Raw genomic sequence first — 55827 nt, forward strand, 5'->3', positions numbered from 1 at the left:
CCGCTGCATTCCGATGCCGACATCGAACAACTGGTCGCAGCACTCCATTCCCTCTGGTCACGATGCGCGCTCGCAAGGCAGGTCGCATAAGGGCGATCGGCTTCACCGAATAAGACGAGCCAGCACTCGAGACTTGTTCCCTGCTTCGGATTCGTCACCAGACCATCGGGACCAGTGGCTTGTCTCGACGTTGCGGTTGCACCGCTACACCGGGCGGAAAGAAGGACCGGTCCGCCCTCAGGCGGCCTTTTCGTTGACTGCAACCAGTTCGGCTGCAAGTCTGCGAGCTTCGGCGTCGGCCGCAAAGACGTCATCCATCGAGTGCGCGCCGCCCGTGCCGGCCATCCTGTCCATAACGGCTTCGACAATATCGGCCATTTGCAGGAAGCCGATCCTTTCGTCGACGAAGGCATGAAAGGCTACTTCCTCAGCAGCGTTCATGATTGCCCCTTGCAAGCCGCCTCGCTCCAATGCCGTGCGCGCGAGCCTGAGAGCGGGGAAACGACGTTCGTCCGGCGCTTCGAAGTCCAGACGGGAAAGCTTTGCGAAATCCAGGCGCTCGACATTCAGCTTCGGCCGGTGCGGATACTCCAACGCATAACCGATCGCCGTTCGCATATCCGGGCTGCCGAGTTGGGCGATGATGGATCCATCGGTATAACCGACCATCGAATGGACGATGGATTGCGGATGCACGACCACCTCGATCTGGTCCGGGCAGACGCTGAAAAGGTGCTTAGCCTCGATCATCTCCAAGGCCTTGTTGAACATCGAGGCGCTGCCGATGGAGATTTTCAACCCCATCGACCAGTTCGGATGGGCGCGTGCGGTTGCCGCAGTCACATTCGCCATCTCGGCGCGCGACCATGTGCGGAAAGGCCCGCCCGATGCTGTCAGGATGATCCGTTCGACGGCGTGCCGCTGATTTTCGTCAAGCGACTGGAAAATGGCACTGTGCTCGCTATCGACCGGGATCAACAGCCCGCCGCCGTTGAGTACTGCTTCGACGAAGAGATCGCCTGCTGAAACAAGGCACTCCTTGTTTGCCAGCGCGATCACCGCACCCTTGCCCGCTGCCGCCAGTGTCGGCGCCAGCCCCGCCGTGCCGACGATGGCGGCCATGACCCAGTCCGCTTCGATGTCGGCGGCTTCCGCCAGTCCTTGAGCGCCGGCCGCGACCGCAATGCCGCTGCCCGAGAGCTCGGCCTTCAGCAATCTGTATTTGCTGTCGTTTGCCGTGACTGCTAGCCGCGCGCCGGTCGACCTTGCCTGCTGCGCAAGGAGCTCAACATTCTCATTTCCGGTCACCACGGAAATTTCATAGCTCTCACGGCCGCCCAGCTGCTGGATGACATCGAGCGTATTTTGTCCGATCGAGCCCGTTGAACCAAAGATGCTGAGGCGCCGCGGCGCGTTTGTGCCGGTCGTCATGCGGGTTTTTTGCCGAAAATTTGCCATTAGCCTCTGGCTCTACAAGGCTTTGAAATGGGCGGCAAGTGTGCAGTGCAGCACTTTTCTGCCGTTGAGGGGTTTACACGATCAGCTTCGGATGTAATTTTGTAACGGTTCTGCGGGATTTAGCTCCGCGGTTGGTCTGCGGTCGCCTACGATTGATGCTGCGCCGCATGGCAAACGGCATCAGATGCCGGGCCAGTTCATACATCGGGAGGAGTTGAAGGGATGCGCGAAAGCGCATCAGCGGGTATTTGCGCCTCGCGTGCTGAGTGCGATTGGATTTGATGACGACGTTGAAGAAAATACTATTGTCGGGGGCATGCCTTCTGGGGCCACTTCCCGCCAAGGCGGACAATCTCCTGATCTGGGCGCCGGTGCGGGTTTCCGAGCAGTCCTACAAGGCGACGATGGGCTTTCGCCTTCCATTCGAATGGGAAACGAGCGCCGGCGCCGACCTGGCGCTCGCATCGACCGATGGCGAAGCCATCCAGCCCGGCTCCGGACAGGCGACCTTTTGGGGAAAAATCACAAAGGCGCGCGTCACGCCGGCAGGCAGGGCGCAAGAGGATGCAAGCCTCCGGATCGATACGTTGCGCGGCAGTGGTTCGCTCATGCTGAGCCGCTCGCGCAGTTTTATTCTCTCTGACTCGCTCGATCTGCAGACAAGCCGCGCTGTCAGCCTCGGCTACGCTCCCGTCGAAACACGTCAGACGTCGGTGACGGCAACCCAGGCGCTGAAACTGATCTATCCCTGGACGGGAACGTCAATTTCGGCAGGAAGCAGCTTGACCGATTTCGGCAAGGACTTTTCGACTTCGGTCGGCGTCAGCCAGGCTGTTCTTCCGAACCTCAATCTCAATGCTTCGGTCACTGATCCGCTTTCGCCGGGACGTTCAGCCAGCGTCAATGTCAACTACCGGGTAAGCTGGTAGGCGATCCCAAGATCGAGGTTGCAACAAAGCCGGATGCCTTTGCGTTTCTCCGCAATCCAACAGGAGGAACGATCATGGTATTCAAGAAGGCTACATTCCACGGGAGGCAGCCTGAAATCGAAGCAGTATCGATGGATCATGCATCGCTTGAAAGGGCAGTGGCTGGCGCGCTTGCGACAGCTGGCGGCATTGACGCTTCGGACGTCGAGGTCACCGCCGATGGCGACGACGTCGTACTTACCGGCACGGTTGGTACTGCCGATGAAATCGAACGCGCGACGGCCGTGGCCCGTGGCGTTCAGGGCGTAGCTTCGGTTCGAAACCGGATACTGGTTGGTTGAATGCAGCTCAGCCGGCAAAGCGCTCGCTAAGGAATACCGCGCCGTTGTCGGCACCGCCAGCGCGGTCGGTCTTTTCTGTTGTGACTGGGCCGGACGACTGATGAGCGACTGCAAGCAACAGGCCACTGATTGCGACGTAAGCAATTGCAAGGATAGTCATCTTTGTACGCATGACGAAACACTCCCTGTTTTGCCCTCAACGCCAACCCTGTTTCAAAGTTCCCAAAGACGATATCGAGTGCCAATTTGCTCGCTGTCGCTTTTCCGCCACGTGTCGAAAGAAAAAGGAAGCCGACCCACGCCGATTTGGGCTGCGCCTTCGAAATGTCCGTTTGCGATGTGAGCAGTGTTGGTTGTCCGCACCATGCAACCAAGGCGCGGCGCCAAGACATGCAGATAGGTGAAGTCAGCTTGGATCATTCTTCGACGACACACGTTATGTGTTTCAGAGTTGGTTCTTCGCTGGCTGAACACTAATGCCATCGCCATTTTAGTAAGGAGACCATGATGAAAAAGTCCATTGCGATGATAGTTGCCGCAGCATCACTGGCTCAAGCCTGCGTGACGGCTGCAAGTGCAGCAGACACGATTCGGCGCTACCAAGAGCCGGACGTACGCGGTGGAGTAAAGATTGGCCTCCTGACATGCGATGTCGGTGGCGGCCTCGGTTACGTGCTGGGCTCAGCAAAGGAAGCCGACTGCGTTTTCACTTCAAGTGTTGGTCAGGAGATTTCCGATCACTATACCGGCGACATCAGGAAACTTGGTGTGGATCTCGGCTTCACGACGCGCAGCCGCCTCATTTGGGCCGTCTTCGCGCCGACTGCCGGTTATCACCGCGGCTCGCTCGGTGGCCTTTATGTCGGCGCCGTGGCTGAAGCCACGCTTGGCGCCGGTGTCGGTGCGAATGTCCTGGTCGGTGGTACCGCGGGATCGATCCATCTCCAGCCTCTCAGCGTAACAGGCCAGCTTGGTCTCAATATTGCAGCAGCCGGGGCGTCGATGACGCTCACCCCTGCTTGACAGCTTTCGTTACGCCCCTTTCAACAAGGGGCGTAACCTCGGATGAGGAATTTGATGTTTGAGTCGGCAAATATAGCAAAAGTGTCCGCTGGAGCATGCAAGGCTCGCGGTCCCGGGCTGCTTATGCCGGTTCGTGGGAAGATCAAAATCGTAAGCGCAACGGTTCAAGCGTGGAAACTTTCGGTTTTCCGCGCGCGGGAATCAGTAGCAGCGGCATTAGAAGCCCTTTGCGGCCTCATGTCACGTCCTGAAATGTGCTGATATCGCACTGGCGCCTTACGAATTAGGATATAGTATAGTTAGTTTGATTGGAGCCAAAAACCACCGGTGGATGCACACTTTTGTGCATTGCCATAGACGGCGGACGGGTGTCCAATCAATTCACGAAACATATTGATTCTCAACGAAATGTTGTTTCCATTGCGGTGGTACGGCTATTTCGGGAGCCTGTGGCATAAACCTTGAATGGAGGGCCCATGCTGAATGAATCCGTGTTCGATGCGTTTACGCGTAACTACGAAACGCGACGCGAAACTGAGATGTCCATCGCAGAATACTTGGCGCTCTGCAAACAGGAGCCGCTTGCCTATGCCAACGCGACGGAGCGTCTCCTTGCGGCGATAGGCGAACCGGAAGTATTGGACACCGCCAAGGATCTGCGCCTGGGCAGGGTCTTCATGAACAGGACGATCCGGACATATCCTGCCTTCGCTGGGTTCTACGGGATGGAAGAGACGATCGAGCGGATCGTTTCGTTCTTCACCCATGCCGCCCAGGGGCTCGAGGAACGCAAGCAGATTCTTTATCTCCTCGGTCCGGTGGGCGGCGGCAAGTCCTCGCTAGCTGAACGCTTGAAGCAGTTGATGGAAGTCCATCCGATCTTTGTGCTGAAGGCGGGCGAGGAGGTCAGTCCGGTCTTTGAAAGTCCGCTCAGCCTCTTTGATCCAGCCACGATGGGGTCGCTGCTCCTTGAGGAATACGGTATTCCGACGCGGCGGTTGACCGGGCTAATGAGCCCTTGGTGCCTGAAGCGGCTTGACGAATTCGGCGGCGATATTTCCAAATTTCGCGTCGTGCGAATGCAGCCTTCGCGATTGCGCCAGATCGCGATCGCCAAGACCGAGCCGGGCGACGAGAACAACCAGGATATTTCTTCGCTGGCGGGCAAGGTCGATATCCGCAAGCTTGAGACCTATTCCCAGAACGATCCTGACGCCTACAGCTATTCAGGCGCGCTCAATCGCGCCAACCAGGGGCTGCTGGAATTCGTCGAGATGTTCAAGGCGCCGATCAAGATGCTGCATCCCCTTCTGACCGCGACTCAGGAGGGGAACTACATTGGTACCGAAAATATCGGCGCCATTCCTTTTTCCGGCATTGTTCTTGCGCATTCCAACGAGGCCGAATGGCAGAGCTTCAAGGCGAACAAGAACAATGAGGCTTTCATCGACCGCATCTGCGTCATCAAGGTGCCGTATTGCCTCCGGGTCACCGAGGAGCAGAAGATCTACGAGAAACTGATCGAAGGATCGGAACTCGCGGATGCTCCTTGTGCACCGGGGACGCTCAAAATGCTGGCGCGCTTTTCGGTGCTCTCGCGCTTGCGAAAGCATGAAAACTCGACATACTTTTCCAAGATGCGCACCTATGATGGCGAAAGCCTGAAGGAAACCGATCCGCGCGCCCGTAGCGTCCAGGAATATCGGGATGCGGGCGGCGTTGACGAGGGAATGGACGGAATATCGACACGTTTCGCCTTCAAAGTGCTCGCTTCGACCTTTAATCATCATACGAGCGAAGTGGGGGCCGATCCGGTTCATCTGATGTACGTTCTGGAACAGGCGATCCGCCGTGAGCAGTTTCCTGACGAGACCGAGAAACGCTACATGGAATTCATCAAGGCCGAGCTCGCGCCGCGCTATGCGGAGTTTATCGGCAACGAGATTCAGAAAGCCTATCTGGAATCTTATGCCGATTACGGACAGAACCTTTTCGATCGCTACGTGGACTATGCCGATGCCTGGATCGAGGATGTGGACTTCAAGGATCCGGACACCGGCCAGCTTCTCGACAGGGAACTGCTCAATCAGGAGCTGACGAAGATTGAAAAGCCGGCGGGTATCGCCAACCCGAAGGATTTCCGCAACGAGATCGTCAAGTTCTGCTTGCGATCGCGGGCAAACAACGGCGGGAAAAACCCGTCTTGGACAAGCTATGAAAAGATCAGGGAGGTGATCGAAAAACGCATGTTCTCACAAGTCGAGGACCTGCTGCCAGTTATTTCGTTTGGCACCAAGAAGGACGGCGAAGCCGAAAAGAAACACAGTGAATTCGTTTCGCGCATGACCTCGCGCGGCTACACCGAAAGACAGGTTCGGCGCCTAGTGGAATGGTACATGCGCGTTAAGCAGGCAAGTTAACGCTCACGCGGGAGCTATCATGCACATTGTCGACCGCCGGCTGAATCCGCGCGGTAAAAGCTTAGAGAATCGTCAACGGTTTCTTCGGCGCGCGAAAAGCGCCGTGCAGCAGGCGGTGAAACGTTCTCTGCAAAGCCGTAATATTCGGGATGTGCTCGACGGTGGCGAAATCACACTGCCGATTGACGGCCTGACGGAGCCGGGATTCCGCCGGGGCGAGGGTGGCATCAGCGATCAAATCCTGCCCGGAAACAGAGCTTTCGTCGAGGGGGACATCATCCCTCGGCCGCCTGGCAGGAGCGGTGGCAGGCCGAAGGAGGCAGGTGAAGGCGACGGGGAGGATGGTTTCCGTTTCGTGCTGACGCGCGAGGAGTTCCTCGACGTCTTTCTTGATGATCTGGAATTGCCCGATCTTGCCAAGCGCCGGCTGACGGAAACCGAGGAAGAAAGCCCCGTGCGAGCTGGTTATTCGGTGTCCGGTTCACCGTCCAACATAGCTGTCGGGCGCACGACGCGGATGGCGATGATGCGACGTATCGCGCTTCGCCGCCCGCGCATCCAGGAGATGGAGGAACTTCGGCGCGAGATCGGGGAATGCGAAGACGACGAGAAGCGCCGGGATCTTGAGGCCAAGCTCAACGCGTTGACGGAAAAAAGCCGGCGCATTCCCTATATAGATCCGCTCGATGTGCGCTATCGCCGCTTCGAAAGCGAGCCGAAACCGGTGGCGAAAGCCGTCATGTTCTGCCTGATGGACGTCTCCGGCTCCATGTCGGAGCATATGAAGGATCTTGCCAAGCGGTTCTACCTTCTGCTCTACCTTTTCCTGTCGCAGCGCTACAAGAAGGTCGAAATCGTCTTCATCCGCCATACGGACAAGGCCGAGGAAGTGGACGAGGAAACCTTCTTCTATGGCCCGGCCACAGGCGGTACGCTGGTATCAAGCGCACTTGCGGCGATGCGCGCGATAGTCGCGGCCCGGTTCGATCCGGCTGAGTGGAACATCTATGCCGCCCAGGCTTCCGATGGCGACAACTCCTATTCGGACGGCACCACGACAGGGCAACTGCTGCGTCATGAGATTTTGCCCCTATGCCAGTATTTCGCCTATATCGAGGTCGGCGAGGAAGACAACGACTCCTCCGTATCCCGCTCACCGCTCTGGACGCTCTATGAAGGGATCCGCGCCGAGCAGGTGCCCCTGTCCATGCGCAAGGTGTGCCGACGGAACGAGATATTCCCGGTCTTCCACGATCTCTTCCAGAAACGCGATGCACAATCGAAGGTTGCCCCATGACGACCACGGCGATGTCAAAGGAGCGGTTGCTTTTTAACGGCGCCGACTGGGATTTTCCAACGCTCCAGCGTGTCCATGACGCCTGCGAGGAGATCGCGCTCGGCGAGCTCGGCCTGGATGTCTACCCCAATCAGATCGAGGTCATCACATCGGAACAGATGCTCGATGCCTACTCATCGACCGGAATGCCGCTCTTTTATCGCCATTGGTCCTTCGGCAAGCATTTTGCCCATCACGAGGCATTCTACCGGCGCGGCATGCGCGACCTTGCCTATGAAATCGTCATCAACAGTTCGCCCTGCATCTCCTACCTGATGGAGGAAAACTCGGCGACGATGCAGACCTTGGTCATCGCACACGCCGCCTTCGGACATAATCACTTCTTCAAGAACAACTATCTCTTCCAGCTCTGGACGGATGCTGATGGCATTCTCGACTATCTCAATTTCGCAAAGAGCTACATCGCCCGCTGCGAGGAGCGCTATGGCGAGGTCGAGGTCGAGCGGACGCTCGATGCCGCGCACGCGCTGATGTCGCACGGCGTACATCGGCACGCCGGCAAGACGAAGGTCGACCTTCGCGACGAGGAGCGGCGGGAGCAGGAGCGCCGCGTCCACGAAGAGCAGGTGTTCAACGATCTTTGGCGCACTGTTCCCACCGGCAAGAAGCGCACCGCAGCCGATGTCGGCCTGGAGAAGCGGCGCCTCGCGCTTGGCCTTCCACAGGACAATATCCTCTACTTCCTCGAAAAATCAGCGCCATTGCTGCAGCCATGGCAGCGTGAGATCTTGCGGATCGTCCGCCATGTCGCGCAGTATTTTCATCCGCAGCGTCAGACCAAGGTGATGAACGAGGGTACGGCTACCTACGTCCACTACCGGATCATGAACAGACTTCACGAGCGCGGGCAGATCAGTGACGGAAACTTCCTCGAATTTTTGAAATCACATGCCAATGTCGTCTTCCAGCCCAACTACGACGATCGTCGTTTCTCGGGCTTCAATCCCTATGCGCTGGGTTTTGCGATGATGCAAGATATCGAGCGGATCGTGACGGCACCGACGGAGGAGGACAGGGCGTGGTTCCCGGACATTGCCGGACAAGGCGATGCAATGTCGGTGCTGCGTAACATCTGGGCCGATTATCGCGACGAGAGTTTCATCAATCAGTTCCTGAGCCCCAACCTGATTCGCCAGTTGCGCCTTTTCCATCTTTACGACGATCCGGAGCAGGAAGAAGGAATCCTGGTTTCGGCAATTCACGACGAACGCGGCTATCGGCGCATCCGCCGCCAGCTTTCCCGCGAATACGACATCGGCTGGATTGACCCGGGAATAGACATCGTCGATGTCGATCTTGCCGGTGACCGCCGCCTTCTCTTGCGCCACAACGTCACGAACGATTGGTTTCTTCAGGAAGCCGATACGAAGCTCGTCCTGCAGCATCTCGCCAATCTTTGGGGCTATGACGTCTTGCTTCAGGAAGTCGACAGTTCAAATGAAGTGGTAAAGGAACACGCTGCCAGCCCTCACAAGCCCATTCAGTGAGGCGCTGTCGGCATCAGGGCTTCCGCGGAATGTCTTGGTGATCCAGCGTGGCGGGCCCGGTGCTTAGATTCTGTCTTCAATCCTCAGCAGGCGTAGTGGGCTGATCCGGTGGTCGGACTGACTATCACAAGCGCTTCAGAAACATACGCTTTCACCAGACCGCCACGCCCAGGGCGGCCCTGGCTTGTTACCGCAGAGAGTCTAGCGGTTGTTTCTGCGGCCGAGGTCGGCCGCACCCGTCTTCCTCCAGGTTAGGAACGAGTACAATGGGCCCAACTCCTCAGTTCGTATCTCATGTCCCCCAGAATGGTAGCATGCCTCTACGCGAGCCTTCTGTGCCGCGAAATAGTCAACCAGTCGCTCTGTCAGCGGGAGGGGGCAGATCGGGTCGTGTTGGCCAGCGGTAATGAGGACTGAGCGCTCTCTCAACTGTGGGTTATCTGCGGGGATCCAAGGGATGAGCGGATGGAGCAGGGCGGCTCGATCAAAAAGCTGTGGCTCTCTGAACAGAACTGACGCAAGGATGTTTGCTCCGTTTGAATAACCAAGCCCGTATATTTCCCTCCCCGGATTTTCTGCCTTGTGGGCAGCAATGAAACCGATCATCTTTTCTGTTCGTCTCGCCAGATCCTGCATGTCGTAGGAGCCTTCGCTCGTTCGGCGAAAGAAGCGCAAAGTCTCAAACTCCGGGACGTCCCCACGCGGGGAAATCAGCCCCGCGTCCGGCAAAATTTGCCCGACCAGCTCAGCGAATTGATATTCGTCTCCACCCGTGCCGTGAAATGCGAAGACGATGGGCGCGTTGCCTCGCGGCGCTCTTACGAGCGCCTGATAGGATGAGATCGTCATGGTAGTATTCTCCCTCGGGCTGGACCCGAATTGCCGCGGCTTTAAGCCGGTTAGTCCCTGATAGGCTCGAGATGCCGTGAGATCTGGTCGCGATAAGGCTCGTAGCGCGTGGGAAGCTTCAGGGCTTCACCGAGGTGCGCGGTGTCTTCATCGCGGTCAAATCCCGGCTCGTTGGTCGCGATTTCGAACAGCACGCCGCCGGGCGTGCGGAAGTAGATCGCCCAGAAGTAGTCGCGATCTATAACAGGCGTGACCTGATAGCCGGTGTCGATCAGGGACTTGCGAACTTCGAGCTGAGCTGCCCGATCCTCCACGGCGAAGGCGATGTGATGTACCGATCCGGCGCCGATGCGGGCGAGAACGGCCGCGGGGGCGATATCCAGGTCGATGATGTCGGCACCGTTGCCACCGCTAACGGTGTAGCGCGACCAATCGCCTTTGCGATCCACCTCCTGGTAACCCATGAAGCTGAGCAGTTCCCGCGTCGCGCCCGGATCCCTAAGGCGCAGACTTGCGCCGCGGAAACCCTTGATAGCCTTGTCCGCGTCGATCTCTACGCTCGCCCAGCCGGGGCGAGCATCACCATCGACTTCGACCAGCGAAAAGGCATCGCCGTCGGGACCCTTGAAGCGAAGGCACTTTTCACCGCCGAGTTCGTGCTCCGACAGCCCCGTGACGGCGTGCGAGACGAGTCGTTCCCTCCAGTAGCCGAGCGCGTCCTTAGCGACGGCGAAAGCGGTCTCGCCGACTTCGCCGGCACCCTGACGTCCCTTGGCGATATGGGGAAACGGGAAATAGGTCATCACCGAGCCCGGCGTGCCGATCTCGTCGCCGTAATAAAGGTGATACACCTCAGGGTCATCGAAATTCACTGTCTTCTTTACGCGGCGCAGGCCGAGCGTCTTGGTGAAGAAGTCGCTGTTCTCCTGGGCGCTGGCGGCCATCGAGGTGACGTGATGAAGGCCTTTGATCTGTGTGAGCATGGCAGATTTCTCTCCGGGGCTAGCGTCTATCGGTTGATCTGGAGACAAAATCGGTCAGGTCTTAACGGAAGTGAATAGCAATAATATTGACAATATTGCTGCAAAAACTGCAATAAAAGGGCCATGGGTGATCTCAGCGATATCCGAGTATTCCTGGCTGTAGCGCAGCAGCGCAGCTTCACGGCGGCGGCGCGACAGTTATCGATGACACCGCCGACGGTGACCCGCGCCGTCAGTGCGCTGGAGGAGAGTCTGGGAGTGCAGCTCCTGCTGCGCACCACACGTCAGGTCTCTCTGACGTCCGCCGGTGCCGTCTACGCGGCGCGCGTAGAGCCACTGATCAGGCAGTTCGACCAAGTGAGGGAGGAAATTCGCGACGAGCATGGGGACGTGGCCGGGCTGATCCGCATCAACGCGCCGCTATCGCTCGGTCAACAGCTCCTGCCGGACATCGTCTTAGGGTTTCGGGCCGAATATCCGCAGGTGAGCGTTTCGCTATCCCTGACGGATCGGTTCATCGACATCCTTTCCGAGCGGTTCGATCTCGCATTGAGGGTTTCGGAGACGCCGCGCGACAAGTCGACAATATGGCGCAAAGTGTGTCGCGTGCGGCGCATCCTTGTCGCCTCCCCAGGCTATCTCGCCGCTTTCGGAACACCCGAAAGTCCCGATGACCTCCATCGACATACCTGTATCGCGTACGACGAGGAGGCGATCGCCGAGAGCTGGGAGCTGACGCACGCCGGGCGGACACGAAAGGCATTGGCCGGGAAAGTATTGGCGGCGAACAACGGCGAGCTTATCGCCAGACTTGTCGAAGACGGACAAGGCGTAGCCCTGCTGCCGCATTTCATTGTGGACGACGCGCTTGCGCGGGGCGTGCTAAAGCAGGTTCTTGCTGAGTGGGAGCCTCCCGAGCTCTGGCTGACATTATACTATCCGCCGTACGAGAAACTGCCAATGCGCGTCGCAAGATTCTCGGACTTCTTCGAGCGATACGTGACTCATACACGCCCCCTGTGAAACGCGGGCGAACGCCGGTCAATTTTTCCCGTAAAAGGTGCCTTATCCGGCAAAAGGCGAGCAGATATTACAAGAAATTGAACGCGCTCGCGGGCATTCTTTCTTTGAATCGAACATGAAGGGTCTATATGGGAACCCTTCTGGTGTCGATATATTTCGGCCCGCTCGCGGCCGGACCTCTTGCAGCAGAATAGCAAATTTAACTGGAGGCGCGGATGAGGACGGGAACGGAAGAGGGCGTCGGCGCTCATTTTGGGTTGCCGGATGCTCCGTGTCTCCCGGCTCGGCCGGTTCGGGACGCCGGATTTTCCGTGACGCGCCTGGAGTGGCGGAGCAACGGGGATGCCAACCGCCTGGTTTCCTTGCCGCCGGCCGAAGCCTACTTTCTGATGCTGTACATCAAGGACGCGTCGCATTGCGACGTTGCTCCCGATGGCACCGAGAGCGAGACTCGCCGCTTCCGGCAAGGTTCCATTTGCCTCGTCGATCTTGCCCATGGCGCCTGCATCCGGTTGGTCAGCGATCTCGATTCCCTCGCCTTCCAACTGCCGCGAGAACTTCTTCGGGAAATTGCCGAGTTCTCCACCGCCCCAAAAGCAATCAGGCTCAGATGCCGGCGGGGTGAGGAAGATGATGTCATGCGCAATCTAGGAGGGGCTCTTTTGCCGTTGTTCGATCGGCAAGGAAACTCCCACACTCCGCTCTTACAGCACATTGCCATCGCCATCGGTGCCCACCTGCTTCACGTTTATGGCGACCATGGCGGTGGGGGGGAGGCCCATTCAACGCAGCTTACGGTTTGGCAGGAAAAGTCAGCCAAGGACTTCATGATCGACCATTTTGCAGATCAATTCCCAATGGGGGCAGCAGCTTCGGCGGCTGGTGTTTCCCTCCGTCGCTTTATCGAAGGCTTCAAGGGAGTGACGGGCCAGACGCCGCAACAGTGGCTTGTGCGTTATCGAACAGCACGTGCCAAGGAGTATCTCGGCGAGCGTTCCTTGACACTCGGGGAGATCGCCAACCGGTGCGGCTTCGTTGACGAGGATCATTTTACCAAGGCTTTCCGTCGGGTGACGGGTACGACCCCGGCAGCATGGCGGGGGCGTTGGCTGCATTGATTGCGTGCGATGAGGCCGGTCCTGGGACTATTGCGCAGTCGCTCCGCCGTCCGATCCTGGGCTATTGCAGCATTCGAAACAGCGCCGAACGGTCGTACCTAGCCAGATATTCGGAGAAACGCCGATGGAACTGCATGAGGGGTTGAGCGGCATAACTCGCGGGCCGTGGCCCATCGTCAAGTCGATTGCTTCTGGCGATATAACCGTAACGAGGATCTATTCCGAACGTCCCGATCTGGATGCGGCGGCCATTCCGTGCGCGCAAGCATTCGGCGTCACCGTTCAATTACGTGACTTCGCCTCCCATAGGCTGTGGCGAGCTGGCGAGTTGGTGTTTGAGGGCCGCCGTCCCAGGGCTTCGCTTGCGATAACCGATCTTCGGTATCAATGGCAAAGTCATCAACTCTCGCCGTTCGACAACATCCGCTTCGATATTCCATTTGCCCGGCTGCGCGCCTTTTCGGAAGAGGTTGGGCGCAGCGCATACGCAGCGCTATCTTGCGTTGAGGGCCGTATCGATCCGGTGATGCACGGGCTTGCGCAGGCATTGCTGCCATCGCTCGACAACCCGCAACAGGCCAATCCACTGTTCCTCGAGCAGATCAATCTCGCCATGCTGACACATCTCAGTCAGACCTATGGCGGTCTGCACTTCCCGATAGGCAGGAAGGGCACCCTGGCGCCCTGGCAGGAAAGACTGGCTACCGAATTTCTGGCTGCGAATTTCAACGAGCCGTTCTCGGTCGGGGATCTGGCATCTCGCTGCGAACTGTCGCGGAGCTATTTCAATAAAGCTTTCAAGGAGAGCTTTGGGCGCACCCCTTCGAAATGGCTCACCGAGTACCGGGTCGCGCGGGTCAAAGAGCTGTTGTTGCAGGACCTGTCTATTGCGGAGGTCGCGATCAGTTGCGGTTTCGCAGATCAGAGCCACATGACCAGGGTCTTCACAAGTCTGACGGGAGACACACCGGCACGCTTCAGACGAAAGAACAAGCCTTCCAACGTAGCTTTCGGTCCACTTGGTGACTGATCCCGATCATTGGCTCAAATCGTTCAAAACGCGTGAGTTTCGTTCAAGAACGTTACCCCGGCCGCGGCGATGATGCGGCCATTCATCGCGACTCGGCGCACCTGCGTGAAGTTGCCCCTTCGAACAGGGATCCTCGCGTCGGCTCGGTCCTGTGCCGCGATTGTAGTCGAAGAGGTTTCGCTTCAGGTAAGCTCAACGTACGGGACCAAGGCATGACGGACGTCTCTTCCATGGCAGCAATCAAGAGACATGACAATCTCGGTTGTTCCATGGACAGACTCGACGACGACCGAGCGATCGAGGGCCGCAACATGACGTTCTATCGCAAGAGGTCGGCGGCGCCGCCAGACAGGGTCACGACACCAGCGACCGGGCGCGGGTATCTGCTCGGTCTTTCCGCAGCAGGTGGACACCGGCGCCGGATCTTCAAAGAGCATCATTCGTCCGTCCATGAATTCGAGCAAAACGCCGTGTATTTGCGGAATTTTGCAGATGATTATCGCGCTGATCTCAGCGGTTCCTTCGATTTCATGCTGCTCGAAATCGATCACAATGCGCTCCAGCGGATCGCCGATGCGACCGACTTCAGAGGGGTCAGTGAATTGCGGTCCTTTGCCGGGCACCCCGATCCGGTGCTCGGCGGCATGCTCGGCGCCCTGTTTGCCACAGTGGATGGGAGCGCGGACAGGAGCACCTTGTTTGTTGACCAGCTCTCGGTCGCAATCGGAGTTCACGTTGTTCAGCAATATGGTAACGGTCGAGGCGGTGGGGCCGCCAGCGGACGGCGGCTCTCCTCACATTGCCAGGCCAAGATCAAGGATCTCGTGCGGAGCCAATTGAATGGCGACCTGACCGTCGAACAGCTCGCTTCGGCCTGCAATCTGTCGCAGGCGACATTTCTTCGGGCCTTCCGAGAAACCATGGGAAAAACCCCGCATCGGTGGTTGCAGCAACAGCGCATCGAAAAGGCGGTTGATTTGCTGCAGTTCTCACAAACCCCGTTGAGCGAGATCGCTCGCGTCTGCGGCTTCGTCGACCAAAGCCATTTCACCCGTTCGTTCGTACGGGCCATGGGCATTGCCCCCCGAGCCTGGAGACGAAGCCGGCAGTCCTGAGCAAGGCCCGACAACAAAGAGCAGATCCGATCAACGAGCCTTGCGGGAAGGGTCAAGAGCCCTCGCAACCGTACGGTTGAAGCGTGTCTCGGTCGCTCAACGTCGGCATGTAAACGCGCACCGGCTTCAGTCTCAGCGGCGATCAAAAAGTACAAAAGTCCGTCGTTGGCTTCAAGAAACGCGCGGTCATCCCCGGCACAGTAGCGAACATCGGCAACCAAAAGAAAGAGGCTAGTTCCATGACGCTGAACGCAACACCGACCCCCGGCAACCTTCTCGTCTCGCCCAAGGACCACGCACTGATCATGATCGACTTTCAATCACAAATGTCGTTTGCGACAAAGTCGATCGACGCTGTGCAACTGCGCAACAATGCGGCGCTGGTCGCCAATGCGGCTGCCGGCTTCAAGGTCCCCACGATCCTGACGACGGTCGCGGAAAAGAGCTTCTCCGGCCCCATGTTCGCCGAGATCACCGATGCCTTCTCCGGACAGGCGCTTCTCGACCGCACCTCCATGAACACCTGGGAAGATGCGGCCGTAATCGAAGAGGTTAATCGCATCGGTAAGAAGCGCCTCGTCTTCTGCGGTCTGTGGACCTCCGTCTGCATCGTCGGTCCGACCCTGTCGGCGCTCGATCAAGGCTTCGAGGTCTATGTGATTGCCGACGCTTGTGGCGACGTGTCCGACGAGGCGCACGAGCGCGCAATGGACCGCATGGTGCAGGCCGGCGTCCGGCCTATGACGGCGCTCCAGTACATGCTCGAGCTGCAGCGCGACTGGGCGCGCACCGAGACCTACGACATGACCACCGGCATCGCCAAGAGGTTCGGTGGCGCCTATGGCCTCGGCATCATCTACGCCAAGACCATGTTCGGCGCTTCCGAAGGCCACTGACATCCACTGGATGATCCGTCCAGCATCGCTCCGGCCGCGTGCTCGCGGTCGGAGTGGCGACCGCAAACCGTAAGAAAGGGAATTGACGATGAAGATGTATCTCCTCTCGCTCGGGGCCGGGCTGCTCGTCGGCGTTATCTACAGCCTACTTAACGTTCGCTCCCCGGCTCCGCCGGTGATCGCCCTGGTGGGGCTCCTGGGGATCCTCGTCGGCGAACAGGCGGTGCCCCTCGTCAAGCGCCTGACGTCAGGCAATCCGGTCACCGTTTCCTGGTTCCATAGCCACTGTGTCCCGCACGTTTTCGGCGAACTGCCGACCGGGGCCGATCATGATCATGCTGGCGTGCCCGACCGGGCACCGACGCGGGAGATCAGCTGATGCCGACCCGCCGCGGCTTTCTGGGAGCGGCGTCTGCCCTCGCGCTTCCAAACCTGTTTTCACCGGCGCGCGCCGCCAATTCCGCTTCGACCTCAGGAGACAATCCAATGAGCGCCGATCTGATCCTACACAAAGGTTTGCTGACAACGCTTGACCGTACGAATCCGAACGCGACGGCCGTCGCCGTCAAGGACGGCAAGCTCCTTGCCGTCGGGCAGGACCAGGAGATCATGGCGCTTGCCGGGCCTGATACCAGGATCGTCGACCTCAAGGGAAAGCGCGTCCTGCCGGGGCTCAACGACAATCACACCCACGTCGTTCGCGGCGGTCTGAACTATAATATGGAACTGCGCTGGGATGGCGTACGCTCTCTTTCCGACGCGATGGACATGCTGAAACGGCAGGTCACTGTGACGCCGCCGCCACAATGGGTTCGCGTCGTCGGAGGTTTCACCGAGCACCAGTTTGCTGAAAAGCGGCTTCCGACGATCGACGAGATCAATGCGATCGCTCCCGATACTCCAGTATTCCTCCTGCACCTTTACGATCGGGCCCTGCTCAACGCGGCTGCACTTCGCGCCGTGGGCTTTAACAAGGAGACGGCAAACCCTCCGGGCGGCGAGATCACCCGCGATGCCAAGGGCAATCCCACCGGTCTCCTGCTCGCCAAACCAAATGCGGGCATTCTCTATTCGACGCTTGCCAAGGGGCCGAAGCTGCCCTTCGAGTATCAGGTCAATTCGACGCGCCATTTCATGCGAGAGCTCAACCGCCTCGGCGTCACAAGCGTCATCGATGCGGGCGGCGGCTTCCAGAATTACCCCGACGACTACGCCGTCATCCAGAAGCTCGCCGACGAAGGGCAGATGACCGTGCGGCTCGCCTACAATCTCTTCACACAGAAGCCCAAGGAGGAGAAGGAGGACTTCCTCAAGTGGACGTCCTCAGTCAAATACAAGCAGGGCGACGACTTCTTCCGCCACAATGGCGCTGGCGAGATGCTGGTCTTCTCGGCCGCCGACTTCGAGGACTTCCGCGAGCCGCGCCCCGACTTGCCGCCGGAAATGGAAGGCGAGCTCGAAGAAGTGGTACGGATCCTCGCCGAGAACCGCTGGCCCTGGCGGCTGCACGCCACCTATGACGAGACGATAAGCCGCGCGCTCGACGTCTTCGAGAAGGTCAACCAGGATATCCCGCTTTCCGGTATCAATTGGTTCTTCGACCATGCCGAGACGATCTCGGAACAGTCGATCGACCGCATCGCTGCGCTTGGCGGCGGCATCGCCGTGCAGCACCGGATGGCGTATCAGGGCGAATATTTTGTCGAGCGCTACGGTCATGGTGCGGCCGAGGCAACGCCGCCGGTCGCACGCATGCTGAAGAAGGGCGTCAATGTCTCTGCCGGCACGGACGCCACGCGGGTTGCCTCGTATAACCCGTGGGTATCGCTTTCCTGGCTGGTGACGGGCAAGACACTTGGCGGCATGCAGCTCTATCCGCGCGCCAACTGCCTCGACCGCGAAACGGCGCTCCGCATGTGGACGGAGAAGGTGCAGTGGTTCTCAAATGAGGAAGGCAGAAAGGGGCGCATCGAGAAGGGCCAACTCGCCGACTTGATCGTACCGAGCAAGGACTACTTCGCCTGTGCTGAGGACGAGATATCGTTCCTGACCTCCGACCTTACGATGGTCGGCGGCAGGATCGTCTATGCTGCGAACGAATTCGCCAGCCTCGATGAAAACCCGCTGCCGCCGGCGATGCCGGACTGGTCGCCGGTCAGGACCTATGGCGGCTATGCCGCATGGGGCGAACCGGATGGCGCCGGCAGGCATTCGCTGCGGCGAACGGCAATCGCCTCCTGCGGCTGCGCCAACAACTGCGGCGTCCACGGGCATGATCACGCCGGCGCCTGGACATCGAAGCTGCCGATCTCCGATCTCAAGGGCTTCTTCGGCGCGCTTGGCTGTTCGTGCTGGGCTGTGTGAAGACAGCGGACCAGGACATCATCGTCAGCCAAAGCTCCCGGTAAGGATCAAAAATGAAAAAGATCGCTAGCGCAGCGGCGACAACAGCAATGTCAATCTTAATCAGCTCATCGGTCGCTCTCGGCCATGATCCGGCCCGATCAACGGGCAGTTCCCGCCACCCCTGGGCGAAAGTCGTCGTGAACCATCCAACGCCGAAGCTTGGCGCCTATTATAAAGGAGTATCCCCCATACAAATGGCAGCGACCTTGGTGAAGGTAGTCCCGCCCTACGTTGAGTTGAAGAGGCCCGAGAAGGAGCCAAGACGATGAGCATGCCTTCCTTCGAGAACCATTTACCCGCTCCCTTTCGGCGGCGGCGTGCAGACGGGCGTACCCTGTTTCTCGGCCTGCTGGCGCTCTGCTCGGCCTATCTCCAGGGACCGCTGACGAAGATATTCGACTTTCCAGGTGCGATCGCCGAAATGGAGCATTTCGGCCTACATCCGGCGCCGGTCTTCGCCGTCGGCGTGATCGTATTCGAGCTGTCAATGTCCGCACTCATCCTTGCCGGCATCTTCCGCTGGGCGGCCGCGCTTGCGCTTGCCGTCTTCCCGCTCGCCGCGACCTTCATCGCGCTTCGCTTCTGGGAATTGCCGCTGGGCATGGAACGCTCGATGGCGATGAACGGCTTCTTCGAACATGTCGGGCTCGTTGGCGCGTTCACTCTGGTGGCATGGCACGACCTGCGTGAACATGGCGCATCCGGAAAGGGACCGACTTCATGAGTTCTCCATCTGCAACCCCGACGGCTGGCGGGTTCACGCCGCTTCGCCAGAAGACCTTTGCCATTCTCTGGGTGGCGACCATTGTCGGCAACACTGGCAGCTTCATCCGCGATGTCGCAAGCTCGTGGCTTGTCACCGACCTCTCGGACGCACCCGCCGCCGTCGCGGCGGTGCAGGCGGCGGGAACGCTCCCGATCTTCCTCCTCGCGATCCCTGCAGGGGTACTGTCGGACATTCTCGACCGCCGCAAATTCCTGATCATCGTCCAGCTCCTGCTGGCCGCAGCCAGTGTCTGCCTCATGTTGCTGTCCGCCATGGGGCTGCAAACCGTTACCTCCTTGATCGCGCTCACCTTCGTCGGCGGTATTGGAGCGGCGCTGATGGCCCCGACCTGGCAGGCCATCGTTCCCGAACTCGTCCCGAAGCAGGATCTCAAAGGTGCCGTGGCCCTCAACTCACTCGGCATCAACATCTCCCGAGCGATTGGCCCGGCAGTCGGTGGCCTGCTGCTTGCCTGGTTCGGCGCTGCCTTCACCTATGGCATGGACCTCATCAGCTATATTTTCGTCATCGCTGCCCTCATCTGGTGGAGACGCGCCCCTAATGTCGACGACGGCTTGGCCGAACGCTTCTTCGGAGCTTTCCGCGCTGGTCTGCGCTATGCGAGGGCGAGCAGAGAGCTGCATGTCGTACTTCTTCGGGCGGCTGCATTCTTCGCTTTCTCGAGTTCGGTTTGGGCGCTTCTGCCGCTGGTCGCCCGCAATCTTCTCGGCGGCGACGCGGGTTTCTACGGCATCTTGCTTGGCGCGGTCGGCGCCGGTGCCATTGGCGGCGCGCTGGTCATGCCGAAACTTCGCGCAAAGTTCAATGCGGATGCGCTGTTGCTCGGTTCAGTGCTGGTCACGGCTGCCGTGATGGCTGGGCTGTCCTTCGCGCCGCCTCGATCGGTCGCCATACTGGCTCTGCTTGCGCTCGGAGCTGCCTGGATCACTGCGCTGACAACACTGAACGGGGCGGCACAGTCGATCCTGCCGAATTGGGTTCGGGGACGTTCGCTCGCCGTCTATCTCACTGTGTTCAATGGTGCGATGACCGCCGGGAGCCTCGCGTGGGGTGCCGTCGCAGAGGTCGTCGGCGTTTCGACGACCCTTGTCCTCGGCGCCGCCGGACTTGGCGTGGCCGGGCTCATTTTTCATCTCGTCAAGCTGCCAAAGGGCGATGCGGACCTGGTGGCATCCAATCACTGGCCGGAACCTCTCACGGCTGCTCCCGTCGAACATGATCGCGGTCCGGTGCTCGTCACGATCGAATACCGGGTCGACAAAGACGACCGGAGCGATTTTCTGAAGGGACTTGCCAGGCTCTCCGGAGAGCGTCGCCGAGATGGCGCCTATGGCTGGGGTGTCACTGAGGACGCTGCCGATCCGGAAAGAATCGTCGAGTGGTTCATGGTCGAATCCTGGGCCGAGCACCTTCGCCAGCACCGGCGTGTCTCGAAGGCCGACGCCGACGTTCAGCATGAGGTCCGCCGCTTTCACAAGGGGCCGGAGGCGCCCGTAGTGAACCATCTGTTGGCGATAAATCTTCCCCATCCCGGCCGCACCTGAACGCGCGCAAACGCGGCGCGGACGCTTTTATCAAAAAAGACAAACGAAACTGACAAGATGGATCGAGGGCGGTATTTTAGGTTTTGCAGTGCGAGGATGAGGGGCAGAGCAGCCATCAACCGCATTGGTTGCCCCGCGTCAGCATCGCTTCAATACGGATTAGGAGAGAGAAGGATGACCAATCGCAGAACGATACTCAAGGGCACGCTGTCCCTCATGCTGACCGCGACAGCGATGACGACGCTTGCGCCGCTCGGCGTGGCGGCAAAGGCGCCGCAAGTCAAGACCGCTGCCCCAGGCTACTACCGCATGATGCTGGGCGACTTCGAGATCACTGCGCTTTCCGACGGGACGGCGAAGTTTCCGGCAGAGACCCTCTATATTGGTGCCAAAGACCAGATCGCCGGCATGCTAGAGAGGGCGTTTCTCGACTCGCCTGTGGAGCTGTCGATCAATGCCTTTCTGGTCAACACAAATGAGCGGTTGGTGATGATCGACGCCGGCACCGGCGACTTCTTTGGTCCGACTCTCGGTAAGCTCATTCCCAACCTCGTCGCCGCTGGTTATCAGCCAGAACAGATCGACGATATCATCCTGACCCACGCCCACGTCGATCACCTCGGCGGCCTCGTTGCAGGAGATAGGATCGTCTTTCCCAATGCCACGGTCCACCTCAACAGCCGCGACGCCGATTTCTGGCTGAGTGCGGCCAACCGCGACACCGCGCCGGAGGCGAAAAGGGACTTGTTCTCCGCAGCCGTTAAGGCACTAACGCCCTACCGCAATGCGGGCCGGCTGAAGACCTTTTTGGACGGGGCCGAACCGGTGCCGGGCTTTAAGTCAACCCTGCGTGCCGGACACACTCCCGGTCACAGCGCCATCGCCGTCGAAAGCAAGGGCCAGAAACTGGTGTTCTGGGGCGATATCACCCATGGTGACGTCGTCCAATTCGACGAACCGTATGTGACGATCGGCTTCGATGAGGACCAGGCGGCGGCCGCAAGTGCGCGCGATGCTGCCTTCGCCGAGGCCGTCGAGGAGCGATACCTTGTTGCTGGCGCCCATACGCGTTTCCCTGGCATCGGCCATGTCCGCACGGACAGCGACAATTTCGACTGGGTCCCTCTGAATTACAGCGCGACGCTCTGATCCGCGCCTTGGCGCCGCCGCTTCCGGACGCGCCTAAAGAGCCTCTGTATTTCTCCCATGATTGCGATCGCGGCCGGCGCCTTCGCGGCGAAAAACTCTCTCTCAAACCAAAGCAAAGGAACGGTTCCCATGACCCAGAACTTCATCAGGACAGAAGGCGGCGTCGAGATCTTCTACAAGGATTGGGGCTCGGGCCAGCCCATCGTGTTCCACCACGGATGGCCGCTTTCCTCCGACGATTGGGACGCGCAGATGCTCTACTTCGTGAGCAAGGGTTATCGCGTGATTGCCCATGACCGCCGCGGGCACGGTCGCTCGACCCAGGTCAGCGATGGCCATGATATCGCCCATTATGCGGCGGACGTGGCCGCGCTTACGGAGCAACTCGATCTGCGGGACGCGGTCCATATCGGCCACTCCACGGGTGGCGGCGAGGCTCTGGCCTATGTTGCCCGCCATGGAGCGGGCCGCGTCGCTAAGCTGGTGATGGTCGGCGCAGTGCCGCCAATCATGCTCAAGACAGAAGCCTATCCCGGCGGGCTTCCGATGGACGTTTTCGACGGTCTGCGCGCCCAGCTTGCGGCCAACCGTGCTCAGTTCTTCCTCGATCTCCCAGCTGGTCCGTTCTATGGATTCAATCGCCCCGATGCGAAGGTCTCGACGGGCGCGATCCAGAACTGGTGGCGGCAGGGCATGATGGGCAGCGCCAAGGCCCATTACGACGGCATCAAGGCTTTCTCCGAAACCGACTTCACCGATGACTTGAAGAAGGTCGAGGTGCCGACGCTGGTCATGCACGGGGACGACGACCAGATCGTGCCGATCGACAGTTCCGCGCGGCTGGCCGTCAAGCTGCTGAGGAACGGCACGCTCAAAGTCTATGAGGGCTACGCGCACGGCATGTTGACCACTCATGCCGATGTGATCAATCCTGACCTGCTCGCGTTCATCGAGAGCTAGGAAACTGCGGGCCGGCGGCGATGGAGCGTTGTCGGCCTCGCATAACAAGGATGCATTGACGATTCGCGAGCACGCGTGGGAAGCGCGACCTGAGGATTAATTACCGGTGTCTTGGTTTGTGTTGAGGCAAGGATAAAAGGTCACACCTCTTGCGACGAGCCGAGCGGCTGCAATGGGGCTGAGAGGAGCCATTCGGTGCCCCTGCAACGGGTCGAGAGCAGCCGTTCGTGCGTCGGAGGGCGAAACTCGGCGGCCACTAAAAGGTCCCGTTGTTAGCGAATCGATAGCCAAATCCTATCGGACGGCTCATCAGCTCGGCCGGCTTTCGCACTTAAGTATTTGCATTTAAATGGTGATCCCGGCGCGATTCGAACGCGCGACCCCCAGATTAGGAATCTGATGCTCTATCCTGCTGAGCTACGGGACCACTCCGTGCCATGCATACAAAAGGCTTGGCGGGAAGCCAAGCCTTTTCGACATTCTTATCGAGTATAGATGTCACGCGCCCAAACGCTGTTCGGCAAGGCGGACCCAATAAGAGATGCCGTGGGCGATGGCTTCGTCGTTGAAGTCATAGGCCGGATTATGAAGGCCTTCGCTGTCGCCGTTGCCGATGAAGATGAAAGCGCCGGGGCGGGCGTTCAGCATATAAGAAAAATCCTCGCCTCCCATCATCGGATCGATTTCAGAATCGACGTTCGCAGCGCCGGCTATTTCGCTGGCGATGGCAATCGCATGGGTGGTTTCCGTGGCATGGTTTACTGTGACGGGATAGTTGCGATGGAAACTGATATCGGCCTGCGCGCCATGGGCGGCGACTATGCCGTCGATGATCTGCTTCAGGCGTGATTCCGCCAGATCACGGACTTCGGCGTCGAGCGTGCGGATCGTCCCGGCGATTTGCGCGTCGTTCGGAATGACGTTGTGGGCAAAACCGGCATTGAACTTGGTAACCGAGACCACGACAGAACGCAGGGGGTCGGCGCTGCGCGAAGCGATCATCTGCAGATTGGTCACGATCTGCGCACCGATCGCAATCGGGTCGATCGTCCGGTGAGGCTGGGCGGCGTGGCCGCCTCGACCCTTGATCGTTACCGTAAACTCATCCGTTGCCGCCATGATCGCGCCTCGGCGGATTGCAAACTGCCCGACGGCAAGGCCGGGCAGATTATGCATCCCATAGACCTCCTCGATGCCGAAGCGCTCCATCATGCCGTCCTGAACCATCAGGTTGCCGCCGCCGCCGCCCTCTTCGGCCGGCTGGAAGATTACGGCGATGTTGCCGTTGAAATTGCGCGTCTCTGCAAGATATTTCGCGGCGCCGAGCAGCATTGCCGTGTGGCCGTCATGTCCGCAGGCATGCATCTTGCCAGGCGACGTGGAGGCCCAGGGCTTGCCGGTGATCTCCGTCAGCGGCAAGGCGTCCATGTCGGCGCGCAGGCCGATCGTACGGCTGCCTTCCTTCTTGCCCTTGATCAGGCCGACCACGCCGGTGCGGCCGATGCCGGTCACAATTTCGTCAACACCGAACTCCCTGAGCTTGCCGGCAACGAAGGCCGCCGTGTTTTCGACCGAAAAAAGAAGCTCCGGCCGGGCGTGGATATAGCGGCGCCATTCGGCCACTTCGGCTTGCATTTCAGCGGCTCTGTTCAAAATCGGCATACGTAACTTCCTGTCGCGTAATCGGGTTGTCCGGCGGCTTGCGCAACGCTGTGCCGCGGAAATAACTTATTCAATGACCTTTGCCATGTCATGGCCATATAGGCTAAATAGGTGAAGCTTTCGAGATATCCGGGCATCTTAGGAACGAACCGTGTCGACGCGCCAGAAACGTTTGATTTCACTCGCAGCCACCGCCACCGCCGCTCTTTTCTTCTCGGTTCCGCTGGCGCGGGCCAATCCGCACATCCTCGTCGATGTCCAAAACGGCCGCGTGCTGGAGCATGAGGAAGCCTTTCGCAAATGGTATCCGGCATCGCTGACGAAGTTGATGACGGCCTATACGGTGTTCAACGCAATTCGCGCCGGCGAGATCAGTCTCGAAACGCCGATCGTCATCAGCAAGCAGGCAGCTGCCCAGCCGGCTGCAAAAATGTATTACAAGCCGGGGCAGAAGCTGACGCTCGACAGCGCGTTGAAAATCCTGATGATCAAGTCGGCGAACGACGTCGCAGTTGCCGTGGCAGAGGCCGTCGCTGGCACCCAGGATGCCTTTGTCCTGCGCATGAATTCCGACGCAGCAAAGCTCGGCATGTCGGATTCGCATTTCGTCAATCCGAACGGCCTGCCGGGCAAGGGCCAATATACGACGGCACGCGATCTCGCAGTCCTGACGGTCGCGCTACGGCGGGAGTTTCCGCAATATTCGGGCTATTTTGCTCTTGAAGGCTTTACCAACGGCAAGACCAATACGCCGAACATCAATCTGCTGATCGGCCGTTTCGCCGGTGCGGACGGCATGAAGACCGGCTTTATCTGTGCGTCGGGCTTCAATCAGATCGGTTCGGCGACCCGTAACGGCCGCACCATCATTTCGGTCGTTCTGGGCACAGACAGCCTGGCGGCGCGTGCGGACGCGACGGCGAACCTGTTGCAGAAGGGCTTTACCGCACAGTTTCCCGCAGTCGATACCTTGGCTTCGTTGAAGCCATACGGACTGGGGCAGGACCGGGTTGCCGACCTGAGCGCCGATATCTGCAGCGCAAAGGGTGCCAAGGTGCGCAGCGAAACGCGCGACGAGGTCGGCCGCATGAAAGTGCAGTCGCCCTATATCCAGGAAATGGATCACCCGCCGCGTTACGTCTTTGCCGGCCTCATTCCTGGCCAGGATGTCCAGCCGGACAAGATGGCAAAGGCCGAGGCAATCGGCGACCTTGCCAATGTTCCGGTACCGCTGCCGCGCCCGACGTCCTTCTAAGGCAAAAGAAATGAGCATTCATCACGACACAATCCCGGTCACGATTCTGACCGGCTTTCTTGGCGCCGGCAAGTCAACCCTGCTGAACCGCATCCTCAAGGATCCGGCGATGAAGGATGCCGCCGTTATCATCAACGAATTCGGCGATGTCGGCATCGACCATCTGCTCGTCGAAAGCTCGGGCGATGCGATCATCGAGCTTTCTGACGGCTGCCTTTGCTGCACAGTTCGCGGCGAGCTCGTCGATACGCTGGCAAATCTCATGGATGCTGTGCAGACCGGCCGGGTCAGGCCCGTAAAACGTGTCGTGATCGAAACGACCGGACTTGCCGATCCGGCCCCGGTCATGCAGGCGATCATGGGCAACCCGATTATAGCAACCAATTTCGAGCTCGAGGGCGTTGTCACGGTCGTTGACGCAGTCAATGGTCTTCAGACGCTCACAAATCACGAGGAGGCGCGCCGGCAAGTCGCAGTCGCCGATCGCCTCATCGTGTCAAAGCAGTCAATGGCATCCGCCGAGCTGTTGCCGGTGCTGGAGGCGCGGCTGCGTCACCTCAATCCGCGTGCAGTGCCGATGGATGCTGACAGCGCACCTGCCGGTAGCGCGGAGGTTCTCGCAAACGGTCTGTACAATCCGGCAACGAAGATCGCCGACGTCAGCCGCTGGCTTCGCGACGAAGACGAGCATGACGCTCATCACCATCATGGACACGATCACCATCACCATCATGGTCATGACCATCAGGATCCCCATGATGTGAACCGTCACGATGCCTCGATCCGGTCTTTCTCGATTGTCGAAGACAAGCCGATCGATCCGATGGCGCTCGAGATGTTCATCGACCTGCTGCGTTCGGCGCATGGCGAAAAGCTGTTGCGCATGAAGGCCATCATTGCCGTTTCCGACAGGCCGGAGAGACCGTTGGTCCTGCATGGCGTGCAGAGCGTCTTTCACCCGCCCGTGCGCCTTCCGGCCTGGCCCGATCCGGTCGACCGGCGCACGCGAATGGTACTGATCACCAAGGATCTGCCGGAGGATTTCGTGAAGAATCTCTTCGATGCATTCCTCGGAAAGCCGCGGGTCGACACGCCCGATCGCGCGGCTCTCAACGACAATCCGCTCGCCATTCCTGGCATGAAGATCTGAGACTACCTCTTGCGGATCAGGAAACTGTGACCGGTTTCGGTTTTCACCGTTTCCAGTAACTCGTGGCCGTCTTCCGTGCAGAAATGTGGGATGTCGATCAGAGCCAGGGGATCGGTCGTTTCAACCCGGATCAGCGCCCCGATTGCCATGGAAGAAAGCTTGCGGCGGGTCTTCAGCACGGGTAGGGGGCATTTCAGGCCGCGCAGGTCATAGCAAAAGGCGTCCAAGCCGATCAGTTCCTGGCCCAGAATTTCCAGAACGGCTTCTTGCTCGCCTCTGCCGTTTCCTGCGGAGCCGGTTCCGGCGCGAAGGCCAGAGGATTTTTCGTCGGAACCGGGACATTGGCAGGCACGACCGCTGCAACCGCCGTCACATTGTCCTGAGCAGGTGCTGCTGCCGGTGCCGCAGGTGTTGCAGCGGCGGTCGCCGTCGGATTTGCCGCGGGTGCAGCGGGCTTCGACATCATTTCCTCAAGTTCGGATGCCTTGACCATGCGGCCTGCCTCCAGCGACGTGCCGGTCGGAGCATAAGCAAGCTCGCGGCCCTTGCGCTGCTTGGCGACCACGGCCTTGCGCTCGGCTTCGGTTGGGTCGTACCAGGCCATGCCGTCGAATTTCTTTTCGGCCCTGGCGAAGTCGGCTGCGTATGTCTTGTTATAGGCGGCAAGTGCCGACGCCAGCGCCGGAGGCGTGGACATCGCCGGGCACTGGCCTGCAGGATTAAAGGCGCCGCTGCCGTCTGCCAATTGCTGGTTGAAGACATATTTCTTCTCGCAGACATTGACTTCCGGCGGACGCTTGGTGACCTCGAAATTGTCGTAGCCGACCTTCAGCATCTTCCAGAAGTCATAGTTCTGGTTCAGGCGATGCTTGAACATGTTTTCCGCCGTCATGCGGAAGGGGAATGCTTGCAGCTGAACGGTTGTCTGGCCGCCCTTGAAGGCATCGCGCGCGAAAGCGTATATTTCCAGAACCTGCTCGTCGGTCATCGAATAGCAGCCGGAAGACGAACATGCGCCGTGGATCATCAGGTCGGAGCCCGTGCGGCCGTTGACGGCGTCGTACCGGTTCGGAAAGCCGGTGTTGATCGCCAGATAATATTTGGAGTTCGGGTTCAGGTTCGCCCGTGTCAGGTTGTAGAAGCCCTCGGGAGCCTGCCGGTCGCCAGTCTTGACCTTCGGGCCCAGCCGACCGGACCACGCGCAGATCTTGTAATCCGCGATCTTGTCGAAGCGATTGTCCGTCTTTGCCTTCCAAACTTCGAGAGCGCCTTCTTCCTTGAAGATACGGATCATGATCGGGGAATTGCGATCCATGCCCTTCGTTTTCATATCGGCGAGGATACGCGCCGGAAGAGGTTGCTCAACCTTGTTCTTGACCTTCGACAGATCAGTGTGGGTGACCTCCAAAGCGTCGTTGCAGCCGGCAAGAGCCAGCGCCATCAGCGAAACATAGGCAAAATGTCGAATGCGCATTTCCCAACAAGCCCATTAAATCGATAAGACCCGATCCGCGTCCATAAGGTCCGGGCGACCCTAAAATCATAGGCGGCTTATACTTCACAATTTCTTACCAGCCTATGACTTGCCCAAGGATGTCCCGCAAGCGACTGTTACAGATAACATTATTGTGGCCAAGGTTTGGCCGCAATCCGGTCATGCATGCTGGGGAATTAGGCGAGATTCCGTCCCATGGCGAGGAATTTCTGGCGGCGGTCGCTGCGCAACTGCTCGCCCGAACGCGGCGAAAGTTCGGCAAGGGCGCTGGCGATGACATCGCCGGTGGCGGCGATGACGCTGCCCGGATCGCGATGCGCGCCACCGAGCGGTTCGGGAATGATGCCGTCGATGATGCTGAGCGACTTCAGGTCCTCGGCGGTGATCTTCATGTTGGTGGCTGCTTCCCTGGCGCGGGTCGAATCGCGCCACAGAATGGAGGCCGCGCCTTCCGGTGAAATCACGCTATAGATCGAATGCTCAAGCATATAGACCCTGTTTCCGGTCGCGATTGCGATGGCGCCGCCGGAGCCTCCTTCGCCGATGATGACGGAGATGATCGGCACTTTCACGCCAAGGCACATTTCCGTCGAGCGGGCGATTGCTTCAGCCTGGCCGCGCTCTTCAGCCCCGACGCCTGGATAAGCGCCAGCGGTATCGACGAGGGTGACGACCGGAAGGCCGAAACGGTCGGCCATTTCAAGAATGCGGATCGCCTTTCGGTAGCCTTCAGGGCGGGCGCTGCCGAAATTGTGCTTCAATCGGCTCTTCGTATCGCTGCCCTTTTCCTGGCCTATGACGGCAATCGGCTGGCCGCGAAAGCGTGCAAGGCCTGCCTGGATTGCCGCATCCTCGGAGAATTTGCGGTCGCCGGCGAGCGGCGTGAACTCCTGGAAGAGCGTTTTTGCATAATCGACGAAGTGCGGGCGCTGCGGATGGCGAGCGACCTGCGTCTTTTGCCAGGCGTTGAGCTTGGAATAGATATCGACCATCGCTTCGCGGACGCGAACCTCCAGCCGGCCGACCTCATCGGACGTATCGATGCTCTCGTCTTCGGAAGCGAGCTTCTTCAGTTCGATGATCTTGCCTTCGAGGTCGGAGATCGGCTTTTCGAAGTCGAGATAGTTGTGCATGAGGTGCGTTTCCGTTCCTTGTGCCCGGGGCATTTCGCTGGCCTTGCCCCATGTTGCCGGTCCTATTCGTGCTTTTTCGCCTGTTTGGCAAGGGGGTGATGCGTCTGAACCAGTTGCTGCAGCCTTTCTTCAAGGACATGCGTATAGATCTGTGTCGTTGAAATGTCGGAATGTCCGAGAAGTTCTTGGACTACGCGAAGGTCGGCGCCGTTCGCAAGCAGATGGCTTGCAAAGGCGTGACGCATGACGTGCGGCGAGATCATTGATGGCGTCAATCCGGCACGGATCGCGAGGTTTTTCAGTTCACGGGCAAAAACCTGGCGGGGCAGATAGCCTTCCTTGGAGGCTGCCGGAAAAAGCCAGGAACTGTCGACCGGATCCTTCGTCTTGGCATTCTCCTCTTTGAGCGACCGGCCATAGGCCTTCAGTGCAGCCATTGCCGATTGCGATAGAGGTACGAGCCGCTCCTTGTTGCCCTTACCGCGAATGATCAGGAAACGTCCTTCTTGGTCGAGAACGCGTGCCGGCAGCGAAACGAGCTCGCTGACGCGCATTCCCGTGGCGTAAAGCAGCTCCAGAAGCGCCAACATCCGCTGGCGCTGCAATCGGCCGTCCGAGGCATTGTCGGCTTCGGTCTCGGCCTGTGTCAAAAGCCGCGTCACCTCCTCGACACCCATAGTCTTTGGCAGCGCCCGCGCCTTCTTCGGCGCGTCGAGAACGCCTGTCGGATCGTCAACCCGCAGGCCCTCGGCATAAAGGAACTTGTAGAATTGCCGCATGGCTGCCAGCCGGCGAGCCTGGGACGAGGATTTGAAGCCCCGTTTCGAAAGCGAGGAGAGGTAGGCAGCAAGATCACCGGAAGCCGCTTCGCTCAGCCGCACGCTTTTGCCGTTCAGGAATGCATGGAGGTCGTCCAGATCGCGCTCGTAGGATTGCAGCGTGTTCACCGCAGCGCCCCGCTCTGCACTCATCATCTCGAGAAAGGCTTCCACATGGGCGCGGCTCAGATCCTTCATCGGCTCACTTCTTCGCCGGCTTGATCGCGCCAGTTGCCGGCGGGTTGATCCGTTCCGACGGGATGCGGATCGTCACGTCGCGCGGCTGTGGCTCCACGAAGGTCACGAGCGCAACCATACCGCCATAAATCGCCCCAGCGATCATCGCCAGGACAGCCAATAGACGCAAGAGGGTCGGCATTTCGCAACTCCATGAGCTCTGCCTCTTTTATGAAGAAGCGGGTTTGCGTGCAAGAAGCGGGTTTTGAACCATGTTTCCCCGGTCGGCGACTTGACGCTACACCCGCATTTGTCGATACCGTTTGCAAACAAAGTGTGAATGGACCGATGAGTGACCCAGTTCTGAAAGTGGGAGACACCCTGAAAGACAGAGCTCGCGCCGCGCTCGGGTCCCGCAATCTGATCCTCGTTGGCCTGATGGGGGCCGGCAAATCCTCTGTCGGCCGCATCGTCGCCCATCAGCTGGGCATACCTTTCATCGACAGCGACGTGGAGATCGAGCGCGTCTCGCGAATGACCATCTCGGAGCTCTTCGCCGCTTACGGCGAAGATGAATTCCGTGCGCTGGAAACACGCGTGATAAAGCGGTTGCTGAAGAACGGGCCGCGCGTGGTATCGACCGGCGGCGGCGCTTTCATCAATGACCGGACGCGCAAGCACATCAAGAAGAGCGGCCTTTCCGTCTGGCTCAAGGCCGATCTCGAGGTGCTGTGGGAACGGGTCAGCAAGCGCGACACGCGCCCGCTCCTGAAGACCGAGAATCCAAAGCAGACGCTCGAAAACCTGATGAACGCGCGATACCCGATCTATGCCGAAGCCGACATCACCGTGCTGTCGCGCGACGTGCGAAAGGAAGTCATGGCCGACGAAGTGTTGAAAGCCGTGATCGAAGCCCAAACCGAAAGTACCCTGCCATGAATGCGATCACCTCCTCGGCCGAACGAAAGGTTCACGTACCGCTCGGAGAGCGCGCCTACGACATATTGATCGGACCGGGGATGATCGCCAGAGCCGGAGCGGAAATAGCGTCACGGCTGAAGGGTCGCAAAGCCGCGATCATCACCGACGAGCACGTGGCGCCACTTTATCTCGAAGCCCTCGTAAAGAGCCTCGAACGCTCAGGTATCATCTCCGCGCAGCTTGTGCTGCCCGCCGGCGAGAAGACCAAGAGCTTCGAGCATCTGATGAGCGTGTGCGACAAGATCCTGGAGGCGCGTGTCGAGCGGAATGATTACGTCATTGCGCTTGGCGGCGGCGTCATTGGCGATCTTGCCGGCTTTGCCGCAGGCATCGTGCGTCGCGGCGTGCGCTTCGTGCAGGTGCCGACGTCGCTGCTTTCGCAGGTGGATTCTTCCGTCGGCGGCAAGACCGGCATCAACAGCCGACACGGCAAGAACCTTGTAGGCGTCTTCCACCAACCGGATCTGGTCCTTGCCGATACGGATGTTCTCAATTCCCTGAGCAAGCGCGAATTCCGTGCCGGCTATGCAGAAGTCGCCAAATACGGCCTTATCGACAAGCCGGAATTTTTCGCCTGGCTTGAAACAAACTGGAGCGCCGTCTTTGCCGGCGGCTCTGCGCGTATCGAGGCGATTGCCACAAGCTGTCAGGCCAAATCCGATGTCGTTGTCGCTGACGAGCGCGAGAACGGTCCGCGGGCGCTTCTCAATCTCGGCCATACCTTCGGGCACGCTCTGGAGGCGGCCACAGCCTATGAGAGTGCACGCCTGGTGCACGGCGAGGGGGTTTCGATCGGCATGGTCCTCGCGCATGAATTTTCCGCGCGGATGAATCTGGCAAGCCCCGATGACGCCAAACGGGTTGAGAAGCATTTGAAAGAAGTCGGCCTGCCGACGCGCATTTCCGATATTCCGGGCGCTCTTCCGCCGGCTGAAAAGCTGCTCGACGCAATGGCGCAGGACAAGAAAGTGAAAGACGGCAAGTTCACCTTCATCCTGACGCACGGCATTGGCCGGTCGTTCATCGCCGATGACGTGCCGGCTTCCGAAGTGTTGGGCTTTCTCAAGCAAAAAGAGCAGCAATGACACTCGAAGGCACGCTGGCATTTCTTGCGGTTTACTGGCCGGAAATCGTTTCCATCGTCGCACTCGTGCTCATATCAGCCTTCTTCGTTGGTTCGGAGACTGCACTGACGGCGGTCTCTCGCAGCCGCATGCATACGCTGGAAACAAACGGCGAAATGCGCGCCGGTGTCGTGCGCCAGCTGATCGAGCGGCGCGACCGGCTGATCGGGGCGCTGCTGATCGGCAACAACCTTGCAAACATCCTGTCTTCGGCTCTGGCCACAAGCTTGTTCCTCAGTGTCTTCGGCAGCCCGGGCGTGGCGCTTGCAACGCTTGCGATGACGGTGATCCTCGTCATTTTCGCGGAAGTTCTGCCGAAGAGCTGGGCAATCTCGTCGCCTGACCGTTTTGCATTGAGAGCGGCATTGCCAATCAAGCTCTTTGTCGCTGTCGTCGGTCCGATTTCAACCCTCGTCAATGCCGTCGTCCGCCGGATCCTGCGGGCCTTCGGCATCACACTTTCGCGTGAAATCCCGATGCTGACGGCGCACGAGGAACTGCGCGGTGCCGTCGATCTGCTGCATCGCGAGGGTGCGGTGGTGAAGGCCGACCGGGATCGACTTGGCGGTATACTCGACCTTAGCCAGCTTGAACTCTCCGACATCATGGTCCACCGCACCGCGATGCGGGCGATCAATGCAGATGACGCGCCTGAGGCAGTGGTTCGCACGATCCTCGAAAGCCCCTATACCCGCATGCCGCTGTGGCGCGGCACGATCGACAACATCATCGGCGTCGTCCACGCAAAAGACTTGCTGCGTGCGCTGGCCGAGCCGAACGTGGAGCCGGAGAATCTTGATATCGTCAAGATCGCCCAGAAACCCTGGTTCGTACCGGACAGCACCAATCTCGAAGATCAGCTCAATGCGTTCCTGCGCCGCAAGCAGCACTTCGCCGTCGTCGTCGACGAGTATGGTGAGGTGCAGGGCATCGTGACGCTCGAGGACATCCTGGAAGAAATCGTCGGCGATATTTCCGATGAGCACGATATCGATATGCAGGGCGTGCGCCAGGAATCCGACGGCTCGATCGTTGTCGATGGCAGCGTGCCGATCCGGGATCTGAACCGCGCCCTCGATTGGCAGCTGCCCGACGAAGAGGCAACGACAATCGCCGGCCTCGTCATCCATGAATCGATGACGATCCCGGAGGAGCGGCAGGCCTTCACTTTTTATGGCAAGCGCTTCATCGTCATGAAGCGCGAGAAGAACCGCATCACAAGGCTGCGCATCCGTCCTGCCGCGGAGAACGAGACAAAACCGCTCTGAGCCTTATCCGACCGTTCCGTGGCTGGTGAGCAGACGCAGGATCTGCACTTCTTTCGGCAGTTCGATCAAAAATTCGCTGTCGCGTTCGAGGTGGTGGATCTTCGTCGGATCGGTGCCGGTAAAGGTGCTCATCGCCTCAATGTCCTCCCAATATGAGATCGTCACGAATTCGCTTTCCGTTTCGCAGTCTTCGCGAAAGGTCTGGACGCCAAGGGCTTTCTCGATCAGCGGCCTGATGCCCGCTTCGTAGTTGTAGGCTTCGTATTCGTCAGCCTTGGCTCTTTGCGTACGTCCGCGCCAGATGCGGGCAATCGTCGGCTTCGTCATGCCTATTTCCTCCTTGAATGAAAGGAGGGCAAACGCCTATATGAGGGACGTGTTCCGCTACCAGCTGGTTGCTTCGCCGGGGGCGGCGAGCTCCACGGCGAGCGCATGCAGCCCTGCGTCGAGTTCCGGCTTCAGCAGTTCGGTGACGGCGCGGTGGCGGGCGAGCCTCGTCATTCCTGCAAACTTGGCTGAAACGATGCGCACGCGCATGTGGGTTTCACCGGTGCCGGTGAAATCCGGCTGATGGCCGGCATGCAGGCGGCTTTCGTTGATGACGCTGAGGCGCTCGGGGGCAAAAGCTTCGGTCAGTTTTTTTTCGATGCGGGTCTGGAGGGTCACGATTTCGTCCGGTTGCTTCGCAAAAAGGGGGTTCCCACCAAGCCAGCAACATTCGTGTTTGTCAATTCTTGTCGTCGCTTCGCGGCAGGCCCATAATTAGCGCCGTCATGAGACTCGATTCCAAATATTTCGATCGCATCCGCACCCGCCGCAAACGCGAGCAGGAAACCGAGCAGGCTCCTCCGACCTGCCAGTGGGACGGCTGTGATAAAAAAGGCGTGCATCGCGCTCCTGTCGGCCGCAATGCCGAAGGGCAGTTCTTTCTTTTCTGCTTTGAGCACGTCAAGGAGTACAACAAGGGCTACAACTATTTCTCCGGCCTCTCGGACGGCGAAATCGCCCGCTACCAGAAGGAGGCGATCACCGGGCATCGTCCGACCTGGACCGTCGGCGTCAACAAGGCGGCGAAGGACAGCCCACTTCATTCCGACATCCGCTCCGGCGCCTATAGCCGTGTGCGCGATCCCTTCGGTTTCGTCAGTGGCGCCAAGGGCAGCGGTCCGCGCTTTCCCGAGCAACGCAAGTTGAAGAGCCTGGAGGCCAAGGCCTTCGACACCATGGGGCTGCAGGCAAGCGCCACCTCTGCCGAGATCAAGACCCGCTACAAGGAGCTGGTCAAGAAGCATCATCCCGATGCCAACGGCGGCGACCGCGGATCCGAAGAGCGCTTCCGTGCCGTCATCCAGGCCTATCAATTGTTGAAGCAGAACGGTTTTTGTTAGTTCCTGTCCTTGCTCTCCGCCTTCAATCGGGTATGGTCCAAATCGGCTGAGGCCGCAGGCAACCGCGGCATGCATCTGTGCGTTTTGCCAACGCCGCCTTTGCCAACCTTCCGGACGCGGCGTTTCTTGTCCGGGACTTTGTTCCTGAATGCTCGCAAGCGGTCATTTCCCGCCGAGGTTTCGCTTCAGTCCCGGAGAGGTATCGCCGACGTTCCCACCTTGAACGGGCGCAGAACAAGCTGCGGCGTCATGGATGCGAAATGGCCTGAGATAGTATGGCCGGGTGGAAGCACCCGCCTTGGAGACATGATGAGCAAGATTGACCTTGATATTTCCGAGCTTCCAGACACCACCGTTTCGGTCAGGGAGGTCTTCGGAATCGATTCCGATATCCGCGTTCCGGCCTACAGCAAGGGCGATGCCTACGTCCCGGACCTTGATAACGACTATCTCTTCGACCGCGAGACGACGCTCGCCATTCTTGCAGGTTTTGCCCACAACCGCCGCGTCATGATCTCCGGCTACCACGGCACCGGTAAGTCCTCTCACATCGAGCAGGTCGCTGCCCGCCTCAATTGGCCCTGCGTGCGCATCAACCTCGACAGCCATGTCAGTCGTATCGATCTCGTCGGCAAGGACGCCATCGTCGTCAAGGACGGCCTCCAGGTCACGGAATTCAAGGACGGCATCCTTCCCTGGGCTTATCAGCACAATGTCGCGCTTGTCTTCGATGAGTATGACGCCGGCCGCCCTGACGTCATGTTCGTCATCCAGCGCGTGCTGGAATCTTCAGGCCGCCTGACCCTGCTCGATCAGAGCCGAGTCATCCGTCCGCATCCGGCCTTCCGCCTGTTTGCGACGGCAAACACCATTGGCCTCGGCGATACCACCGGCCTCTATCATGGCACGCAGCAGATCAACCAGGCGCAGATGGACCGCTGGTCCATCGTCACCACCTTGAACTACCTGCCGCACGACCACGAAGTGAACATCGTCACCGCCAAGGTGAAAAGCTTCCAGAAGGACAAGAACGGCCGCGATACCGTTTCCAAGATGGTGCGCGTCGCCGATCTGACGCGCGCTTCCTTCATGAACGGCGATCTGTCGACCGTCATGAGCCCGCGTACGGTCATCACCTGGGCCGAAAACGCCGATATTTTCGGCGACCTCGCATTCGCCTTCCGCGTCACATTCCTCAACAAGTGCGACGAGCTGGAGCGCCCGCTGGTCGCCGAGCACTATCAGCGCGCCTTTGGTGTCGAGCTCAAGGAGAGCGCGGCCAATATCGTGCTGGAGGCTTAAGGCCCGTCGATCATGGCATCACGTGGTGACAATTCGAAAGCAAGGCCAAACGGCCCGGTCGACGTCGAGCCCTTGCGGCGCGCGATAACCGGCTGCGTGCGCGCGATTGCCGGCGACGGCGAGGTCGAGGTGACCTTTGCCAACGAGCGCCCCGGCATGACGGCTGAGCGCATTCGCCTGCCCGAGCTTTCCAAGCGGCCAACGGCGCATGAGCTGGCGGTGACGCGCGGTCTTGGCGACTCCATGGCGCTTCGCCTTGCCTGCCACGATGAAAAAGTGCACGCGACGATGGCGCCTCAGGGCTCGGACGCCCGTGCGATCTTCGACGCCGTCGAGCAGGCGCGCGTCGAATCGATCGGCACCCTGCGCATGGAGGGCGTGGCTGCCAACCTGCGGTCGATGACCGAGGAGAAGTATTCCAAGGCGAATTTCACCGGCATCGAGCGGCAGGAGGACGCGCCGATCGGCGAGGCCGTCGCCATGATGGTGCGTGAGAAGCTGACCGGACAGAAGCCGCCGGCCTCTGCGGGAAAGGTTCTCGACCTCTGGCGTTCCTTCATAGAGGAGAAGGCAGGTTCCGAACTCGATGACCTTACAGGCGTCATCAACGACCAGCAGGCTTTCTCGAAGGTGATCCGCCACATGCTCTCGGCCATGGAAATGGCGGAAGAATACGGCGACGACGACAGCGAACCCGATCAGGACAACGAGCAGGATCAGGAAGACCAGCCGAATGGCGACGAGTCGGATCAGGACGAGGTCGATGACGACGCCGGCACTGATGCCGCGCCGGTCGAGGATAGCGAAGTTGCCGACGAGCAGATGGAAGATGGCGAGACCGAAGGCGCCGAGATCTCCGACGACGACATGATGGAAGAGGGCGAGGACGATTCAGAAACACCGGGCGAAACCCGTCGTCCAAACATGCCGTTTGCCGATTTCAACGAGAAGGTCGATTATCACGTCTTTACCGAAGAGTTCGACGAGATCATTACCGCCGAGGAACTTTGCGACGCTGCCGAGCTGGAGCGCCTGCGCGCCTTCCTCGACAAGCAGCTCGCGCATCTCCAGGGGGCTGTCGGCCGCCTCGCAAATCGATTGCAGCGTCGCCTGATGGCCCAACAGAACCGCTCCTGGGACTTCGATCTGGAAGAGGGCTATCTCGATACCGCCCGCCTGCAGCGCATCATCATCGATCCGATGCAGCCGCTTTCCTTCAAGATGGAGCGGGATACGCAGTTCCGCGACACGGTCGTGACGCTGCTGATCGACAATTCCGGCTCCATGCGCGGGCGCCCGATCACCGTTGCAGCCACCTGTGCCGATATTCTTGCCCGCACGCTGGAGCGTTGCGGCGTCAAGGTCGAGATCCTTGGCTTCACGACCAAGGCCTGGAAGGGCGGGCAGGCGCGCGAGAGCTGGCTTGCCGGCGGCAAGCCGCAGACGCCCGGCCGCCTCAACGACCTGCGTCACATCATCTACAAGTCCGCTGACGCGCCGTGGCGCCGTGCGCGCACCAATCTCGGCCTGATGATGCGCGAAGGACTGCTGAAGGAAAATATCGACGGCGAGGCGCTGATCTGGGCGCATAATCGTCTTCTTGCTCGCCGCGAACAGCGCCGTATCCTGATGATGATCTCGGACGGTGCGCCGGTCGACGATTCCACGCTTTCGGTCAATCCCGGCAACTACCTCGAGCGTCATCTGCGCGCCGTGATCGAGCAGATCGAGACCCGTTCGCCGGTCGAACTGCTTGCGATCGGCATTGGTCACGACGTGACGCGCTATTACCGCCGCGCCGTGACCATCGTCGACGCCGACGAGCTTGCAGGTGCCATGACCGAGCAACTTGCTTCGCTCTTCGAAGATCAGGCAGCGCAGTCGCGTGGCGGCCGTTTGAAACGCGCAAGCTGATGCCGAAGGGAATCGGCGCTTGATGATCCGTCTGTCCAGCGCGGCCTTGCTTTTTCTTTGTCTTGCTGGGGTTGATTCGATCGCCGTTGCGCGCGAGAGCGTGGATATCAGCAGCCGCGTCATTTCGACGTTCAAGATTGGCTCCAGCGAGACAAGGTTCGGTCCGCTGGAGTTCCTTGGCGGGCTGGAAATGGTGTCCGGCAACCGGCTTTTCGGATCATGGTCGGCCATCCGTTTCGCGCCCGACCGGCAGCATTTCGTTGGTGTGCTTGATACAGGTCACTGGCTGACCGGCAGCATCGAACGCGATCAGCAGGGAAGGCTCTCCGGTTTGTCCGGCGTTGAAATCACGCCTATGAAAAACGGCAGCGGGGACACGTTCGAGGGCAAGGGACGCATGGATGCGGAGGGTCTTGCCCTCAAGGGCGACAAGGTCCTGGTTTCCTTCGAACAAGACCATCGCGTCGAAGCCTACCCCGATCCCGGGTTTGAAACCTCGCCATCGGTCGGCTCGATCCCCATTCTCGTGCCGGCACGGTCGTTGCGAAGCGGCCGGGGCTTCGAGACGCTGGCGGCTGCTCCGCCCGAGAGCGCCTTAAAGGGCGCCGCCGTCATCATTTCCGAAGAGAGCCGGGATCGGAAGGGAAACAACTACGGCGCAATCCTATCCGGGCCGCTCAAGGGCCGCTTTACGGTGACGCGCAACGGTGATTTCGATCCGACCGATGGCGCCTTTCTGCCAAACGGCGATCTCTTGCTACTGGAGCGTCGTTTCAACATCGCAAACGGCATCGCCATGCGGATCCGGCGCATACCGGCGGCACAGATAACGCCGGGCGCCGTCGCCGATGGCGACATCTTGTTGACAGCCGATTTCGGTTACCAGATCGACAATATGGAGGGCCTCGACACTTTTCAGGCGCCGGATGGCAGCTCGCATGTGATCATCGTTTCGGATGACAACCACTCGATTTTGGAGCGGAACCTCATGCTGGAATTTCGTCTCGCTGAGTAAGGCCCCACCGGAGGCCGTCACTGGCGATCAGCTTGCGCGGGCCTGCTGCATCGGCCGCAGCACGTTCATCAGTGCGCCGTAGGGCAGCAGCATGACAAGGCCCATGATCATCTTCACCGAGAAATCGCTGATCGCCCAGGAGATCCAGCGCGGCGCCTGAGCGGCAAATGCACCGAGGACCGGGGCCTGCTCAAGCGCAAACGGATCGTTCGGGCCGAGGAAGACGAAGAAGGCGGCAAAGGCAAAGGAGAAGAAGATTGCGGTGTCGAGCGCCGAGCCGATCAGCGAGCCGACGAGAGGTGCACGCCACCAGGTCTGGCGGCGAAGGCGATTGAAGACGGCGATATCGAGCAGCTGGCCGGCGAGGTAAGCGGAACCGGAGGCGATCGCGATGCGCGGCACTGACGTGAAAAAGGAAAGCCCGATGCCGACGACAAAGCCGGCGAACACGACCTTGCGCGCCACCTGGGGACCAAACTGGCGATTCGTGAGATCGGTGATCAGGAAAGCGACCGGATAGCTGAACGCACCCCAGGTCAGGATGTCGGCGAGATTGATGCCCGCGACCTCGGCGTTCACCGGAAACTGGACGAGGAAATTCGAAGCCACGACGACGAACGTCATCAAAGCGATGTAGAGGAGGGTATAGCGGCTCTTCAGCATTTTTTTATCCTGGGTGATGCCACCAGTTGGAGTGTCAGGCCGGCAAAGCAAAAGGCTTGTCCGGTATTAGCCGTGCAAGCCTTTGAAGCCGTATGGAAGAAGATGTCGAAGCTTATGCGGCTTCGGCGGTCTTCTTGACGATCTGACGGCGCAGCAGACGAGCGCGCATCGACAGTTCGTTTTCGCTTGCCTTGATCAGGAAGGCATCGAGGCCACCGCGATGCTCGACGGAGCGCAGGGCGGCAGCTGAAACACGCAGACGGTAGCGCTGGCCGAGAGCATCGGAGATCAGCGTAACCTGGCACAGGTTCGGCAGGAACCGGCGCTTGGTCTTGTTGTTGGCATGGCTGACATTGTTACCAGTCAGGACGGCCTTGCCGGTCAATTCGCACACGCGGGACATTGAACACCTATTCTTGTTTTTCTAGACCATCGAAGTGCGATGCCCCGGCAAACGCGGGTCTGCAATCCAACAGGCCATAATTGGAAAGTTGCGGTTCTATAGTCAGACCGGCCGCCCGCGTCAAGCCAAACCTTGGTCTTTCCCGCAATTCTGTCAAAAAGCTCGTGTTTGCTTCTCTTTGCGGTAGGAGTATGGATCGCGAGTGCAGGGCATTGTCTGCCCTTGAAAAAGGCTCTCTTCATGACACATCTGGGCAAGCGGATTTTCCTATCGTCGATTGCAGCGCTGATGTCCATCCCGGCCGTCGCAAGCGAGATCCGTCATCGCACGGAATATAAAGTTGCTCTTGGAATCCTGCCGATTGCGCGCGCCGCCTTCGTTACCCAGATCGACGATGGTCAGCGCTACCAGGTTTCAGGCAATATCAGTTCGGCGGGCCTTGCCGATCTTGTGACGAACATTGCTGCGAAGACCAACGTCACCGGCGTCCTGCGCAACGACCGACTGCAAGCGCAGCGCTACTACCTTTATTACAAGAGCGGCAAACGCGCACGTACATACGAAGTCCGCTACAGAAACGGCGATATCGTCTCCACTACCGTCAAGCCGGAACGGCGCCAGCCCCGCAACTGGGTCGATGTCAAGCCGGGCGACATGCGCTCCGTGCTTGACCCCATCTCGGGATTGATCTTTCCGGCCGATACCAAGCTCTGCTCGCAGCGCCTGCCGATCTATGACGGCGAGATGCGCATGGACCTTGTGCTTTCGCCAAAGGGATCCAAGGAGTTCAAGACGGATGGGTTTTCCGGCACGGCAACCGTCTGCGGCGTACGTTTCGTGCCCCGGTCTGGCTACAGGAAAGGCCGCAAGGATATCGATTATCTGAGCAGAAGCGGCAACATGGAAATCTGGTTTGCAAAGGCGGACGCGGCGAATGTATATGCTCCGGTCTATGTTCGCATTCCGACGCAATATGGAATGGTGACGATTACCGCGGTGAAATACCGTACAAACTGACGGAGCACGGTCTCCGTGAAGGGGGACAGGTGAAGCTTCGGGCGACATTGATCGGGTTCACGGCCATCCTGATGTGGTCGTTTCTGGCGCTCTTCACCACTGCATCCGGCAAGATGCCGCCGTTCCAACTGTCGGCGATCTGCTTTGCGATCGGCAGCATTCCGGGCATTGCGGTGCTGATCCTCAACCCGTCTCGGGTGGCGCTGCTGAGGCAGCCGCCAAAGGTGTGGATCACCGGCATTGCCGGCCTCTTCGGCTATCACTTCCTCTATTTCACCGCGCTTCGCAACGCGCCGGCGGTGGAGGCCGGCTTGATCGCCTATCTCTGGCCGCTGCTGATCGTCGTCGGCTCGGCGTTGCTGCCGGGCGAGAGGTTGCGCTGGTATCACGTGGCAGGCGCGCTCGCCGGGCTCTGCGGCACTTTCCTGATCGTCGGCCGCAACGGCATCGATTTCGACGGTGCCTTTGCGATCGGCTACGGCGCGGCTTTCCTTTGCGCCTTCACCTGGTCCGGCTATTCGCTGCTGACGCGGCGCTTCGATGCAGTCTCGACCGATGTCGTTACCGGCTTTTGCCTTGTGACATCCATCCTGTCGTTCTTCTGCCATCTCGGATTGGAAACAACCCTTTGGCCGCAAACGGCTTTTGAATGGATCGCCGTTGCCGGCCTCGGCTTCTTCCCTGTCGGCGCTGCGTTCTATGCCTGGGATTACGGCGTCAAGAACGGCGACATTCAGATCCTCGGCGCGGCAAGTTATGCGGCGCCGTTGCTGTCGACGCTTGTCCTGACGATATTCGGCTTTGGCGAGCCGAGCTGGCGCATTGCGCTTGCCTGCCTGCTGGTCACCGGCGGTGCAGTGCTTGCGGCTCAGGAAATGTTCCGCCGGAAAGGCGTCGCAAAACAGGTTGTGGCGGCCGAATAGGTCTCAGCCGCCCGGTTTCCAATCCGGCGGTGCCAATTCGAATTTCGAGAACTCGAAACCGGGTGCCACCGTACAGCCGACGAGCGTGTATTCGCCAAGCGTTTCTGCCGATTGCCACCAGTTTGCCGGAATGATTGCTTGCGGACGCTCACCATTTTCCAGGTCGATGCCGAGCATCAAGGTTTCGCTTTTTTCGCCGTCTGCGGACCTGTAGAGTGCCAGGGGCGCACCGGCGTAATAATGCCAGACCTCCGCAGCATCGTGAACGCGATGCCAGTGCGAACGTTGGCCGGCTTTCAGCAGATAGTAGATTGCCGTCGAGTGCCCGCGCTCCTCGCCATTGCCATCGCTAAACGTCTGCACGTACCAGCCGCCTTCCGGATGCGGCTGCATCGAAAGCGCCTCGATAATCTCGTCGGGAGACATTAGAAATTGTCCTTGCGCCTGCGGATCTCGGCAAAGACTTCCTCGTTCGTCTTGCCTTCCATCAGGAGGTTGCGGCGAATGGCGGGATCGGCAGCGCGAAGAAAGGGATTGGTTTCCTTTTCCAGGCCAAGCGTCGTCGGGATCGTGAACCTGCCTTCGGCGCGCAGCGCCTCGATCTCCGCAGCGCGCGTCTTCAGCCGCTCGTTGTCCGGATCGATCGTCAGAGCGAAACGAGCATTGGAAAGCGTGTATTCATGGCCGAAATAGATCGCCGTCTCGTCTGGCAGAGCGGCCAGCTTCTGCAGCGAATGCCACATATCGGCGGCCGGGCGCTCCAATAGGCGGCCGCAGCCCAGTGCAAAGAGCGTATCGGCGGCAAAAAGCAGCTTGTCGTCTCCGAAATGGTAACAGATATGGCCGACGGTATGGCCCGGCGTTTCGATGACGTTGACCACATGGTCGCTGAATAGAAAGCTGTCGCCATCGCCCATCGACTTGTCGAGGCCGGGAATTGCCACGGCTTCGTTGACCGGACCGATGATCTCGCAGCCGAATTGCTCCTTCAATGCCAGGTTGCCTTCGACGTGGTCGGTGTGGTGATGCGTGGTGAAGATGTGCGAAATCTTCCAGCCGCGCCTTTTGGCGGCCGCTGCCACGGCCGCCTCTTCGGGCGCGTCGATCGCGGCTGTCAACCCGGACGCCGCATCATGCACGAGAACGCCGAAATTATCGGATCGGCAGAGAAAGACTTCCAGTTCCAGAGGTTTCATTGTCCAAGCGGCCCCTTTCCCACGAACATGTCCGGAATGTAGAGGCCCCGGCCTTGAAGTCCAATCGCCGGCTGATAACATTTATTGCGATGCACACGGATATTGTCGATCTGCGCCAGTTCTATCATTCCGAGCTCGGCCGCCTTGCCGAGCACTCGATTGCCATGGCGTTGTCGTCGCTTTGGGTGCGCCTGCCGCAGGAACGGCTCGTCGGCGTCGGCTACGCCGTCCCCTTTCTCGACCGGTTCAGCGCCGATACCGAGCGTACCTTCGCCTTCATGCCCGCCGGGCAGGGCGCAGTGAACTGGCCGGTGGGGTCGTTGTCGTCGACCGCACTGATCTTCGATGAAGAACTTCCGCTTCCCGATTCGTCCATCGATCGTGTGCTGATGGTGCATTCGCTGGAATTTGCCGAGAGCCCGCGGGAAACCTTGAAGGAGCTCTGGCGCGTGCTTGCGCCCGGCGGGCGCCTCGTCATCGTGGTGCCGAACCGGCGCGGCGTCTGGGCGCGCATGGAACATACGCCTTTCGGCTCCGGGCGCCCCTATTCACGGGGTCAACTCACGCATCTGCTTCGCGAGACCAATTTCACGCCCGGGGCGAGCGCCGAGGCGCTGTTCTTCCCGCCATCGAAGCTTCGCACGGTTCTCAGTCTTCGTCGCGCCTTCGAACGCATTGGCCGCACGCTCTGGCCGGCCTTTTCGGGCGTCATCATCGTCGAGGCACAGAAGCGTCTCTATCAGGGCCTGCCGGTAGCTGCACGGGCTTCGCGCCGCGTCTTCGTGCCGGTTCTTGCGCCGCACGGTGTTCCGACGACACGCAGCCGTTAAGTCTCACTCGACAAAGGCTGCTTTCCGCTTTATTTGCCACAGGGCAATTCCGGCCGGAATTTCCGGCGTTTTTTCAAGGTCGATTCCATGAGCGTTGAGATGAGCAAGCCTGTTCCGCGTCCCGGTATCCTGGATATTGCAGCCTATGTGCCGGGCAAGGAACATGCACCGGGCGTCGCCCGCGTCTACAAGCTCTCATCCAACGAAACGCCGCTTGGCGCGAGCCCCAGGGCAATCGAAGCCTTTCGTGAGGCCGCTGGCCATCTCGAGCGCTATCCGGACGGGCAGGCGATCGAATTGCGCGAGGCGATCGCCGCTGTTCACGGCCTGAATCCGGCTAACATCATGTGTGGAAACGGCTCGGACGAACTGCTCGGCTTGCTCTGCCACGTCTATCTCAGCCCGGGTGACGAAGGCATCATCACCGAGCACGGCTTCCTCGTCTACAAGATCCAGATCATGGGCGCCGGCGCGACGCCGATCGTGGTGAAGGAGACGGATCACACCGTCGATGTCGACGCTATCCTTTCCGCCGTGACAGACAGGACGAAGATCGTCTTCATCGCCAATCCCGGCAATCCAACCGGTACCTATATCCCGGTCAGCGAAGTCCGCCGCCTGCAGGCCGGTCTGCCGAAGCATGTCGTGCTGGTTCTCGATGCGGCCTATGCCGAATATGTCCGGCGCAACGACTATGAATCAGGCATCGAAGTCGTCTCCTCGAACGCGAACGTGGTCATGACCCGGACATTCTCGAAGGTCTACGGGCTTGCCGCACTGCGCGTCGGCTGGATGTATGCGCCTGCCGAGATCATCGATGCGCTGAACCGCGTGCGGGGCCCGTTCAACATGAATGCGCCGGCGATTGCCGCCGGTGCGGCGGCGATCCGCGATCAGGCCTTCGTTCAAGAGGCGACCTCCTTCAATCAGATGTGGATCGAGAAGGTTACCGGAGCGTTCGAAACGATCGGTCTAAAGGTTACGCCGTCGGTGACCAACTTCGTGCTCATCCATTTTCCGGATGTCGACGGCAAGCGCGCTGCCGATGCCGACGATTTTCTGACGAGCCGTGGCTATATCCTGCGGGCGGTTCGCAGCTACGGATTTCCCAATTCACTGCGCATGAGCATCGGCCCCGAAGAAGCCAATCGCGGCGTCATCGAAGCGCTTGGCGAATTCATGGGACGCCCGGCATGACAGCGCAGTTTGATCGCATCGCGCTGATCGGCATCGGGCTGATCGGCTCCTCGATCGCCCACGACATCAAGCGGCTGGGGCTTGCCAACGAAGTCGTCGTTGCAACGCGAAGTGCCGAAACGCTGAGGCGTGCCGAGGAACTGCAGCTCGGCAGCCGCTATACGGTTTCGTCGGCCGAGGCCGCCAAGAATGCCGATCTCGTTATCGTGTCCGTGCCGGTCGGTGCCTCGGAAAGTGTTGCCAAGGAAATAGCAGGAAGCGTGAAGGCGGGCGCGATCGTCACCGACGTCGGATCCACCAAGGCTTCGGTCATCGCGCAAATGCAGCCGCATATGCCGCCGCATGTGCACTTCATCCCCGGCCATCCGCTGGCCGGTACGGAAAAATCCGGTCCCGACGCCGGCTTCCCAGGCCTTTTCGAAGGCCGCTGGTGCATCTTCACGCCGATTGCGGGTACGGATGAGGGCGCGCTCAAAAAGCTTCGCAAATTCTGGGAAAGCCTTGGCTCCAAGGTCGATGAGATGGACGCCGACCACCACGACAAGGTTCTCGCCATCGTCTCGCACCTGCCGCACATCATTGCCTACAACATTGTGGGCACGGCCGACGATCTGGAAACCGTGACTGAATCGGAGGTGATCAAGTACTCCGCCTCGGGCTTCCGCGACTTTACGCGCCTGGCAGCCTCCGATCCGACGATGTGGCGTGACGTCTGCCTGCACAACAAGGATGCGATCCTCGAAATGCTGGCGCGCTTTTCGGAAGATCTTGCCTATCTGCAGCGGGCGATCCGCTGGGGCGAGGGCGACAAGCTTTTCGAGCTCTTCAGCCGCACTCGGGCGATCCGCCGCTCGATCGTCCAGGCAGGCCAGGATGTGGACACGCCAGACTTCGGTCGCCCACATGCGCAGGATACGAAGACGAACTGAGCCTCAGATCGGTGGGATCGTACCGAGCGGGATGAAGCCGCTTACGGTGGCATTGCCGCGCTGAACGACGAGGTCGACCGAAACCCTGTCGCCGCCGACTGCGAGCGCCTTCAGAAGCTTGGCGGCGGTATCGACGGTCTTGGCGATTTCCGGGAGGGCCTGTTTCAGGCTGTCGCGCCAGGGGCCGAGTTGCTCGATCTCCAGCTTGAACTTGCCGGACAGAAAGCCTTGCTCATCGAAGGAGAAGGGCCCTGTCAACGTCATCACCTTGCCGTCGCCGATATCGGCCACGGCCTTGCGCAGCTCTCCGCTTGCTCCATAAAGCCCCTGCGGATCGCTGCCGTCGATCATTCCGCCTTTGCCCGCAAGGGTGATATCTGCGCTCGCCGAGAATTTGGGGAAGACCTGCGGCCAGTCCTTGATCAGGGCATTTGCATCCCGCAGGGAGAAGGCACCGTCGAGATCGCCGGCATTCTGGCGGAGGTGGACTTCCGTGCGTCCTGCATCGACATTGACCGTTTGTCCGGTATGGGACGACACAGCGATTGCCTTCAGTCCGTCGATGACCATGGAGGTACGGTCGATGCCGTTAAGCCTCGTTACCAGGCTGGATTGCAGGTTTTCCCACTGCGCCGAGATCGAAAGGCCGTTTGCCGTGCGGATTTCGGCCGGCGAATCGAGTTCCCAGACGATATGGCCCGGCGCGTAAACCTGCGCTGCGGAACGAAGTTCACCAAAGGAAGCCGAGACGCCGTTCGTGTTGTCGTCCACACCCACCTTCGAGCAATAAAGGCCAATGCGGAACGGGTAGCCGCGAAAGTCGATATCGGCGCATTCACCGCTGACGCCGGCCGTGCTGCGCGGCGCAATAACCTTCAGCACGGTCTCCTTGAGGTGGGCGGCTGCGTAAAACCAGCCGCCGGTATAGATCGCGATAACCAGAACGATGCCCAAGCCGAGCAACCAGAATTTTCTGCCGCTGCCGGATTGGCTTGACGCTGCCATGATGGATCTCCAATGGTGAATCGCGAATGGGAATTTCGGTCTGGCGTGCGATATGGACGAATTTTGGGTATTTGGCTACGGATCACTGATGTGGAATCCGGGCTTCGAGTTTCTTGAGCGCTCTCAGGCTCTCGTTTACGGCTACCGGCGATCGCTATGCGTCCATTCCTGGGTTCACCGCGGGACGCAGCAAAATCCAGGTCTCGTGCTGGGCCTCGATCGTGGCGGCTCCTGCCGCGGCATAGCATTTCGCGTGGCCTTGGAGAGGCGGGACGAGGTGATGGACTATCTGCGCGCCCGCGAGCTCGTCACCAACGTCTATCGGGAGCGGCATGTGCCGCTATCGCTTCCCGGCCGACGCAACATCAAGGCGATTGCCTACGTCGTTGATCGCGACCACGCTCAATATGCTGGTGCACTCGATGCCTCGGCAGCTGCGCGCATGGTGCATGGGGCAAAAGGTCGATCCGGTTCGAACGACGCCTATGTCTTCAATACGCTTTTGCATCTGAAGGAGATGGGCATTCGCGACCATTGGCTGGAGCGGGTCGCCGGCGAGGTCGAGCGGTTGCGGGCCGCTTAGGCGGAAGCAGCCGTTGCCTTCCGCAACTGCGCAAGCCTCTCGACGGCGCTCGCCGGCAGTGGCAGGTGCGGATTGCGCGCAACCGTATCGACCAGAAGTTCGTCGCTCGCCTTTTCGGTCACCTCGATCAGATGCTCGAAGAATTGATCCGGATCCATGCCCGGCGGAATGGCAGGCAGGATGCGAACCTTGAAATGGCCGGGACGGCGCACGGCGCTGCGGCGCGGCCAGAAAAGGCCGGGATGCATGGCCACCGGCACGACCGGAATGCCGAGATCCCGATACATGCGGGCAATGCCGTATTTGTAGAGCGGTTCTGCGCCCGGGGGCCGCCGTGTGCCTTCTGGATAGATGATCAGTTGCCGGCCTGTCGCAAGCTCTTGCTTGGTGCGCTTCAGCACCTCGACCATCACCTTGCCGCGTGCGCCGCGATCGACCGGGATCATGCGCTGTTTCTTCGCATACCAGCCGAACAGCGGGATCCACATCAATTCGCGCTTGAGGATGTAAACCGGGTCTTTCAACCAGGGCAGCAGTGCATAGGTGTCCCAGAAGGACTGGTGCTTGGGGGCGAGGATGTAGCTGCCGTCCGGCAGGTTCTCTAGGCCGTCGATCTCAAAGGTCGTCCCGACGATCTTTTCCATCAGCCAATGGTTCGAAAGCGCCCAGTTCTTGGGAATTGCATAGGCGGTCTTGCGGGGCGCGACGAAATAATAGGGCGAAAGCACGATCATCCGGATGATGAGGTTGGCGTAGAAGATCGTATTGAAGAGAACGGAACGCAGGGCGATCATGAAATTTTCCAAAGCCAGTATCCGCGAAAACGGCGGGCTGGACCTGCCTACACGATAATGGCTTTCATAAAAAGCGCTTGATGGAAATCAGCCCGGGCCCGTGATGCTTGCCGAGCGAAGGCCGGGATGGCGCCCGAAGCCGGTGATGTTGCGCGCCCCTGCCAGAAGCACCTTGGCATATTCGGCGAGCATGACGCGAAGCGCATTTGGATCGGTGAACCAGGCCCTGGTCTTCAAGTCGGAATTGACGACCGGGTAGGGGATGAACTGGGTTTCGGCATCGACATAGGCGAGTTCGGCGAGACTGCGTGGCATGTGGTAGTTGTTGGTGACGATCAGAACGCTCTTGTAGCCTTTGGCATGGATCCAGTTTGCAGCTTCCTGCGCATTGCCGATCGTGTCGATCGCGTCATAGCCGATGTCGACGCAGCAGTCGAAAAGATCAGCGGGTGCCGATGTGGTTTTGCGAATCTGCCCCGGCGTTGTCGACGGGTGAACGCCCGATATCAGCAGCCTCCTGCCCGCGCCCTTCTCAAGCAGTTCGACGGCCTGATCGATGCGCTGATAGCCGCCCGTCAAAACGACGATGGCATCGGCTTTCGGTTCGGCCGGAGGTTTCAAGGTGGTTACGGAATCGGCAAACCGCAGGAAGCCGACGAAAAGCAGCGCGCTTGCCAGGACGAAGGCGAAACCGCCCCATCGCAACATCCGGCGCAGCGGACCACGACGCAGCGTTTCGACGCCGTAGCTGGCAAGCGCCGGGTCGGGACGAATCGGAGTGCGTCTAGTATGGCCCATGGTCATAAATCGTGAATATATAGAGATTGCGGCAGGGAACAGACACTTTCGTGGCAAAAAAGACTGAGCCGTTCAATTCGCGATGCCATCGCTTCGCGTCGGATCGGAGCGCAGCGTATCGATTTCGTAGATCGTGCGCATCACCGTCAGTCGCGCTGTGAGCGTCGTCAGCAATGCAATGACGATCATCGTCGCAAAGATGCCGAGGTAACCAAGGGCTCCGACCGAGAAGGTGCCGAAGAGAGCCGTCGCTTGATCGGTCTGCGGCGTCGCAATCGTTCGGCTCTGCAGGAAGCCCGCCGCCAAGAAAAAGAGAGCCGCCAAAGCGCTGCCGATTGCCGATCCCTTGAGACTGATCTTCAGGAAATGCTTCTGGAACTCAGTCGCGACGAAGGAGCTTTCGGCGCCCACGAAATGCAAGACCTCGACGATATGGCGGTTGCCGGAAAGCGCGCCACGTGTCGCAAAGACGACCGTCAGCACCATGGCGATGAAGACGAGCAGCAACACGCCGGTGCCGAGCATGACAGTCGTATGCGCCATTGAAACGAGGCGATCGACCCATGTGCGGTGATCGTCCAGCGAGGCCTGAGGGATGCTCTCCTTCAGCAGTGAGCGCATCGCGTCAAAATCGGGCGGGTTCGTCTCGTCGATGGTAATAATCACCAGGCGGGGGACGGGGAGCTCCTTGATGTCAAGGCCGCTGCCGAGCCATGGCTCCAGCAGACGGGCCGTTGCCGCGTCATCTAAGATCTGGCCGCTTTTGGTGCCGACAAAGGTCATGGCGATATCGCGTGCCTGCGTCAGCGCCTTTTCCATATCGAGGCCGTCGTCCGGCTTGATCTGGATGGTGATCTCGCGGGAGATCTGGCTCTCCCAGCTGGCCGCTGTCGAACGCACCATGCTGACGCCGCCAAGCGTCAGGCAGGCGAGGAAGGCCATGATGGCGATGACGACGGTCAGTGCGTTGCCCTGGATATTCGAGGGCGGAAGGATCGGCGCCGTTGGCCGCACGCGCATTTCCGCCCGCTTCTGCTGTGCTTGGGCGGGGCTTTGCGCGCGGTTTTTTGATGCGGGCTCAATCATAGACGTCAAGATGCCCTTCCGAAAGGATCATGCGGCGGGCTTCCACCTGGTCCATCAATGTCAGATCGTGAGTTGCGATCACGACAGCTGTACCAAGGCGGTTGAGTTCGAGAAAGAGGTTCAGCAGGCGGCGTGCCATCGGCGGGTCGACGTTGCCAGTCGGCTCGTCGGCAAGCAGAACCTCGGGCCGGTCGATCAGCGCCCGGGCGATTGCCGCGCGCTGTTTCTCGCCGCCTGAAAGCACCGGCGGAAGCACATTGATGCGCTCGCCCAGCCCCACCCATTTCAGCAGTTCGAGCACGTCTGTCTTGTAAGAGCTCTCGTCCTTGCCGCGTACGCGAAGCGGCAGCGCGACATTCTCATAGGTCGTGAGATGATCGAGCAGGCGGAAATCCTGAAAGACAATCCCCACGCGGCGGCGAAGCAGAGGCAGCTCAGGCCGCGGAATGTCGGAAATGTCGCGTCCGAACATGCGGATCAGACCTCGTGTCGGCTGCAGCGACAAAAAAAGCAGGCGCAGAAGCGTCGTCTTGCCGGCGCCAGACGGACCTGTCAGGAACTGAAAGGACTTTTTCGGAATATCGAAGGTGAGGTCCCGGAGAATCTCCGGGCCCATGCCATAGCGCAAACCGACATTCTCGAAATGGATCAACGGGCAGCCCAGTCTTTCATGGTTTCACGCCATCGACTTGTTAACCAACACCGTTAACAATCAGTGAATTTCGTCGGAAAGATGCCTGTTTGAAGGCAAGCTTAGCAATACATTAACCATTAAAATTTACGACTGGGCAGGATTCGTTTCAATGCCGGATTTTCGCCGTGCACTGAAACCATGTGGAGATGGGAGAGACCGTCAACATGGAAGCATCCACCTTCAGGCGCCGCGCACCGGGCAACGCCTACGATTTCCTGCCGCCGGAGCCTGCCGCGCGTCAGCCCCGCTATCCTGGCCGCCCGGCTGATGTCGCCGATGCCGAATTCGTCGTTATCGGCAAGCCCAGCCCGGGCTTCAATGCCAAGAGTTTCAATGACAATCGTAAGCGGGCTGCTGCCAAGTTCCCTGCCGCGCCCACGGCTTTGTCGAAGGCGAATATCTTCTTCGCGATCGCAGAAGAATGGCTGCAGCAGGCGTCGCAAAAGAGCTTCATAGCCCTGGTCTTCATGCTTTTCGTTCTCGTTTTCGGCCTGACGGGCGGTTTTTCCGGCCTGGCGGGGAGCGATACGGTCGCCTCGACCTCGCCGTTGCACTTCACCCACGTCACGATCGCGCCGCGCGAGGCAAATGGTATGCGCATCCTGGTTATCAACGGCATCATCGAAAACGGCAGTGGCACGACACAGACCGTGCGGCCGATCCGTGCCGATCTGATGAGGGGCGAGCGACGGGTGGCGAGCATGGTCATCGCCCCGCCCGCAGACGTCATCTATGGTGGAGAGAGCCGCGGTTTTTCGGCACGCGTGCAGCACTCTGGCGGAAAAATGCCGGAAGTCCGGCTTTCGTTCATGCCCTAGAGCGCATCTTTTCGAGATGAAGGTGGCCCGCCCTCGCGAAAAGCAAAATTCAGGCTCTATGGATTGGCCGAAGCCGAGCCCCACGCTTGGTGAGGGCGAACCACAAAAAAGAATAGCGTCGATTTCATCGGCTTGAATACGTCGACGCTAAAGATTTCAGGATGCGGTCTTTACACGACATCTCTTCGGAGTTGGGGCGACAGTTTCCAAGTGGGCAGCCAAGGCCCAAAGTGAGGGCATCTAGACGACGGCTGGCATGCACTTATGTGCCTTGTTCAACAGCTTCACGTCATGTGCTTCGTCATCGAGGCCGGAACGAAAAGTGCCATGACCAAAGAGCCTGCAATCGAACATAAGAGGGTGTTTCTGGCCTTCTTATGTGCTAACGGCTTACCCTTCGTTTCATGGAGCTAGCCGTAATGCCTGTCGTGCGCGGAAAAACTATCGAGCCGCTTTTCACTGCCGAACAGATTGCCGAGCGCAATCACGAGATGGCAAAGCAAATCGCTGCGGGTCCGACAAAGGACCTGCTCGTCATTGCCGTGTTGAAGGGGTCGTTCATTTTCGCCGCAGACCTCATCCGCGCTCTACACGACAGCGGGCTTGCGCCCGAAGTCGAATTCATCACGCTTTCCAGCTACGGCACCGGAACTGAATCTAAGGGCGTGCGCATCGTCAAGGATATCGACAGCGACGTGAAAGGCCGCGACGTGTTGCTGATCGACGACATCCTCGAATCCGGCCGCACGTTGCTTTTTGCCAAGGAACTTCTCTATGAACGGGGCGCGCGCAACGTCAGCATCGCCGTGCTGCTCGACAAGAGCGTCAAGCGCAAAGAAAAGCTCGAGGCAGACTATGTGGGTTTCGAATGCCCGGACTACTTCGTCGTCGGCTACGGCATGGATGTCGCCTATGCGTTCCGCGAGCTGCCCTATGTCGGCGTGGTTACCGGCGACGCCTGACCTCACCGATGATAAGACGGGTTGTTAACCATCCCTTCCATCGCTTTCCTCCGTTTACCGATCGCAAAGGAACGCCGTGCAATTTCCGTTCCGGGGCATGAAGACGGAGCAATGCAGATCATGGCAAAAATTCTGATCACGGAAGACGAAGATTCGCTTCGCACTTTCGTCGCCCGCGCCTTGCGCCTTGACGGTCATGAGACCGACGAAGCAGCCGATGGCGCCGAGGGGCTGGAGAAGCTCAAGGTCGGGATCTACGATCTGCTGCTTTCGGATATCCGCATGCCGGTCATGGACGGCATCGAGCTTGCGCATCAGGCGAAATCGGCCTTTCCGGCACTCAAGATCCTGCTGATGACGGGCTATGCCGAACAGCGCGAACGGGCCGACGACCTTGCAGAAAAGATCGTGGACGTCGTCGAAAAGCCGTTTGCACTTCCAGACATCCGAAAGGCAGTTGCCCGGGCGTTGGCTGCCTGAGACGGGCTGAGGAGCTTCCCGCTTTCCATTCCCCTTCTCGTCACAGGAATTCAGTCCTAGTGCGAACGCTCGCGTTCAGCATCGTTTGAAAGAGAAACGCCTGCACCCAAGGACTTGGCTGGCGCATCCAAGACCAGCTAATGGATATCCAGCAGCCGTTCCAGATAGCGCCGCTCCATTTCCTGCGGCGGGTTGTTGCCGAGCTTTTCACGGATTGCATCCAGGATTTCACGGGCGCGCTGCACGTCGATTTCGTCGGGTACCTTCACTTGGTCGCCGAAATCCGGGCCTTCTGCGCGACGCGGACGACCGAGCGGATCGCGACCGTTCTGGTTGCCCTGGCCCACCTGACCTTGTGGCCCTTGGCCTTGCTGGCCCTGTTGCGCCTGCATCATCTGGTTCATCATGTCCCGGGCGCCCTGGCGCAATGCTTCCAGCGCGCGCCCCTGGCCCTGGAGAGCCGGTTCGCCGCGGCCCTGGCCGAGTTCGCGCCCGGCACCTTCCATTTCGCGCTGTGCCTGACCAAAGCCCGGGCCGGGCTTCATACCCATCTCACCAAGGCCTTTCTGGAGTTCGCCGAGCTGCTTGCCAAGCGCATCCTGCTGGGCTCGGAGCTGTTTCAACGCGTTGCGCAGTTCTTCCTCGGTCATCTGCTCGGAAGGTGACTGCCCCTGCTCGCCGTTCTGCCCCTGCTGCTGGTCCTGCGGCTGGCCATCTTGGCCTGGCATCATCTGGTCAAGCAGCGGATCGTTCATATCCATGTTCGGATCGCCGCGCTGCATACGGTCCTTCAACTGTTGGTCCAGCTTGAAGGTCTGCTCCATCAGCTTCTGCTGGTCGCGCAATATCTGGCCAAGCTTGTCCATCTGCTGGCGCATCTGACTGTTGTCGCCCTGCTGCTGCTGGCCCTGTTGCGGCCTGCCGGCCTGCAGGTTGTTCATCATGCGCTGCAATTCGGAAAGCATCTGCTGAGCGGCATCTCGGTTGCCTGAACGGGCGAGATTCTCAATCTGGTCCATCATGCGCTCCAGATCCTGCTGGCGAATGATGTTCTGCGCGTTCTGGTTCGGCTGCATCGGCGCATTCTGCATGCGCTGAGCCAGTTCCCTCATATATTCGTTCATCGCCTTGCGGAGCTCGTCCATGAGCTTCTTGATCTCCGGGTCCGGCGCATTGCGCTGAAGCGCGTCTGCGAGATTCTGCTGGGCGTTGCGCAGGTTGCGTTCCGCAAGCGAAAGGTCGCCGTCCTCCATGCCGATCGCGATATCCCAGAGATAGTCGGCCGTATCCTTCAACTGCTCGTCGCCCTTGGCGAGCTTCATGCGCGTCTGCGCCGATTGCAGCAGCAGATAATTGGTGAGCTTGGGAATCGTTTCTTCAGGACGGATCGTCAACGCCTCGTTGAGAGCGATCGCTTCCGGCATCTTGCGGGTATCGAGGGCGAAAACCTGGCGTTCTTCCGCAACGGCTGCGGCCAGCGGCTCATTGAACGGCCGCGACGGCAGCGTCATTTCATGCGGCGGGCTCCGGCCCGTCTGGCCGGCGGCATCCTTGGCGACCAGCGTAACGCGTACGCGCTTTCCGGCCAGCGGATGTTCGGTCAGGTTCTTGCTGGTCACGGCCTTGGCATCACGTGCGTTGCGGCGCGGAATGTCCAGCCGGAAATCGGGCAGTGGATAAAGCGGCGTTGCCTGCGGATCGGAAGCCATCGGCAGGATTTCTGCACGTGCCTCCTGCACGCCGTAATCATCCTTCACCGTGAAGCCGATTTCCAGCGCCCCGTTTACGCTGGGTTTGGGCAATCCGTCGAAAGCAATCTCGGGCGCCTTGTCGGGAATGACGTTGAAGTTCCACGTGCGGCCATTGACGAGCAGCGCACCGTTTTCCTCAAG

General features: G+C 59.6%; 57 protein-coding genes and 1 tRNA gene (1 of these 58 only partly in view). 35 read left to right on the forward strand and 23 right to left on the reverse strand.

Annotation, left to right across the window (positions count from 1 at the left end; genetic code table 11):
* Positions 1-237: 237 nt before the first annotated feature.
* The gene (gene dxr / locus EV130_RS28210; RefSeq protein ID WP_074062736.1) at positions 238-1431 is read right to left on the reverse strand and encodes a 1-deoxy-D-xylulose-5-phosphate reductoisomerase; all 1194 of its coding nucleotides are present in this window, start codon (positions 1429-1431) and stop codon (positions 238-240) included.
* A 308-nt stretch (positions 1432-1739) separates the two neighbouring features.
* Between dxr and EV130_RS28215 the strand changes: the two genes are divergently transcribed.
* Positions 1740-2387, forward strand: coding sequence for a hypothetical protein (locus EV130_RS28215; RefSeq protein ID WP_074062735.1), 648 nt, complete (start codon positions 1740-1742; stop codon positions 2385-2387).
* A 74-nt stretch (positions 2388-2461) separates the two neighbouring features.
* A complete protein-coding gene (locus EV130_RS28220) occupies positions 2462-2728 on the forward strand; it encodes a BON domain-containing protein (protein WP_074062734.1) in 267 nt (88 codons plus the stop codon).
* A 7-nt stretch (positions 2729-2735) separates the two neighbouring features.
* Here EV130_RS28220 and EV130_RS32755 read toward each other — a convergent pair whose 3' ends face one another.
* Positions 2736-2900 carry a hypothetical protein gene (locus EV130_RS32755; protein WP_165918583.1) on the reverse strand — a complete coding sequence of 55 codons (165 nt, stop codon included), beginning with the start codon at positions 2898-2900 and terminating at the stop codon, positions 2736-2738.
* Between the two features lie 335 nt (positions 2901-3235).
* Between EV130_RS32755 and EV130_RS28225 the strand changes: the two genes are divergently transcribed.
* From EV130_RS28225 to EV130_RS28240, 4 genes are all read left to right on the forward strand, one after another.
* On the forward strand, positions 3236-3751 hold the full coding sequence (locus EV130_RS28225; protein ID WP_074062732.1) for a DUF992 domain-containing protein: 516 nt from the start codon (positions 3236-3238) through the stop codon (positions 3749-3751).
* Positions 3752-4227: 476 nt separating this feature from the next.
* Positions 4228-6171 (forward strand): PrkA family serine protein kinase, encoded by a 1944-nt coding sequence (locus EV130_RS28230; protein ID WP_074062731.1) that lies wholly within the window; start codon positions 4228-4230, stop codon positions 6169-6171.
* 19 nt (positions 6172-6190) lie between these two features.
* Positions 6191-7468 carry a YeaH/YhbH family protein gene (locus tag EV130_RS28235; RefSeq protein ID WP_074062730.1) on the forward strand — a complete coding sequence of 426 codons (1278 nt, stop codon included), beginning with the start codon at positions 6191-6193 and terminating at the stop codon, positions 7466-7468.
* Positions 7465-9015, forward strand: coding sequence for a SpoVR family protein (locus tag EV130_RS28240; protein WP_074062729.1), 1551 nt, complete (start codon positions 7465-7467; stop codon positions 9013-9015). Before EV130_RS28235 ends, EV130_RS28240 begins: the two co-directional genes overlap by 4 nt.
* Before the next feature lie 201 nt (positions 9016-9216).
* Here EV130_RS28240 and EV130_RS28245 read toward each other — a convergent pair whose 3' ends face one another.
* The gene (locus EV130_RS28245; protein ID WP_074062728.1) at positions 9217-9864 is read right to left on the reverse strand and encodes an alpha/beta hydrolase; all 648 of its coding nucleotides are present in this window, start codon (positions 9862-9864) and stop codon (positions 9217-9219) included.
* A gap of 50 nt (positions 9865-9914) precedes the next feature.
* Positions 9915-10847, reverse strand: coding sequence for a VOC family protein (locus EV130_RS28250; protein WP_074062727.1), 933 nt, complete (start codon positions 10845-10847; stop codon positions 9915-9917).
* 123 nt (positions 10848-10970) lie between these two features.
* Between EV130_RS28250 and EV130_RS28255 the strand changes: the two genes are divergently transcribed.
* The 11 genes from EV130_RS28255 (at position 10971) to EV130_RS28305 (ending at position 22875) form a co-directional block, all read left to right on the forward strand.
* Positions 10971-11870 (forward strand): LysR family transcriptional regulator, encoded by a 900-nt coding sequence (locus EV130_RS28255; protein ID WP_074062726.1) that lies wholly within the window; start codon positions 10971-10973, stop codon positions 11868-11870.
* Between the two features lie 215 nt (positions 11871-12085).
* Positions 12086-12988, forward strand: coding sequence for a helix-turn-helix domain-containing protein (locus EV130_RS28260; RefSeq protein WP_074062725.1), 903 nt, complete (start codon positions 12086-12088; stop codon positions 12986-12988).
* Positions 12989-13112: 124 nt separating this feature from the next.
* A complete protein-coding gene (locus EV130_RS28265; RefSeq protein ID WP_074062724.1) occupies positions 13113-14018 on the forward strand; it encodes a helix-turn-helix domain-containing protein in 906 nt (301 codons plus the stop codon).
* A 212-nt stretch (positions 14019-14230) separates the two neighbouring features.
* Positions 14231-15133: an AraC family transcriptional regulator gene (locus EV130_RS34080; protein WP_074062723.1), complete on the forward strand. Its 903-nt coding sequence runs from the start codon at positions 14231-14233 to the stop codon at positions 15131-15133.
* A gap of 245 nt (positions 15134-15378) precedes the next feature.
* Positions 15379-16029, forward strand: a complete 651-nt coding sequence (locus tag EV130_RS28275) for a hydrolase (protein ID WP_074063360.1) — start codon at positions 15379-15381, stop codon at positions 16027-16029.
* Between the two features lie 88 nt (positions 16030-16117).
* A complete protein-coding gene (locus tag EV130_RS28280) occupies positions 16118-16408 on the forward strand; it encodes a XapX domain-containing protein (RefSeq protein ID WP_074062722.1) in 291 nt (96 codons plus the stop codon).
* Complete coding sequence (locus EV130_RS28285; RefSeq protein ID WP_074062721.1) at positions 16408-18393, forward strand: amidohydrolase; 1986 nt, start codon at positions 16408-16410, stop codon at positions 18391-18393. The genes EV130_RS28280 and EV130_RS28285 overlap by 1 nt, the downstream gene beginning before the upstream one ends.
* 307 nt (positions 18394-18700) lie before the next feature.
* A complete protein-coding gene (locus EV130_RS28290) occupies positions 18701-19159 on the forward strand; it encodes a DoxX family protein (protein WP_165918584.1) in 459 nt (152 codons plus the stop codon).
* Positions 19156-20766: an MFS transporter gene (locus EV130_RS28295; protein ID WP_132662356.1), complete on the forward strand. Its 1611-nt coding sequence runs from the start codon at positions 19156-19158 to the stop codon at positions 20764-20766. The genes EV130_RS28290 and EV130_RS28295 overlap by 4 nt, the downstream gene beginning before the upstream one ends.
* 174 nt (positions 20767-20940) lie before the next feature.
* Positions 20941-21915, forward strand: a complete 975-nt coding sequence (locus EV130_RS28300; protein ID WP_132662358.1) for an MBL fold metallo-hydrolase — start codon at positions 20941-20943, stop codon at positions 21913-21915.
* Between the two features lie 129 nt (positions 21916-22044).
* Positions 22045-22875 (forward strand): alpha/beta fold hydrolase, encoded by an 831-nt coding sequence (locus EV130_RS28305; RefSeq protein WP_074062717.1) that lies wholly within the window; start codon positions 22045-22047, stop codon positions 22873-22875.
* Positions 22876-23225: 350 nt separating this feature from the next.
* On the opposite strand, the gene EV130_RS28310 is transcribed toward EV130_RS28305, so the two are convergent.
* Both EV130_RS28310 and EV130_RS28315 read right to left on the reverse strand, forming a co-directional pair.
* A tRNA-Arg gene (locus EV130_RS28310) sits at positions 23226-23302 on the reverse strand.
* 71 nt (positions 23303-23373) lie between these two features.
* Positions 23374-24537 (reverse strand): M20 aminoacylase family protein, encoded by a 1164-nt coding sequence (locus EV130_RS28315; protein ID WP_074062716.1) that lies wholly within the window; start codon positions 24535-24537, stop codon positions 23374-23376.
* 151 nt (positions 24538-24688) lie between these two features.
* On the opposite strand from EV130_RS28315, the gene EV130_RS28320 reads away from it, so the two are divergent.
* Together EV130_RS28320 and EV130_RS28325 are read left to right on the forward strand one after the other, a co-directional pair.
* Positions 24689-25792 (forward strand): D-alanyl-D-alanine carboxypeptidase family protein, encoded by a 1104-nt coding sequence (locus tag EV130_RS28320; protein ID WP_074062715.1) that lies wholly within the window; start codon positions 24689-24691, stop codon positions 25790-25792.
* 10 nt (positions 25793-25802) lie between these two features.
* Positions 25803-26942, forward strand: coding sequence for a CobW family GTP-binding protein (locus tag EV130_RS28325; protein WP_074062714.1), 1140 nt, complete (start codon positions 25803-25805; stop codon positions 26940-26942).
* Between the two features lie 2 nt (positions 26943-26944).
* Here the strand turns inward: EV130_RS28325 and EV130_RS28330 are convergent, their stop codons facing one another.
* From EV130_RS28330 to EV130_RS32760, 5 genes are all read right to left on the reverse strand, one after another.
* A complete protein-coding gene (locus EV130_RS28330; RefSeq protein WP_074062713.1) occupies positions 26945-27169 on the reverse strand; it encodes a sulfurtransferase TusA family protein in 225 nt (74 codons plus the stop codon).
* Positions 27170-27174: 5 nt separating this feature from the next.
* The gene (locus tag EV130_RS28335) at positions 27175-28416 is read right to left on the reverse strand and encodes a L,D-transpeptidase family protein (RefSeq protein WP_074062712.1); all 1242 of its coding nucleotides are present in this window, start codon (positions 28414-28416) and stop codon (positions 27175-27177) included.
* Between the two features lie 197 nt (positions 28417-28613).
* Complete coding sequence (locus EV130_RS28340; protein WP_074062711.1) at positions 28614-29570, reverse strand: acetyl-CoA carboxylase carboxyltransferase subunit alpha; 957 nt, start codon at positions 29568-29570, stop codon at positions 28614-28616.
* Between the two features lie 62 nt (positions 29571-29632).
* Positions 29633-30586: a site-specific tyrosine recombinase XerD gene (gene xerD, locus EV130_RS28345; protein WP_074062710.1), complete on the reverse strand. Its 954-nt coding sequence runs from the start codon at positions 30584-30586 to the stop codon at positions 29633-29635.
* Positions 30587-30590: 4 nt separating this feature from the next.
* Positions 30591-30767 (reverse strand): hypothetical protein, encoded by a 177-nt coding sequence (locus tag EV130_RS32760; protein ID WP_165918585.1) that lies wholly within the window; start codon positions 30765-30767, stop codon positions 30591-30593.
* A gap of 146 nt (positions 30768-30913) precedes the next feature.
* Here EV130_RS32760 and EV130_RS28350 point away from each other — a divergent pair, with 146 nt between their 5' ends.
* The 3 genes from EV130_RS28350 to EV130_RS28360 are packed head-to-tail and all read left to right on the forward strand — an operon-like array spanning position 30914 to position 33938.
* Positions 30914-31504 (forward strand): shikimate kinase, encoded by a 591-nt coding sequence (locus tag EV130_RS28350; RefSeq protein ID WP_074062709.1) that lies wholly within the window; start codon positions 30914-30916, stop codon positions 31502-31504.
* Positions 31501-32631: a 3-dehydroquinate synthase gene (gene aroB, locus EV130_RS28355; RefSeq protein ID WP_074062708.1), complete on the forward strand. Its 1131-nt coding sequence runs from the start codon at positions 31501-31503 to the stop codon at positions 32629-32631. The genes EV130_RS28350 and aroB overlap by 4 nt, the downstream gene beginning before the upstream one ends.
* Positions 32628-33938, forward strand: a complete 1311-nt coding sequence (locus EV130_RS28360; protein WP_074062707.1) for an HlyC/CorC family transporter — start codon at positions 32628-32630, stop codon at positions 33936-33938. Before aroB ends, EV130_RS28360 begins: the two co-directional genes overlap by 4 nt.
* Before the next feature lie 3 nt (positions 33939-33941).
* Here the strand turns inward: EV130_RS28360 and EV130_RS28365 are convergent, their stop codons facing one another.
* Positions 33942-34265, reverse strand: a complete 324-nt coding sequence (locus EV130_RS28365) for an antibiotic biosynthesis monooxygenase family protein (protein ID WP_074062706.1) — start codon at positions 34263-34265, stop codon at positions 33942-33944.
* A gap of 57 nt (positions 34266-34322) precedes the next feature.
* Entirely contained in the window at positions 34323-34607 is a 285-nt protein-coding gene (locus tag EV130_RS28370; RefSeq protein ID WP_196776338.1) for a BolA family protein, read from the reverse strand.
* Positions 34608-34711: 104 nt separating this feature from the next.
* Here EV130_RS28370 and EV130_RS28375 point away from each other — a divergent pair, with 104 nt between their 5' ends.
* The 4 genes from EV130_RS28375 (at position 34712) to EV130_RS28390 (ending at position 39557) form a co-directional block, all read left to right on the forward strand.
* Complete coding sequence (locus EV130_RS28375; RefSeq protein WP_074062704.1) at positions 34712-35326, forward strand: J domain-containing protein; 615 nt, start codon at positions 34712-34714, stop codon at positions 35324-35326.
* Positions 35327-35635: 309 nt separating this feature from the next.
* Positions 35636-36628 (forward strand): cobaltochelatase subunit CobS, encoded by a 993-nt coding sequence (gene cobS / locus EV130_RS28380; RefSeq protein ID WP_022718065.1) that lies wholly within the window; start codon positions 35636-35638, stop codon positions 36626-36628.
* A 12-nt stretch (positions 36629-36640) separates the two neighbouring features.
* Positions 36641-38542, forward strand: coding sequence for a cobaltochelatase subunit CobT (cobT, locus tag EV130_RS28385; RefSeq protein WP_074062703.1), 1902 nt, complete (start codon positions 36641-36643; stop codon positions 38540-38542).
* 22 nt (positions 38543-38564) lie between these two features.
* Positions 38565-39557: an esterase-like activity of phytase family protein gene (locus tag EV130_RS28390; RefSeq protein ID WP_132662360.1), complete on the forward strand. Its 993-nt coding sequence runs from the start codon at positions 38565-38567 to the stop codon at positions 39555-39557.
* Between the two features lie 27 nt (positions 39558-39584).
* Here EV130_RS28390 and EV130_RS28395 read toward each other — a convergent pair whose 3' ends face one another.
* Positions 39585-40220, reverse strand: a complete 636-nt coding sequence (locus EV130_RS28395) for a queuosine precursor transporter (protein WP_132662362.1) — start codon at positions 40218-40220, stop codon at positions 39585-39587.
* 112 nt (positions 40221-40332) lie between these two features.
* Positions 40333-40623, reverse strand: a complete 291-nt coding sequence (gene rpmB / locus EV130_RS28400) for a 50S ribosomal protein L28 (RefSeq protein ID WP_022718069.1) — start codon at positions 40621-40623, stop codon at positions 40333-40335.
* Positions 40624-40863: 240 nt separating this feature from the next.
* On the opposite strand from rpmB, the gene EV130_RS28405 reads away from it, so the two are divergent.
* A complete protein-coding gene (locus EV130_RS28405) occupies positions 40864-41640 on the forward strand; it encodes a DUF3108 domain-containing protein (RefSeq protein WP_074062700.1) in 777 nt (258 codons plus the stop codon).
* Between the two features lie 29 nt (positions 41641-41669).
* A complete protein-coding gene (yddG, locus tag EV130_RS28410) occupies positions 41670-42563 on the forward strand; it encodes an aromatic amino acid exporter YddG (protein WP_074062699.1) in 894 nt (297 codons plus the stop codon).
* A gap of 3 nt (positions 42564-42566) precedes the next feature.
* On the opposite strand, the gene EV130_RS28415 is transcribed toward yddG, so the two are convergent.
* Positions 42567-42989, reverse strand: coding sequence for a cupin domain-containing protein (locus EV130_RS28415; RefSeq protein WP_132662364.1), 423 nt, complete (start codon positions 42987-42989; stop codon positions 42567-42569).
* A complete protein-coding gene (gene gloB / locus EV130_RS28420; protein WP_074062697.1) occupies positions 42989-43759 on the reverse strand; it encodes a hydroxyacylglutathione hydrolase in 771 nt (256 codons plus the stop codon). Before gloB ends, EV130_RS28415 begins: the two co-directional genes overlap by 1 nt.
* A 53-nt stretch (positions 43760-43812) precedes the next feature.
* Here gloB and EV130_RS28425 point away from each other — a divergent pair, with 53 nt between their 5' ends.
* The 3 genes from EV130_RS28425 (at position 43813) to EV130_RS28435 (ending at position 46715) form a co-directional block, all read left to right on the forward strand.
* Entirely contained in the window at positions 43813-44589 is a 777-nt protein-coding gene (locus EV130_RS28425; protein WP_074062696.1) for a class I SAM-dependent methyltransferase, read from the forward strand.
* Positions 44590-44676: 87 nt separating this feature from the next.
* Positions 44677-45786, forward strand: coding sequence for a histidinol-phosphate transaminase (gene hisC / locus EV130_RS28430; RefSeq protein WP_132553918.1), 1110 nt, complete (start codon positions 44677-44679; stop codon positions 45784-45786).
* Entirely contained in the window at positions 45783-46715 is a 933-nt protein-coding gene (locus EV130_RS28435; RefSeq protein ID WP_081377125.1) for a prephenate/arogenate dehydrogenase family protein, read from the forward strand. Before hisC ends, EV130_RS28435 begins: the two co-directional genes overlap by 4 nt.
* A 3-nt stretch (positions 46716-46718) precedes the next feature.
* Here EV130_RS28435 and EV130_RS28440 read toward each other — a convergent pair whose 3' ends face one another.
* Positions 46719-47720: a DUF2125 domain-containing protein gene (locus EV130_RS28440; RefSeq protein WP_074062695.1), complete on the reverse strand. Its 1002-nt coding sequence runs from the start codon at positions 47718-47720 to the stop codon at positions 46719-46721.
* Positions 47721-47772: 52 nt separating this feature from the next.
* On the opposite strand from EV130_RS28440, the gene EV130_RS28445 reads away from it, so the two are divergent.
* Positions 47773-48303: a gamma-glutamylcyclotransferase gene (locus EV130_RS28445; RefSeq protein WP_074062694.1), complete on the forward strand. Its 531-nt coding sequence runs from the start codon at positions 47773-47775 to the stop codon at positions 48301-48303.
* Here the strand turns inward: EV130_RS28445 and EV130_RS28450 are convergent.
* The 4 genes from EV130_RS28450 to ftsE form a co-directional block, all read right to left on the reverse strand.
* Entirely contained in the window at positions 48300-49097 is a 798-nt protein-coding gene (locus EV130_RS28450; RefSeq protein WP_132662366.1) for a lysophospholipid acyltransferase family protein, read from the reverse strand. The genes EV130_RS28445 and EV130_RS28450 overlap by 4 nt on opposite strands.
* Before the next feature lie 87 nt (positions 49098-49184).
* Positions 49185-49901 (reverse strand): YdcF family protein, encoded by a 717-nt coding sequence (locus EV130_RS28455; protein WP_074062692.1) that lies wholly within the window; start codon positions 49899-49901, stop codon positions 49185-49187.
* A 66-nt stretch (positions 49902-49967) separates the two neighbouring features.
* Positions 49968-50981, reverse strand: a complete 1014-nt coding sequence (locus EV130_RS28460) for a cell division protein FtsX (protein ID WP_074062691.1) — start codon at positions 50979-50981, stop codon at positions 49968-49970.
* Positions 50974-51633, reverse strand: a complete 660-nt coding sequence (ftsE, locus tag EV130_RS28465) for a cell division ATP-binding protein FtsE (RefSeq protein ID WP_074062690.1) — start codon at positions 51631-51633, stop codon at positions 50974-50976. Before ftsE ends, EV130_RS28460 begins: the two co-directional genes overlap by 8 nt.
* Before the next feature lie 206 nt (positions 51634-51839).
* Between ftsE and EV130_RS28470 the strand changes: the two genes are divergently transcribed.
* From EV130_RS28470 to EV130_RS28480, 3 genes are all read left to right on the forward strand, one after another.
* The gene (locus tag EV130_RS28470) at positions 51840-52493 is read left to right on the forward strand and encodes a hypothetical protein (protein WP_074063357.1); all 654 of its coding nucleotides are present in this window, start codon (positions 51840-51842) and stop codon (positions 52491-52493) included.
* Between the two features lie 419 nt (positions 52494-52912).
* The gene (hpt, locus tag EV130_RS28475) at positions 52913-53455 is read left to right on the forward strand and encodes a hypoxanthine phosphoribosyltransferase (protein ID WP_132662368.1); all 543 of its coding nucleotides are present in this window, start codon (positions 52913-52915) and stop codon (positions 53453-53455) included.
* Positions 53456-53575: 120 nt separating this feature from the next.
* A complete protein-coding gene (locus tag EV130_RS28480; protein WP_074063356.1) occupies positions 53576-53935 on the forward strand; it encodes a response regulator in 360 nt (119 codons plus the stop codon).
* Between the two features lie 137 nt (positions 53936-54072).
* On the opposite strand, the gene EV130_RS28485 is transcribed toward EV130_RS28480, so the two are convergent.
* Positions 54073-55827, reverse strand: partial view of a TIGR02302 family protein gene (locus EV130_RS28485; RefSeq protein WP_132662390.1) — the 3' portion only. Its footprint extends 909 nt past the window's final position; 1755 of the gene's 2664 nt are visible here — the last part of the coding sequence; the start codon falls outside the window, past its right edge; its stop codon occupies positions 54073-54075.

Origin of the sequence: Rhizobium azibense (assembly GCF_004342325.1) — a bacterium.
Lineage (GTDB): Bacteria > Pseudomonadota > Alphaproteobacteria > Rhizobiales > Rhizobiaceae > Rhizobium > Rhizobium etli_B.

Bases quoted from the DNA above. Each gene is read 5' to 3' on its own strand.
- dxr (WP_074062736.1), bottom strand. From the start codon at position 1,431: ATGACGACCGGCACAAACGCGCCGCGGCGCCTCAGCATCTTTGGTTCA.
- EV130_RS28215 (WP_074062735.1), top strand. From the start codon at position 1,740: ATGACGACGTTGAAGAAAATACTATTGTCGGGGGCATGCCTTCTGGGG.
- EV130_RS28220 (WP_074062734.1), top strand. From the start codon at position 2,462: ATGGTATTCAAGAAGGCTACATTCCACGGGAGGCAGCCTGAAATCGAA.
- EV130_RS32755 (WP_165918583.1), bottom strand. From the start codon at position 2,900: ATGCGTACAAAGATGACTATCCTTGCAATTGCTTACGTCGCAATCAGT.
- EV130_RS28225 (WP_074062732.1), top strand. From the start codon at position 3,236: ATGAAAAAGTCCATTGCGATGATAGTTGCCGCAGCATCACTGGCTCAA.
- EV130_RS28230 (WP_074062731.1), top strand. From the start codon at position 4,228: ATGCTGAATGAATCCGTGTTCGATGCGTTTACGCGTAACTACGAAACG.
- EV130_RS28235 (WP_074062730.1), top strand. From the start codon at position 6,191: ATGCACATTGTCGACCGCCGGCTGAATCCGCGCGGTAAAAGCTTAGAG.
- EV130_RS28240 (WP_074062729.1), top strand. From the start codon at position 7,465: ATGACGACCACGGCGATGTCAAAGGAGCGGTTGCTTTTTAACGGCGCC.
- EV130_RS28245 (WP_074062728.1), bottom strand. From the start codon at position 9,864: ATGACGATCTCATCCTATCAGGCGCTCGTAAGAGCGCCGCGAGGCAAC.
- EV130_RS28250 (WP_074062727.1), bottom strand. From the start codon at position 10,847: ATGCTCACACAGATCAAAGGCCTTCATCACGTCACCTCGATGGCCGCC.
- EV130_RS28255 (WP_074062726.1), top strand. From the start codon at position 10,971: ATGGGTGATCTCAGCGATATCCGAGTATTCCTGGCTGTAGCGCAGCAG.
- EV130_RS28260 (WP_074062725.1), top strand. From the start codon at position 12,086: ATGAGGACGGGAACGGAAGAGGGCGTCGGCGCTCATTTTGGGTTGCCG.
- EV130_RS28265 (WP_074062724.1), top strand. From the start codon at position 13,113: ATGGAACTGCATGAGGGGTTGAGCGGCATAACTCGCGGGCCGTGGCCC.
- EV130_RS34080 (WP_074062723.1), top strand. From the start codon at position 14,231: ATGACGGACGTCTCTTCCATGGCAGCAATCAAGAGACATGACAATCTC.
- EV130_RS28280 (WP_074062722.1), top strand. From the start codon at position 16,118: ATGAAGATGTATCTCCTCTCGCTCGGGGCCGGGCTGCTCGTCGGCGTT.
- EV130_RS28285 (WP_074062721.1), top strand. From the start codon at position 16,408: ATGCCGACCCGCCGCGGCTTTCTGGGAGCGGCGTCTGCCCTCGCGCTT.
- EV130_RS28290 (WP_165918584.1), top strand. From the start codon at position 18,701: ATGAGCATGCCTTCCTTCGAGAACCATTTACCCGCTCCCTTTCGGCGG.
- EV130_RS28295 (WP_132662356.1), top strand. From the start codon at position 19,156: ATGAGTTCTCCATCTGCAACCCCGACGGCTGGCGGGTTCACGCCGCTT.
- EV130_RS28300 (WP_132662358.1), top strand. From the start codon at position 20,941: ATGACCAATCGCAGAACGATACTCAAGGGCACGCTGTCCCTCATGCTG.
- EV130_RS28305 (WP_074062717.1), top strand. From the start codon at position 22,045: ATGACCCAGAACTTCATCAGGACAGAAGGCGGCGTCGAGATCTTCTAC.
- EV130_RS28315 (WP_074062716.1), bottom strand. From the start codon at position 24,537: ATGCCGATTTTGAACAGAGCCGCTGAAATGCAAGCCGAAGTGGCCGAA.
- EV130_RS28325 (WP_074062714.1), top strand. From the start codon at position 25,803: ATGAGCATTCATCACGACACAATCCCGGTCACGATTCTGACCGGCTTT.
- EV130_RS28335 (WP_074062712.1), bottom strand. From the start codon at position 28,416: ATGCGCATTCGACATTTTGCCTATGTTTCGCTGATGGCGCTGGCTCTT.
- EV130_RS28340 (WP_074062711.1), bottom strand. From the start codon at position 29,570: ATGCACAACTATCTCGACTTCGAAAAGCCGATCTCCGACCTCGAAGGC.
- xerD (WP_074062710.1), bottom strand. From the start codon at position 30,586: ATGAAGGATCTGAGCCGCGCCCATGTGGAAGCCTTTCTCGAGATGATG.
- EV130_RS32760 (WP_165918585.1), bottom strand. From the start codon at position 30,767: ATGCCGACCCTCTTGCGTCTATTGGCTGTCCTGGCGATGATCGCTGGG.
- EV130_RS28350 (WP_074062709.1), top strand. From the start codon at position 30,914: ATGAGTGACCCAGTTCTGAAAGTGGGAGACACCCTGAAAGACAGAGCT.
- aroB (WP_074062708.1), top strand. From the start codon at position 31,501: ATGAATGCGATCACCTCCTCGGCCGAACGAAAGGTTCACGTACCGCTC.
- EV130_RS28360 (WP_074062707.1), top strand. From the start codon at position 32,628: ATGACACTCGAAGGCACGCTGGCATTTCTTGCGGTTTACTGGCCGGAA.
- EV130_RS28365 (WP_074062706.1), bottom strand. From the start codon at position 34,265: ATGACGAAGCCGACGATTGCCCGCATCTGGCGCGGACGTACGCAAAGA.
- EV130_RS28375 (WP_074062704.1), top strand. From the start codon at position 34,712: ATGAGACTCGATTCCAAATATTTCGATCGCATCCGCACCCGCCGCAAA.
- cobS (WP_022718065.1), top strand. From the start codon at position 35,636: ATGAGCAAGATTGACCTTGATATTTCCGAGCTTCCAGACACCACCGTT.
- cobT (WP_074062703.1), top strand. From the start codon at position 36,641: ATGGCATCACGTGGTGACAATTCGAAAGCAAGGCCAAACGGCCCGGTC.
- EV130_RS28390 (WP_132662360.1), top strand. From the start codon at position 38,565: ATGATCCGTCTGTCCAGCGCGGCCTTGCTTTTTCTTTGTCTTGCTGGG.
- EV130_RS28395 (WP_132662362.1), bottom strand. From the start codon at position 40,220: ATGCTGAAGAGCCGCTATACCCTCCTCTACATCGCTTTGATGACGTTC.
- rpmB (WP_022718069.1), bottom strand. From the start codon at position 40,623: ATGTCCCGCGTGTGCGAATTGACCGGCAAGGCCGTCCTGACTGGTAAC.
- EV130_RS28405 (WP_074062700.1), top strand. From the start codon at position 40,864: ATGACACATCTGGGCAAGCGGATTTTCCTATCGTCGATTGCAGCGCTG.
- EV130_RS28415 (WP_132662364.1), bottom strand. From the start codon at position 42,989: ATGTCTCCCGACGAGATTATCGAGGCGCTTTCGATGCAGCCGCATCCG.
- gloB (WP_074062697.1), bottom strand. From the start codon at position 43,759: ATGAAACCTCTGGAACTGGAAGTCTTTCTCTGCCGATCCGATAATTTC.
- hisC (WP_132553918.1), top strand. From the start codon at position 44,677: ATGAGCGTTGAGATGAGCAAGCCTGTTCCGCGTCCCGGTATCCTGGAT.
- EV130_RS28435 (WP_081377125.1), top strand. From the start codon at position 45,783: ATGACAGCGCAGTTTGATCGCATCGCGCTGATCGGCATCGGGCTGATC.
- EV130_RS28440 (WP_074062695.1), bottom strand. From the start codon at position 47,720: ATGGCAGCGTCAAGCCAATCCGGCAGCGGCAGAAAATTCTGGTTGCTC.
- EV130_RS28445 (WP_074062694.1), top strand. From the start codon at position 47,773: ATGGACGAATTTTGGGTATTTGGCTACGGATCACTGATGTGGAATCCG.
- EV130_RS28450 (WP_132662366.1), bottom strand. From the start codon at position 49,097: ATGATCGCCCTGCGTTCCGTTCTCTTCAATACGATCTTCTACGCCAAC.
- EV130_RS28455 (WP_074062692.1), bottom strand. From the start codon at position 49,901: ATGACCATGGGCCATACTAGACGCACTCCGATTCGTCCCGACCCGGCG.
- EV130_RS28460 (WP_074062691.1), bottom strand. From the start codon at position 50,981: ATGATTGAGCCCGCATCAAAAAACCGCGCGCAAAGCCCCGCCCAAGCA.
- EV130_RS28470 (WP_074063357.1), top strand. From the start codon at position 51,840: ATGGAAGCATCCACCTTCAGGCGCCGCGCACCGGGCAACGCCTACGAT.
- hpt (WP_132662368.1), top strand. From the start codon at position 52,913: ATGCCTGTCGTGCGCGGAAAAACTATCGAGCCGCTTTTCACTGCCGAA.
- EV130_RS28480 (WP_074063356.1), top strand. From the start codon at position 53,576: ATGGCAAAAATTCTGATCACGGAAGACGAAGATTCGCTTCGCACTTTC.